Annotated in this window: 56 protein-coding genes (2 of these 56 running past the window's edge); 25 read left to right on the forward strand and 31 right to left on the reverse strand. The window is 69.5% G+C overall.

Annotated elements, in window-relative coordinates; genetic code table 11:
* The 9 genes from I4J89_RS35040 to kduI all read right to left on the reverse strand — a co-directional run.
* Positions 1-361 carry the 5' portion of a sugar kinase gene (locus I4J89_RS35040; RefSeq protein ID WP_196418448.1) on the reverse strand. Its footprint begins 737 nt before the window's first position, so 361 of the gene's 1,098 nt are visible here — the first part of the coding sequence; the start codon lies at positions 359-361; the stop codon falls past the left edge of the window.
* The gene (eda, locus tag I4J89_RS35045; protein WP_196418449.1) at positions 358-978 is read right to left on the reverse strand and encodes a bifunctional 4-hydroxy-2-oxoglutarate aldolase/2-dehydro-3-deoxy-phosphogluconate aldolase; all 621 of its coding nucleotides are present in this window, start codon (positions 976-978) and stop codon (positions 358-360) included. The genes I4J89_RS35040 and eda overlap by 4 nt, the downstream gene beginning before the upstream one ends.
* On the reverse strand, positions 975-2,471 hold the full coding sequence (locus I4J89_RS35050) for an aldehyde dehydrogenase family protein (RefSeq protein WP_196418450.1): 1,497 nt from the start codon (positions 2,469-2,471) through the stop codon (positions 975-977). The genes eda and I4J89_RS35050 overlap by 4 nt, the downstream gene beginning before the upstream one ends.
* Positions 2,472-2,499: 28 nt before the next feature.
* Entirely contained in the window at positions 2,500-3,495 is a 996-nt protein-coding gene (locus I4J89_RS35055) for an ABC transporter permease (protein WP_196418451.1), read from the reverse strand.
* Entirely contained in the window at positions 3,492-5,012 is a 1,521-nt protein-coding gene (locus tag I4J89_RS35060; RefSeq protein ID WP_196418452.1) for a sugar ABC transporter ATP-binding protein, read from the reverse strand. Before I4J89_RS35060 ends, I4J89_RS35055 begins: the two co-directional genes overlap by 4 nt.
* A complete protein-coding gene (locus I4J89_RS35065; protein WP_196418453.1) occupies positions 5,009-6,007 on the reverse strand; it encodes an ABC transporter permease in 999 nt (332 codons plus the stop codon). Before I4J89_RS35065 ends, I4J89_RS35060 begins: the two co-directional genes overlap by 4 nt.
* Positions 6,008-6,009: 2 nt before the next feature.
* The gene (locus I4J89_RS35070) at positions 6,010-7,098 is read right to left on the reverse strand and encodes a sugar ABC transporter substrate-binding protein (protein WP_196418454.1); all 1,089 of its coding nucleotides are present in this window, start codon (positions 7,096-7,098) and stop codon (positions 6,010-6,012) included.
* Positions 7,099-7,199: 101 nt separating this feature from the next.
* On the reverse strand, positions 7,200-7,979 hold the full coding sequence (gene kduD, locus I4J89_RS35075) for a 2-dehydro-3-deoxy-D-gluconate 5-dehydrogenase KduD (protein WP_196418455.1): 780 nt from the start codon (positions 7,977-7,979) through the stop codon (positions 7,200-7,202).
* Positions 7,976-8,791, reverse strand: coding sequence for a 5-dehydro-4-deoxy-D-glucuronate isomerase (kduI, locus tag I4J89_RS35080; protein WP_196418456.1), 816 nt, complete (start codon positions 8,789-8,791; stop codon positions 7,976-7,978). Before kduI ends, kduD begins: the two co-directional genes overlap by 4 nt.
* Positions 8,792-8,934: 143 nt before the next feature.
* On the opposite strand from kduI, the gene I4J89_RS35085 reads away from it, so the two are divergent.
* Positions 8,935-9,747 (forward strand): IclR family transcriptional regulator, encoded by an 813-nt coding sequence (locus I4J89_RS35085; protein WP_196418457.1) that lies wholly within the window; start codon positions 8,935-8,937, stop codon positions 9,745-9,747.
* A gap of 111 nt (positions 9,748-9,858) precedes the next feature.
* Here I4J89_RS35085 and I4J89_RS35090 read toward each other — a convergent pair whose 3' ends face one another.
* Positions 9,859-10,083 (reverse strand): tautomerase family protein, encoded by a 225-nt coding sequence (locus I4J89_RS35090; RefSeq protein WP_196418458.1) that lies wholly within the window; start codon positions 10,081-10,083, stop codon positions 9,859-9,861.
* 277 nt (positions 10,084-10,360) lie between these two features.
* Between I4J89_RS35090 and I4J89_RS35095 the strand changes: the two genes are divergently transcribed.
* Both I4J89_RS35095 and I4J89_RS35100 read left to right on the forward strand, forming a co-directional pair.
* Complete coding sequence (locus tag I4J89_RS35095; RefSeq protein ID WP_230860104.1) at positions 10,361-11,029, forward strand: YcnI family copper-binding membrane protein; 669 nt, start codon at positions 10,361-10,363, stop codon at positions 11,027-11,029.
* Between the two features lie 53 nt (positions 11,030-11,082).
* Complete coding sequence (locus I4J89_RS35100; RefSeq protein WP_230860105.1) at positions 11,083-12,693, forward strand: copper resistance CopC/CopD family protein; 1,611 nt, start codon at positions 11,083-11,085, stop codon at positions 12,691-12,693.
* Between the two features lie 167 nt (positions 12,694-12,860).
* Here the strand turns inward: I4J89_RS35100 and I4J89_RS35105 are convergent, their stop codons facing one another.
* Positions 12,861-13,043, reverse strand: a complete 183-nt coding sequence (locus tag I4J89_RS35105) for a hypothetical protein (RefSeq protein WP_196418460.1) — start codon at positions 13,041-13,043, stop codon at positions 12,861-12,863.
* A 134-nt stretch (positions 13,044-13,177) separates the two neighbouring features.
* Here I4J89_RS35105 and I4J89_RS35110 point away from each other — a divergent pair, with 134 nt between their 5' ends.
* Positions 13,178-13,669, forward strand: coding sequence for an SRPBCC family protein (locus I4J89_RS35110; protein WP_196418461.1), 492 nt, complete (start codon positions 13,178-13,180; stop codon positions 13,667-13,669).
* A gap of 90 nt (positions 13,670-13,759) precedes the next feature.
* On the opposite strand, the gene I4J89_RS35115 is transcribed toward I4J89_RS35110, so the two are convergent.
* The 3 genes from I4J89_RS35115 to I4J89_RS35125 all read right to left on the reverse strand — a co-directional run bounded on the left by I4J89_RS35115 (position 13,760) and on the right by I4J89_RS35125 (position 15,788).
* Positions 13,760-14,899, reverse strand: coding sequence for an aminotransferase class V-fold PLP-dependent enzyme (locus tag I4J89_RS35115; RefSeq protein ID WP_309238599.1), 1,140 nt, complete (start codon positions 14,897-14,899; stop codon positions 13,760-13,762).
* An 82-nt stretch (positions 14,900-14,981) separates the two neighbouring features.
* Positions 14,982-15,317: a Rossmann-fold NAD(P)-binding domain-containing protein gene (locus tag I4J89_RS35120; protein ID WP_230860106.1), complete on the reverse strand. Its 336-nt coding sequence runs from the start codon at positions 15,315-15,317 to the stop codon at positions 14,982-14,984.
* A gap of 102 nt (positions 15,318-15,419) precedes the next feature.
* Positions 15,420-15,788, reverse strand: a complete 369-nt coding sequence (locus I4J89_RS35125; RefSeq protein WP_196418463.1) for a MerR family transcriptional regulator — start codon at positions 15,786-15,788, stop codon at positions 15,420-15,422.
* Between the two features lie 60 nt (positions 15,789-15,848).
* On the opposite strand from I4J89_RS35125, the gene I4J89_RS35130 reads away from it, so the two are divergent.
* The gene (locus tag I4J89_RS35130; RefSeq protein WP_196418464.1) at positions 15,849-16,538 is read left to right on the forward strand and encodes an SDR family oxidoreductase; all 690 of its coding nucleotides are present in this window, start codon (positions 15,849-15,851) and stop codon (positions 16,536-16,538) included.
* Positions 16,539-16,565: 27 nt separating this feature from the next.
* On the opposite strand, the gene I4J89_RS35135 is transcribed toward I4J89_RS35130, so the two are convergent.
* Positions 16,566-17,546, reverse strand: coding sequence for a zinc-dependent alcohol dehydrogenase family protein (locus I4J89_RS35135; protein ID WP_196418465.1), 981 nt, complete (start codon positions 17,544-17,546; stop codon positions 16,566-16,568).
* 82 nt (positions 17,547-17,628) lie between these two features.
* Between I4J89_RS35135 and I4J89_RS35140 the strand changes: the two genes are divergently transcribed.
* Both I4J89_RS35140 and I4J89_RS35145 read left to right on the forward strand, forming a co-directional pair.
* Complete coding sequence (locus tag I4J89_RS35140; protein ID WP_196418466.1) at positions 17,629-17,988, forward strand: winged helix-turn-helix transcriptional regulator; 360 nt, start codon at positions 17,629-17,631, stop codon at positions 17,986-17,988.
* 29 nt (positions 17,989-18,017) lie between these two features.
* Positions 18,018-18,563: a hypothetical protein gene (locus I4J89_RS35145; RefSeq protein WP_196418467.1), complete on the forward strand. Its 546-nt coding sequence runs from the start codon at positions 18,018-18,020 to the stop codon at positions 18,561-18,563.
* A 29-nt stretch (positions 18,564-18,592) separates the two neighbouring features.
* Here I4J89_RS35145 and I4J89_RS35150 read toward each other — a convergent pair whose 3' ends face one another.
* The gene (locus I4J89_RS35150; RefSeq protein ID WP_196418468.1) at positions 18,593-19,429 is read right to left on the reverse strand and encodes an LLM class flavin-dependent oxidoreductase; all 837 of its coding nucleotides are present in this window, start codon (positions 19,427-19,429) and stop codon (positions 18,593-18,595) included.
* 11 nt (positions 19,430-19,440) lie between these two features.
* Positions 19,441-19,887 carry an NUDIX domain-containing protein gene (locus I4J89_RS35155; protein ID WP_309238600.1) on the reverse strand — a complete coding sequence of 149 codons (447 nt, stop codon included), beginning with the start codon at positions 19,885-19,887 and terminating at the stop codon, positions 19,441-19,443.
* A 50-nt stretch (positions 19,888-19,937) separates the two neighbouring features.
* Between I4J89_RS35155 and I4J89_RS35160 the strand changes: the two genes are divergently transcribed.
* Complete coding sequence (locus I4J89_RS35160) at positions 19,938-20,777, forward strand: SDR family oxidoreductase (RefSeq protein ID WP_196418470.1); 840 nt, start codon at positions 19,938-19,940, stop codon at positions 20,775-20,777.
* 74 nt (positions 20,778-20,851) lie between these two features.
* Here the strand turns inward: I4J89_RS35160 and I4J89_RS51310 are convergent, their stop codons facing one another.
* Entirely contained in the window at positions 20,852-21,712 is an 861-nt protein-coding gene (locus I4J89_RS51310) for a hypothetical protein (RefSeq protein ID WP_196418471.1), read from the reverse strand.
* 616 nt (positions 21,713-22,328) lie between these two features.
* On the opposite strand from I4J89_RS51310, the gene I4J89_RS35170 reads away from it, so the two are divergent.
* From I4J89_RS35170 to I4J89_RS35185, 4 genes are all read left to right on the forward strand, one after another.
* Entirely contained in the window at positions 22,329-23,630 is a 1,302-nt protein-coding gene (locus I4J89_RS35170) for a protein kinase family protein (RefSeq protein ID WP_196418472.1), read from the forward strand.
* Between the two features lie 127 nt (positions 23,631-23,757).
* Entirely contained in the window at positions 23,758-24,699 is a 942-nt protein-coding gene (locus tag I4J89_RS35175) for a hypothetical protein (RefSeq protein ID WP_196418473.1), read from the forward strand.
* Positions 24,700-24,713: 14 nt separating this feature from the next.
* A complete protein-coding gene (locus I4J89_RS35180) occupies positions 24,714-25,562 on the forward strand; it encodes a hypothetical protein (protein ID WP_196418474.1) in 849 nt (282 codons plus the stop codon).
* 233 nt (positions 25,563-25,795) lie between these two features.
* Positions 25,796-27,826, forward strand: coding sequence for a glycerophosphodiester phosphodiesterase family protein (locus I4J89_RS35185; RefSeq protein WP_230860130.1), 2,031 nt, complete (start codon positions 25,796-25,798; stop codon positions 27,824-27,826).
* Between the two features lie 24 nt (positions 27,827-27,850).
* On the opposite strand, the gene I4J89_RS35190 is transcribed toward I4J89_RS35185, so the two are convergent.
* A complete protein-coding gene (locus I4J89_RS35190) occupies positions 27,851-28,018 on the reverse strand; it encodes a hypothetical protein (protein ID WP_196418476.1) in 168 nt (55 codons plus the stop codon).
* A gap of 340 nt (positions 28,019-28,358) precedes the next feature.
* Here I4J89_RS35190 and I4J89_RS35195 point away from each other — a divergent pair, with 340 nt between their 5' ends.
* From I4J89_RS35195 to pdxY, 3 genes are all read left to right on the forward strand, one after another.
* Positions 28,359-29,399 carry a serine hydrolase domain-containing protein gene (locus I4J89_RS35195; protein WP_196418477.1) on the forward strand — a complete coding sequence of 347 codons (1,041 nt, stop codon included), beginning with the start codon at positions 28,359-28,361 and terminating at the stop codon, positions 29,397-29,399.
* Positions 29,400-29,685: 286 nt separating this feature from the next.
* Positions 29,686-30,663, forward strand: coding sequence for a polysaccharide deacetylase family protein (locus I4J89_RS35200; protein WP_309238601.1), 978 nt, complete (start codon positions 29,686-29,688; stop codon positions 30,661-30,663).
* A gap of 79 nt (positions 30,664-30,742) precedes the next feature.
* Positions 30,743-31,594, forward strand: coding sequence for a pyridoxal kinase PdxY (gene pdxY / locus I4J89_RS35205; protein WP_196418479.1), 852 nt, complete (start codon positions 30,743-30,745; stop codon positions 31,592-31,594).
* Between the two features lie 6 nt (positions 31,595-31,600).
* Here pdxY and I4J89_RS35210 read toward each other — a convergent pair whose 3' ends face one another.
* The 5 genes from I4J89_RS35210 to I4J89_RS35230 all read right to left on the reverse strand — a co-directional run bounded on the left by I4J89_RS35210 (position 31,601) and on the right by I4J89_RS35230 (position 36,050).
* Positions 31,601-32,365, reverse strand: a complete 765-nt coding sequence (locus tag I4J89_RS35210) for an ABC transporter permease (RefSeq protein WP_196418480.1) — start codon at positions 32,363-32,365, stop codon at positions 31,601-31,603.
* Positions 32,362-33,156: an ABC transporter ATP-binding protein gene (locus I4J89_RS35215; RefSeq protein WP_196418481.1), complete on the reverse strand. Its 795-nt coding sequence runs from the start codon at positions 33,154-33,156 to the stop codon at positions 32,362-32,364. Before I4J89_RS35215 ends, I4J89_RS35210 begins: the two co-directional genes overlap by 4 nt.
* The gene (locus tag I4J89_RS35220; protein ID WP_196418482.1) at positions 33,153-33,533 is read right to left on the reverse strand and encodes a DUF1048 domain-containing protein; all 381 of its coding nucleotides are present in this window, start codon (positions 33,531-33,533) and stop codon (positions 33,153-33,155) included. The genes I4J89_RS35215 and I4J89_RS35220 overlap by 4 nt, the downstream gene beginning before the upstream one ends.
* A gap of 2 nt (positions 33,534-33,535) precedes the next feature.
* Positions 33,536-33,883 (reverse strand): PadR family transcriptional regulator, encoded by a 348-nt coding sequence (locus tag I4J89_RS35225; protein WP_196418483.1) that lies wholly within the window; start codon positions 33,881-33,883, stop codon positions 33,536-33,538.
* Positions 33,884-33,971: 88 nt separating this feature from the next.
* Positions 33,972-36,050, reverse strand: coding sequence for a glycoside hydrolase family 99 protein (locus tag I4J89_RS35230; RefSeq protein WP_196418484.1), 2,079 nt, complete (start codon positions 36,048-36,050; stop codon positions 33,972-33,974).
* 470 nt (positions 36,051-36,520) lie between these two features.
* Between I4J89_RS35230 and I4J89_RS35235 the strand changes: the two genes are divergently transcribed.
* The 4 genes from I4J89_RS35235 to I4J89_RS35250 are packed head-to-tail and all read left to right on the forward strand — an operon-like array spanning position 36,521 to position 42,915.
* On the forward strand, positions 36,521-38,587 hold the full coding sequence (locus I4J89_RS35235) for a CHAT domain-containing protein (protein WP_196418485.1): 2,067 nt from the start codon (positions 36,521-36,523) through the stop codon (positions 38,585-38,587).
* A complete protein-coding gene (locus I4J89_RS35240) occupies positions 38,584-40,068 on the forward strand; it encodes an nSTAND1 domain-containing NTPase (RefSeq protein WP_196418486.1) in 1,485 nt (494 codons plus the stop codon). Before I4J89_RS35235 ends, I4J89_RS35240 begins: the two co-directional genes overlap by 4 nt.
* A gap of 14 nt (positions 40,069-40,082) precedes the next feature.
* Positions 40,083-41,501 carry a lipase/acyltransferase domain-containing protein gene (locus tag I4J89_RS35245; protein WP_196418487.1) on the forward strand — a complete coding sequence of 473 codons (1,419 nt, stop codon included), beginning with the start codon at positions 40,083-40,085 and terminating at the stop codon, positions 41,499-41,501.
* Positions 41,494-42,915: a hypothetical protein gene (locus I4J89_RS35250; RefSeq protein WP_196418488.1), complete on the forward strand. Its 1,422-nt coding sequence runs from the start codon at positions 41,494-41,496 to the stop codon at positions 42,913-42,915. Before I4J89_RS35245 ends, I4J89_RS35250 begins: the two co-directional genes overlap by 8 nt.
* On the opposite strand, the gene I4J89_RS35255 is transcribed toward I4J89_RS35250, so the two are convergent.
* Positions 42,912-43,745, reverse strand: coding sequence for an N-acetylneuraminate synthase family protein (locus I4J89_RS35255; protein WP_196418489.1), 834 nt, complete (start codon positions 43,743-43,745; stop codon positions 42,912-42,914). The genes I4J89_RS35250 and I4J89_RS35255 overlap by 4 nt on opposite strands.
* A 189-nt stretch (positions 43,746-43,934) precedes the next feature.
* Positions 43,935-44,621: a TetR/AcrR family transcriptional regulator gene (locus I4J89_RS35260; RefSeq protein ID WP_196418490.1), complete on the reverse strand. Its 687-nt coding sequence runs from the start codon at positions 44,619-44,621 to the stop codon at positions 43,935-43,937.
* Between the two features lie 58 nt (positions 44,622-44,679).
* On the opposite strand from I4J89_RS35260, the gene I4J89_RS35265 reads away from it, so the two are divergent.
* Together I4J89_RS35265 and I4J89_RS35270 are read left to right on the forward strand one after the other, a co-directional pair.
* Positions 44,680-45,063, forward strand: a complete 384-nt coding sequence (locus I4J89_RS35265; RefSeq protein ID WP_196418491.1) for a VOC family protein — start codon at positions 44,680-44,682, stop codon at positions 45,061-45,063.
* A gap of 23 nt (positions 45,064-45,086) precedes the next feature.
* Positions 45,087-45,977, forward strand: coding sequence for an alpha/beta fold hydrolase (locus I4J89_RS35270; RefSeq protein ID WP_196418492.1), 891 nt, complete (start codon positions 45,087-45,089; stop codon positions 45,975-45,977).
* Here I4J89_RS35270 and I4J89_RS35275 read toward each other — a convergent pair.
* Positions 45,931-46,392, reverse strand: coding sequence for a tetratricopeptide repeat protein (locus tag I4J89_RS35275; protein WP_196418493.1), 462 nt, complete (start codon positions 46,390-46,392; stop codon positions 45,931-45,933). The genes I4J89_RS35270 and I4J89_RS35275 overlap by 47 nt on opposite strands.
* A 114-nt stretch (positions 46,393-46,506) precedes the next feature.
* Here I4J89_RS35275 and I4J89_RS35280 point away from each other — a divergent pair, with 114 nt between their 5' ends.
* On the forward strand, positions 46,507-48,243 hold the full coding sequence (locus tag I4J89_RS35280) for a hypothetical protein (protein WP_196418494.1): 1,737 nt from the start codon (positions 46,507-46,509) through the stop codon (positions 48,241-48,243).
* Here the strand turns inward: I4J89_RS35280 and I4J89_RS35285 are convergent.
* The 4 genes from I4J89_RS35285 to I4J89_RS35300 are packed head-to-tail and all read right to left on the reverse strand — an operon-like array spanning position 48,199 to position 52,443.
* Positions 48,199-48,990: a serine aminopeptidase domain-containing protein gene (locus tag I4J89_RS35285; RefSeq protein WP_196418495.1), complete on the reverse strand. Its 792-nt coding sequence runs from the start codon at positions 48,988-48,990 to the stop codon at positions 48,199-48,201. The two genes, I4J89_RS35280 and I4J89_RS35285, sit on opposite strands and share 45 nt — an antisense overlap.
* Entirely contained in the window at positions 48,987-50,339 is a 1,353-nt protein-coding gene (locus tag I4J89_RS35290) for an MFS transporter (RefSeq protein WP_196418496.1), read from the reverse strand. Before I4J89_RS35290 ends, I4J89_RS35285 begins: the two co-directional genes overlap by 4 nt.
* Positions 50,336-51,166, reverse strand: coding sequence for an SDR family NAD(P)-dependent oxidoreductase (locus tag I4J89_RS35295; RefSeq protein ID WP_230860108.1), 831 nt, complete (start codon positions 51,164-51,166; stop codon positions 50,336-50,338). The genes I4J89_RS35290 and I4J89_RS35295 overlap by 4 nt, the downstream gene beginning before the upstream one ends.
* Positions 51,163-52,443 (reverse strand): flavin-containing monooxygenase, encoded by a 1,281-nt coding sequence (locus tag I4J89_RS35300; RefSeq protein WP_196418497.1) that lies wholly within the window; start codon positions 52,441-52,443, stop codon positions 51,163-51,165. Before I4J89_RS35300 ends, I4J89_RS35295 begins: the two co-directional genes overlap by 4 nt.
* A 132-nt stretch (positions 52,444-52,575) precedes the next feature.
* On the opposite strand from I4J89_RS35300, the gene I4J89_RS35305 reads away from it, so the two are divergent.
* The 3 genes in view from I4J89_RS35305 to I4J89_RS35315 are tightly spaced (at most 44 nt apart) and all read left to right on the forward strand, a layout consistent with a single transcriptional unit that may run on beyond the window.
* A complete protein-coding gene (locus tag I4J89_RS35305; RefSeq protein WP_196418498.1) occupies positions 52,576-53,691 on the forward strand; it encodes a helix-turn-helix domain-containing protein in 1,116 nt (371 codons plus the stop codon).
* Between the two features lie 44 nt (positions 53,692-53,735).
* Positions 53,736-54,122: a DUF6394 family protein gene (locus tag I4J89_RS35310; RefSeq protein ID WP_196418499.1), complete on the forward strand. Its 387-nt coding sequence runs from the start codon at positions 53,736-53,738 to the stop codon at positions 54,120-54,122.
* 7 nt (positions 54,123-54,129) lie between these two features.
* Positions 54,130-55,893: the 5' portion of a potassium channel family protein gene (locus I4J89_RS35315; protein WP_309238602.1), read on the forward strand. It continues 33 nt past the right edge of the window; 1,764 of the gene's 1,797 nt are visible here — the first part of the coding sequence; its start codon is at positions 54,130-54,132; its stop codon lies beyond the right edge, outside the window.

Consider the following 55,893-nt stretch of genomic DNA (forward strand, 5'->3'; position numbering starts at 1 on the left):
ACACCCCGACCGCACCGCGCACCCCGAAGCCGCGCTCGGTGAAATTGAGCCCGTTGCGCACCGTGCGGCCGATCCCGTCGTACTTCTCCCAGCGGATCAGAGAGGTGTCGACGCCGCCCTGCATCACGAGGTTCTCGACCAGACGGCCGATCTCGTTGTCCGCGAGCGCGGTCACCACCGCGGCCCGGTGCCCGAACACCTTGCGCATCCCGCGGGCGACGTTGTACTCGCCGCCGCCCTCCCACACGTCGAACCGGCGGGCGGTACGGACCCGGCTCTCACCGGGGTCGAGCCGCAGCATCACCTCGCCCAGTGCCACGATGTCGAACTCGCAGTCGGCGGCCGGACGTAACTCGATCATGACGCTGCTCCCTGCAGGCCTGCGCACCTCGCGGTGACCTCGTCCCACTTGCCGGCAGCCAACAGGTCGGGCGCCACCATCCAGCTCCCACCGACGGCGGCGACCGCCGGGTGGGCGAGGTACGCCGGCGCGTTCTGCGCCGTGATCCCCCCGGTCGGGACGAACCGGACCTGGGGAAACGCCGCCGACAGAGCCTTGACCGTGGGCAACCCGCCGCAGGCCTCGGCCGGGAAGAACTTGACCGTGTTCAGACCGAGATCCAGCGCCGCGATGATCTCGGTGGCGGTGCTGACCCCGGGGATCACCGGCAGATCGAGCGCCTGGCAGCGGCGCACGACCTCGGCACTGAGCCCCGGCGAGACGATGAACCGGGCACCCGCCTCATGGGCGAGGTCGACCTGCCGGGCCGAGATGACCGTGCCGGCCCCCACGACCAGGTCAGCGCGCTGGGCCAGCCGGCGCAGGACCTGCGCCGCCTCCGGTGTGCGGAAGGTGGCCTCCGCGATCGGCAGGCCGCCGGCGACCAGGGCCGCGCCGAGGTCGTCGGCGGACGCCGGATCGTTCAGGACGACGACCGGCACCACCCGGTGCCCCTGCAGGACGTCGGTGACGCTCATCGCAGCTCGGCGATGACGGTCTTGAGCTCGGTGTAGTCGTCCAAACCGAACGATCCGAGCTCGCGGCCCCAGCCCGACTGCTTGAAGCCACCGCGCGGCAGGGTGACGTCATCGGCGTGCCACGTGTTGAGCCACACCGTGCCGGCCCGCAGACGGGCACCGACGCGGTGCGCCGTACCGATGTTGTTCGACCAGACGCCGGCGGCGAGCCCGTACACCGTGTTGTTCGCGGCCGCGACCACCTCGTCCTCGGTGTCGAACGGGATCGCGGTCACTACCGGGCCGAAGATCTCGTCGGTCTGCACCGCCATCTGCTCGTTGACCGAGGTGATGAGCGTCGGCGCCACGAAGAAGCCGCGGTCACCGACCGCGTCGGCACTTCCCGCGTTCAGGACGGCGCCCTGCTCCACCGCCCCGCGGATGTACCCCAGCACCTTCTCGTGCTGCTCCTGCGAGACGAGCGGACCCATCTGCGAACTCGGGTCGAAGCCGTCGCCCACCTTGATCGCGCGCGCGGCCGCGGCCACACCCTCGACGACCCGGTCGAAGACGCCACGCTGGACGTAGAGGCGCGAGCCGTTGACGCAGCACTGCCCCTCGTTGAAGTAGCCACCCAGCACCGCACCGGCGATCGCGGCGTCGATGTCGGCGTCGTTGAAGATGATGTTGGGAGCCTTGCCGCCGAGCTCGAGGGAGACCTTCTTGAGGTTGACCGAGGCGGCAGTGGCGATCTTCTTGCCGACCTCGGTGCTGCCGGTGAAGGCGACCTTGTCGACGCCGTGGTGGTCGACCAGCGCGGCCCCGGTGTCACCGAAGCCGGGCAGGACGTTCACGACGCCGGCCGGCACGCCCGCCTCGAGCAGCAGCTCACCGAGGCGCAGCGCGGTCAGCGGAGTCTGCTCGGCCGGCTTCAGGATGACGGTGTTGCCCGCCGTGATCGCCGGGACGATCTTGAAGCAGGCCATCAGCAGGGGGAAGTTCCACGGCACGATGCCCGCGACGACGCCGACCGGCTCGCGGCGGGTGTAGGCGTGGAACTCGCGGCCCGGCACGGACATCGGGATGGACGTGCCTTCCATCTTGGTCGCCCAGCCCGCGAAGTAGCGGAACAGCTCGGCGGAGACCGCGATGTCACCGTCGCGGGCCGCTTCCACGCGCTTGCCGTTGTCGAGGGCCTCCAGCTGGGCGAACTCGTCGGCGTGCGCCTCGATCAGGTCGCCGATGCGCCACAGCAGGTGGGAACGGTCACGCGGGGTCATCTTCGACCACGCAGAGCCGGACTCGAACGCCGCGCGAGCCGCCACGACCGCGCGATCTACGTCGACACTCGACGCGTACGCGACCTGAACCAGCTCCTCCTCGGTCGACGGGTTGACGGTGGCGAAGGTTCGGCCGTCCTTCGCGTCGACCCAGTCGCCGTCGATCAGCAGCTTCTTGGGTGCGGACAGGAACGAGCGGACGGCGGGCAGCAGAGCGGAGTTCTCGTAGGGCATGGTTGCCTTCCGTAGGTTGTGGGTGGAGCTACTTGATGATCGAAACTCGTGACCGGTCGAGGGTGAGCGCGACGGCGACGACGATGATCGCGCCGTACAGGATCTGCTCGTAGGCCGATGGCACACCGACGATCGGCAGCCCGACGCGCAGCAGCGTCACGACGAGCGCGCCGGCGAGGCTGCGCCACACGCTGCCGTGACCACCGGTGATCGCGGTGCCGCCGACGACGATCGCCGCGACCGCCGGCAGAAGGAGGTTGTCGGCCATGGTCGGGCCGCCGCTGAACTGACGGGAGACCAGCATGACAGCGGCCAGCCCGGCACAGGCACCGGAAACGCAGAACGCGCCGATCTTGACCAGGTCGACAGGCGTGCCGGCCAGCCGTGCGGCCGACTCGGAGTAGCCGGTCGCGGAGATCCAGCTCTGCAGCGGGGTCACCTTGAGGACCACAGCGATCAGAGCGACGACGATGACCGCCACCGCGAACGACATCGGCACGTAGCCGGCGACATAGAGGTCGAGCCACTTGACCGGCGAGTCGTCCACGACCCGTACGGTGCCGGCGCCGGAGACGACGAGGGCGACCGCGGACAGGATGCTCAACCCGCCCAGGGTGACGATGAACGACGGGATCCGCAGCAGCACATGCGCCGTACCCTGCACCGCGCCGATCGCCGCCGCCACCACGATGACAACCGGCGTGGCCAGCCCACCCAGGTCCGGCAGCCACAGGGCCAGCAGGACTGTCGACAGCGACGCGAGCGCCGCGATGGAAAGGTCGATGCCACCGCAGAGGACGACGAGCGTCGCCCCTGCGGCGAGCACGATCAGCGGTGCGGCGGTCCGCGCCGCCGCGGTCAGGCTGCGCTGCGTCAGGAAATCCGGGTCGGCGATGGTCAGCGCGGCCACCAGCGCGACCAGGGCGATGAGCGGCATGAACCCGGTGAGCCGCTCAACGGGACGGGGCCCGCTCTTGACGGTGGCGGGTTCGGTGGCCGGTCTCACGGCGACGGGAGTGCTCACACCATCTCCTTGACGAGATCCAGCGGGCTGGGCTTGCCGCCGCTCGGGCAGGCCACCTCGGTGGCGACGCGTCCGTCGTTCATGACCAGGATGCGGTCGGCCATGCCGATGGCCTCCTCGAGGCTGTCGGCCAGCAGTACGGTGGCGACCCCGCTCGCGGCGAGTTCGCGCATCAGCCGGTACACCTCCGAGCGGGCGCCGATGTCCAGGCCGCGCGTCGGGTGGTCCAGCAGGAGCAGCCGGATGTCGCCGCCGACCAGCCATCGGGCGAGGACCACCTTCTGCTGGTTGCCGCCGGACAGCCGGCCGATGGCGGTGTCGCGGTTCGGCGTACGGATGGACAGCCGGCGAATCCAGCTGTCCACCAGGGTGGCCTGCTTCTTGGGTGCCACGAAGGGGCCCGTGCAGCGGGCCTTCTGCTTGGTCAGGGTCATGTTCTCGGCCACCGACATCGAGCCGACCATGCCCTCGATCTTGCGTTCGGCCGGCACGTAGCCGATGCCGGCGGCACACGCGGCACGGGTGTTGGGGAGGTCGATCTTCTTGCCGTCCATCCGGATCTCGCCGGCGGTGGTCGGCTCGGCGCCGAACAGGGCGCGGCAGACGTCCTCGCGACCGGATCCGTGGACGCCGACGATCGCCACGATCTCGCCGGCGGCGACATCGAGGTCGATGTCGTGGAACGACTTGCCCGACAATCCGCGTACGGACAGCCGAGGCTGCTCTGCCGTGACGGGCGCGGCGGCGTTCTCGTGGTAGTGATCGTCGGACCCGGTGGACCCGATCATCATCCGGTGCAGCTCGCGGGGAACGGCACCGGCCGTGGCGACCTCGCCGACCGACTGGCCGCTGCGCAGCACGGTCACCCGGTCGCACACGTCCAGTACCTCGTCGAGACGGTGCGAGACGAACACGACCGAGGCGAACTCGCGCAGCCGGCGGATCTGAGCGAACAGGGTCTCGATCTCCTTCGACTCCAGCACCGAGGTCGGCTCGTCCAGGATGATGACCGGCGGGTGCTGGCTGCGTTCCTCGATGCGCAGCACCTTCGCGATCTCGACCATCTGCCGCTCGGCGAAGGTGAGCGTGTCGGTACGCGCCAGCGGGTCGATATGCGAGCCGATTTTGTCGAGTTGTTCCTGCGCCAGGCGGCGCATGGCGTCCCAGCGGTAGATGCCGCGACGGACGGCGGCCCCTTCGCTGCCGAGGACGATGTTCTCCGCAGCGGTCAGATTGGGCACCAGCGACTGCTCCTGGAAGACCATCCCGATGCCGTGGTCGGCGGCATCGACGACACTGCGCAGCTTCACCGGCTCGCCGCGGACATAGATCTCACCGGCATCCGGGGCGACCAGGCCGACCAGCGCTTTGAGCAGCGTGGACTTGCCGGCGCCGTTCTCGCCGGCCAGACCGAGGACCTCGTTCTGCCGGACGATCAGGTCGACGCCGTCGAGAGCCTTCACGCCCGGGTAGTGCTTGACGAGGCCGCGTACCTCCAGTGCCGGCACCGCGCTCATTTGACCACCTGGTTCCGTCGACGCTGGGGAATGACCGCGGCAGCGACCGCGGCCACCACGATGAGGCCCTCCACACCGCCCTGCCAATAGGGGCTGACCCCGACCTGCACGAGACCGTTGGTGAGCACCATGACGAGCAGGACACCGACGGCGGAGTGCAGGATGCCGCCGCGGCCGCCGGTGAGCAGGGTGCCGCCCACGACGGCGGCGGTGATGGCGGAGAAGTCGTATCCGTCGCCGGCCTGTACCAGGCCGGCACCGAGCTGGCTGGTCACCATGACCCCGCCCAGGCCGTAGAAGGCGCCGGCGAGAGTGAAGACCGCGATCTTGTACGGCTTCACCCGGACGCCCGAGAGCGTGAGCACCTCCTCGGCGCCTCCGATCGCGTAGGCGTACCGGCCGAGCCGGGTGTAGCGCTGGATGAGCCAGCCCACCAGGATGCACGCGGCGGCGATCCAGGTGAGATAGGCGAACCCGAGGAAGCGCTCGATCGCCCAGCTCTCGAGCATGGCGTCGGAGATGTTGGGCTGCACGCCGGCGAACATCAGGGTCGCGACGCCGAGCCCGATGGCCGACACCCCCAACGTGGCCATGAACGACGGCACCTTCAGCAGGACCAGGGCGAGCCCGCTCAGGCAGCCGAACGCACAGCCCAGCAGGACGGCGACCAGGATCCCGAGCAGCCCGAAGTCGTTGTCGTTGCGGTTGTTGGCCACCAGCAGCGACACCGTCAGGGCTGAGGCGCCCATCACGCCGGCGGCCGACAGGTCGATGGACCCCATCATCAGTACGAACGTGATGCCGCACGTGACGACGGCGAGCACCGCGGCCGCGTCCACGATGTTCTGGACGTTGTCGATGCTGCGGAACTGCGGGCTCAACGCCGCGAAGATTCCGAAGATGACGATCAGCGCGACCGGTGGGCCGGCGTCCCGGAACGACGCGCCTCGCCGGGACTGGCGGCGAGGCGCGGTAACAACCTCCTCGGCCGTCATTGTCACGTCAGCGGCCCGGCCACACGGTTGAAGACGTTGCCGCATTCGTAGTCCGCCGGGTTCGACTTCGGCTGCGCGAAGTCGGCGGCGTTGTCCTTGGTGACGAGGAACTGCTTGGCGAAGAACGCCCGGTTGTCGGCGGCGATGTCGGCGACCTTCAGCTTGCCGGTGGCCACGCAGTAGCCGATCGCCAGGCCGATGCCGCCCTGCCAGGTGCCGTCGCTGGAGACGGTGGCGGTCATTTTGCCGCCCTGGATGGCGGTGATGGCGTCCGGGACGGCGTCGATGCCGACCACCGCGACCTTGCCGGCCTTGCCCGCCTGCTGCAGTGCCTCGAGTGCGCCGAGGGCCATATCGTCGTTGGCGGCCCAGATGCCCTTGACGTTGTCGCCGTGTTTGGTGAGCAGCGTCTTGGTGACGGTGAGCGCCTCGGCGCGCGAGAAGTTGGCGGCCTGCTGGTCGAGCAGCTTGACGCCGGAGTTCTTCTTGAGTGACGCCTCGAGGCCGGCGAACCGGTCCTTGGCGGCCGCGGTGTCGAGGATGCCCTGCAGCGCGATGATGCCGCCGGTGCCGCCGATCGCCGTGGCGAGCGCGTCGCCGATCTGCTGGCCCGACTCGACGCCGTTGTAGGTGATGTGGCTGATCCACGTCTTGTAGTCGGCCGGCTTGAGGTCGGCCGGCTTGTTCCACTGGGTGACGAGGTAGGCGCCGGCCTGGTCGGCGCCCTTGACGATCGGCGGGGTGTCCGAGTCGCCGTTGGGTAGCACGTTCATGACCAGGCACTTGGTGTCGCCGGCGAGAAGCTGGCTGATCTGCTCCTGCTGCTTGGTGGAGTCGCCGTCGTAGGTGAGGCGCTCCTGCTTGAGGCCGACCGACTGGGCGAAGGCGTCGCCGCCGGCCAGCCACGAGGCTTCGTACGGGTTGGACTCGTTGCGGACCTGACCCACCAGCCGGACGTCAGCCGACTTGCAGCCGGCCTCGCTGGCACTGGTGTCTTCTCCACCGGCCTGCTCGCTGCTGCAACCGGTGAGGACGGCGGCCGCCAGTGACAGGCTCATTATGGCTGCGGCGGGACGAGGGGTGATCTTCATGGTCAATCCTCAATTTCTTCGATGCCGGAGCTCCGGCGCGGTGGCACATTCGAAAGAGGCGTCGTTTTCGTACGGGATCGGTGCGGTGATGGAGGCCGGGGTCAGCGGGCCATCCAGCCTCCGTCGACGACCAGGACGTGGCCGTTGACGTAATCGGCGGCGGCCGAGCTCAGGAAGACGGCGGGTCCGGCGATGTCGGAGGCGTCTCCCCAGCGGCCGGCGGGGATGCGTTCGAGGATCGACCGGGAACGGTCGGGGTCCGCACGCAGCGCGGTGGTGTTGTCGGTGGCGATGTAGCCGGGCGCGATGGCGTTGACCTGCACACCGAGCGGGCCCCACTCGTTGGCCAGGGCCTTGGTGATGCCGGCGACGCCGTGCTTGCTGGCGGCGTACGACGCGACGCGGATGCCGCCCTGGAAGGAGAGCAGGCTGGCGACGCTGACGATCTTGCCGTGGCCGCGTTCGGTCATGGGACGCCCGAACTCCTGGCAGAGGAAGAACAGGCCGTTCAGGTTGGTGTCGAGGACGCGGTTCCAGGACTGCCGGCTCACGTTGACCGTGTCCTCGCGGTCGATGATGCCGGCGTTGTTGATCAGGATGTCGACCTGGTGGTTGCCGTTCACCTCGGCGGCGACCCGCGCGATGGCCTCGTGGTCGCTGACGTCGAGGTCGACGACCTGGACGTCCCGGCCGAGGTCGGCCACCTGGTCGCGGGTGGCGGACTGGCTTCCGGGCCGGCCCAGCAGCACCAGGTCGGCTCCGGCCCGGGCGAGCCCTCGAGCGATGGCCTGTCCCAGCCCGCGGCCGGCGCCGGTCACGACGGCGCGGCGGCCGTGCAGGTCGAACGGCGAGCGGAGCTCGGCCGCCGTCTGGCTGGTCACAGATCCTCCAGCGCGACCGGGGTCAGATCCGTGTAGTCGTTGTTCTCGCCGCCCATCGCCCAGATGAAGGCGTACGAGCCGGTGCCGACGCCCGAGTGGATGGACCACGGCGGCGAGATGACGGCTTCGCGGTTGCGCAGGACGAGGTGACGGGAAGCGCCGGGCTGGCCCATCAGGTGGACGACCCGTTCCTTCTCGTCGAGGTCGACGTACATGTAGACCTCGGTGCGGCGGTCGTGCAGGTGCGGCGGGCAGGTGTTCCACACGGAGCCCTCGGCGATGACGGTCACGCCGAACTGCAGGACTGCGGTCTGCAGCTCCTGGCCCCAGGCGTACCGGTAAAGGCTGCGCTCGTTGGCGCTCTCCGGCGCGCCCAGCTTGAGCGGCTCGACCGTCGCGTGGCTCAGCAGGGTGGTCGGGTAGGCCGCGTGTGCCGGGGCGGAGACGAAGTAGAACGCGGCGTCGGGGCCGGTGAAGACGACCTCACTGCCACGGCCGACGAACAGTCCGTCGAGGTGGCGCAGCTCGAACTTCTCGTTGTTGACGAGCACGTGGCCGGCCTGCCCGACGTTGACGATGCCGAGCTCGCGGCGGGCCAGGTGCGAGGCGGCGCCGAGCACGTCCCAGGCCGGCAGCTCGAGCTGACCGTCTCCGGGAACCGCTCCGCCGACCACGAGCCGGTCGTCGTGGGTGTACACCCCGCGCACTTCGCCGGTGCGGAACAGGTCCTCCACGAGGAAGTTTTTTCGCAGGTCCGCATTGGTCGCCGTCTCAACGTCGGAGGGCGATGCGGAGTACCTAACCTCGATCAACAGACTCTCCTCGTTTGTGAACCGCGTTCAGCTACGTGAACTGACCGCGACGATACCTATGGCTCCGATCACAGGTCAAGGGGCCGAAATCTGTTCCTCTATGTGAACTGGTGTAGGGTCAGGAGACTGCGAACGAACGCGCCATGCTTGACGAGGAGGTCTCGGTGGACACGGAGAAGACGGTCAACGGCAGCTCCGCCACCTCGCAGGTCAAATCTGCGGCACGAGTCCTCGACGTCCTCGACGACATCGCCGCCAATGGCCCCGGCACCCAGCTGCAGCTGGCCAAGCGCCTCGGCATCCCGAAGAGCAGCTTGCACGCGCTCCTGCGCACCATGTGCGCCCGCGGGTGGCTGGACACCGACCAGACCGGCAGCGTCTACCGGCTCGGTGTTCACACGCTGACGGTCAGCTCCGCCTATCTCGACGGCGACCCGGTGCTGTCGCGTGCCGGCTCGGTGATGGACGAGATCGCGGCGGCCACCGAGGAGACGGTGCACCTGGGCCGGCTGGAGGGCGCGGAGGTCATCTACACCGCCAAGCGCGAGTCCAAGCATCCGCTGCGCATGTACTCGGCCGTCGGCCGCCGTCTTCCCGCCTACTCCACGGCTCTCGGCCGGGCGATGCTCGCAGAGCTGCCCGAAGACGCCCGCGGCACGCTCGTCCCCCACCAGATCAAGGCCGTCACCTCCCAGACGACCACGGACCGGGACGCCGTGCTGGCGATCATCGACAAGGCCGTCCAGCTCGGCTACGCGGAGGAGAGCGAGGAGTCCTGCCTGGGCGTACGCTGCTTCGGCGTCGCGCTGCCCTTCTCGCGCCGATCGGTTGACGCGATAAGCGTCGCAGTGCCGATCAGCCGCCTCGACCAGGGCCGGGAGGACTTCATCATCGAGACCCTGCTGAGCGTGAAGGCTCGCCTGTCGGCGATGCGTGACAACAGGTTGCTGCGCTGACCCACTGCCGCGCAGGCTGTTTGGCTCGGCGTTCTCCCGGCTGAGCCGGGAGAACGCCGGAAATATCTGACGTGGAGCTGGACGACTCGGTGACCGCGGGGCCGAACAGCCCTAGCGCTTGTCGAGCGCGGCCAGCACACCAGCGCGGGTGGGGTCCTCGCTGGCCAACACGCCTCCGTTGGCCACGACATCCGGGGTGATCTCGTTGAACACCATGCGGACGTCCTGCGGACGGGCGCCGAGGATTTCGACGGCATGGTCGGTCACGGCTCGGGCGAAGGCCTTGCGCTGCTCCACGGACCGGCCCGCGAGCAACTCGACGGTGATGTTAGGCATGCGCCTTCTCCCTTATCAGTCGTCCATGGGATGGATCCCAGTTCACTAACGTGAACCGACGCTACCGTTTCCCCTGTGGCGCCGCAATGCAGGGCCCGGCTAGTTCACATCCTTGACATCGGTTCAGCCTGTTGGTCCAATCGGTGCGATCACCACCGGCGAGCCGACTCGTCCTGAGGCGCGAGGATGCGACATGCGGCGCGACTACATCGGATTCACCCGGACCCGGGCCGACGAGCACGACCGGCGCTCGGCTCGGAGGCGGTCACGGCGCGTCATGCGAGCCGGCGCCGCTACGCTGATCGTCAGCCTGGTCGGCCTCGCTGCGCCGGCAAGCGCCCACGTCGCCGTCACTCCCTCCACGACCACGGCTGGCGCCCACGCCGTCCTCGAGTTCACTGTCGGGCACGGCTGCGGGACATCGCCCACCACCAAGATCACCATTCAGATCCCGGAGCAGATCACCTCGGTGAGCCCCACCCGCACAGCGCTGTGGAAGGTCGAGAAGAGGACAGAGAAGATCGACCCGCCGGCAACGGACTCTCACGGCAACAAGATCGTGGAACGGGTCGCCTCGGTCACTTTCCGGACGGACACCCCGCTCCCAGACGGGTACCGCGAGACTTTCGAACTTGCGGTCCAGCTGCCCGAAGCCGGCGGCACCACACTGGCTTTCCCGACCATCCAGACCTGCGAGCAGGGCGAATCGGCCTGGATAGAAGTTCCGCACGACGGGCAGAACGTCGAGGATCTCGAGTTGCCCGCGCCCGGCTTCATCATCTCCGAACCGGCCGAGGGCATGCACCACCACGCGGCCAGCGGCGGCTCGCGCTTCGAGCAAGCGCCAGGAGGGGACGACTCCCTGACGCTTGCCGCGCTGGCGGCCGGCGTCCTCGGCTCGGTTCTCGGTGGCGCAGCGCTCGTTCGACAGCGACGCCGGACATGACCAACCGACGACCGCGACGACTACGAACAACGGCCCTGCTGGTCCTGGTCCCCATGATGCTGCTCGGCATCTCCCAGCCGGCGAACGCGCACGCCGACCTCGTCAGCACCGACCCGGCCGAAGGGGCGGTTCTGCAGACTGCACCCGACCAGATCCTGTTCACGTTCGATGAAGCCATGCGCGGCGTCCCGAACGGTGTCCAGGTGTTCGACGCTCAGGGTGAACTGGTCGACGCGACGACGACCGTCAAGGGCACCGAGCTCGAGGTCGGCCTGTCGGAACAGCTGGGCAACGGTACGACTGTGATCACCTGGCGGGTCGTTTCCGAGGACGGGCATCCCATCGGCGGCGCCCTCACCTTCTCCGTCGGCGCGCCCACCCCGGTCGCCACTCCACCTTCGAGTGACTCGCGCATCGCCGAGGTCTCCTGGACACTGACCCTTGCCCGCTGGGTGGGCTATGTCGGCCTCCTCCTCGCCACGGGGCTTGTCACATTCGCCGCCGTCTTCCTGCCCGCCAGCCCGTGGGCCGACCGCCTACGACGCCGTTTGGCCGCTGTCACGCGTACCGTAACGGCCGTCGCAGCCGCAGCCTGGCTTGCAGCCTTGCCGATCACCGCGATCTATCTGCTCGGTGGCGGGCCGAGCCTGCTCGCCCAGGGCCCAACGTGGTCCTCTTTGCCCCTGACCGAGTACGCCGTTGCGGCAGCCGTCATCGGCGGAATGGTGCTGGCCGTAGCCCTGCTCAGTCTGGGGCGGGCATCGCGACAGCGGCGCGTCGCAGCGGTAGCGGTCGCCGCGATCGCGGCCATGGCCCCCGCACTGGTGGGACACACCCGCGCAGCGAGCCCGGAAGTCCTCGCTATCGGCGCGGACGCGTTGCATCTGCTCGCGGGCAGCGTCTGGCTCGGTGGACTCGTCGGCCTGACGCTGACATTGCCAGACCTCTCCAGTCGTGGTGCCCACGCGGCCGAGGTGCTCGCCCGGTTCTCGACCGCCGCCGCCGGCGTACTCGCGGCCTTGATCGCCACCGGCTCGCTGCTCGCATGGCGGATTCTCGGGTCCTGGGGAGCTCTCGTCGACACCGGCTATGGGCAGCTCCTGCTGGTCAAGGTCGCCATTGTGCTGGTCGCGGTCGCCATCGCGGCGTGGAACAGGTGGTCGCTCCTCCCCCGGCTCAAGCAGGCAACGAAGCGGACCAACCGACAACCACCCTCCCGTTCGGTGGTGCGCGCCACCGCGATCGAGGGCGCGGTTCTTACTGTCGCCCTGCTCATCACCGGCCTCCTCGTCGGCACGAGTCCCGAGGACGGTTCCCTGCCCGCGAGCGCGGCGGCTCAGGCCAATCCCGACACTCGTACAACAACACTGGGCGACGTCGAGGTGCGGGCTACCCTCACACCACTCGCCCGCGGTTCCAACACCGTCACCCTTCGGCTGAGCTCCGTGGCCGGTGAACCCACCGAGGGTGTCGCACCACCGGTGGTGCGCCTGTCCTCCGACCGAGCGGCGCTCGGCGCTGTCCCGCTGACACAGGTATCACCGGGCTTCTACACGGCGCAGGTCATGCTCCCGGCACCCGGGACGTGGCGGATGCAAGTGTCACTGCGCGTCAGCGAATTCGCCAATCCCGTGGGTGAGCTGGAGTTCGTGGTCCGAGGATGATCTCGTTGACTAATTTCGCGACCCGGCCGGCGCGCACTTCTGCCGAAAGTGGTGCGTAGGTCAGGGCAGGAGACTCAATGCCGTCCTTGCCAATGCCCTGACCCGATCCCATTCCGTTCTCCTGGCCAAGGCCTCGACTTGCCACAGGCCAGCGTTGTGCTCTCCACTCATCGAAGCTCGATCTCGGCCAGCACCGTGGCGTTCAACCAGCCACGCTCGATGAAGGTCGGTACCAGCCGGAAACCGTCGTCAAACTCCAACGCCAGCTCGTCCACCAGCGGGAGGCCCTTCTCTCCGAGCCAAGCGATCTGCGCGTCGGCCTCCAGGGCAAGCACGGCGACACTGCGCACGAAAGCCGCGACGAATCTGGGCCGGGCTGTTCCACGAGGTCAGCCTATTGGCCAACGCGACCCAAAGCTCGGCTGGACTAATATGAGCGGCGCCGCAACGTGCTCGTTCACTCGAGAATCTGGAGCGCGCCACCATGAAGTACACCGTCTCGATCGAGATCGCCCTGCCGAGGGAGAGGGTGGTCCAGCTGCTGGCAGACCCGGCACATTATCCGAAATGGCTGCGGGGCTTGGTGCTGCACGAGCCGGTCAGTGGCGAACACGGGCAGGTCGGCACCACATCTCGAGTCGTGATGCAGATGGGCAACCAGAAGTTCGAGGGCACCGAGACCATCACCCGCCGGGAACCGGTGGATCTGCACGAGATCCCGAAGGAAGCCGTCGTTCATTTCGACCGCGAGATCGTCGGCGACGGCATGTGGAGCGCCGCGCGGGAACGGCTGACCGAAGCCGGCCCGCACAGGACGCTCTGGCAGAGCGAGAATGAGTACCGGTTCAACGACTTTCTGATGCGGCTGGTGGGACTCTTGATGCCCGGTGCCTTCCGCAAGCAGTCGCGACAGCACATGCAGGATTTCAAGGCATTCGCCGAGCAGGGACAAGACGTCCGCGACGCAACGGGCTGATCAGCGGTCTTTCAACAGGGCCGCGAGTTGAGCAACACGGGACGTCACGAGTATCTGCTCGCCGGGCGCGCTCGTGCCGAGATTACGCGATCAGAGGCTCGCGACCAGGGTCGTAACGAGGCGGTCGACGTCTGACGGAGTGACGTGCAGGTGTGGCGAGACCCGGATCGCGTCACCGCGGCGTGCCACGAAACAGTTCGCGGCCCGGAGTGCGGTGGCGACCCGGTCGGTCGCGCCGGCGGGGACGCGCAGCCCGAGCAGGTGCGGGCCACGCGGCTCGGTGACGGTGACGCCGAGCCCCGCGGCCGTGACTCGCGTGGCGATCTCGTCGGTCACCGCGGTGAGGGTGGCAGCGATGCGTGACGGGCCCCAGGCGAGGACCTGCTCGAGCGCCGCGACAGCCATGGGAGTCAGCTCGAACAGCGTTCGCGCGCCTTGGTCGTAGCGCCGCGCGCCGGGCAGATACTCGTCGCGGTAGTCGACGAGCCCGGCGAAGTCGTCCGAGCCGGCCCGCAGGATCCAGTTCTCCTCCAGGGGCTGGCCCTGGCGGTGCTGCTCAGCGACCCAGAGGTACCCGCGTCCGAACGGGCCCAGCAGCCATTTGTATCCGACCGAGACGACGAAGTCGGGGCGCAGCGCGGTGACGTCGAGCGGCATCACGCCGAGCGACTGACTCGCGTCGACGACGAACCGGGCACCGGCCGCGTGGGTGCGCGCGGCGACCTGCTCCAGATCGACCAGCCCACCGTCGGTCCAGTGGACGTTGGGCACCGAGACGATCCCGACCCGCTCGTCGATCGCGGCCAGCACCGCTTCGGTCCAGGTCTGCCCGGGCGCCCGGATCACCGTGCGGATGCCCGCGCCTGTGCGCTCGGCTAAGCGGCGCCACGTGTAGATGCCGGACGGGTATTCCTCGGCCAGGACGAGGATCTGTTGCCGGGCCTCGATCCGGAGGTTGGCTGCGGCGACCGCGAATCCGTAACTTGTGGCCGGCACCAGGGCGATGCCCTCGGCGTCGCCGCCGACGAGCCGCCCCGCGAGTGTCCGCAGCCGCTCCACGTCGGCGAACCAGTCGGTTTCGCCGATTTCCCACGGCTGGGCCCGTCGACGCAGCGCCGACTCGCCGGCCGCGCGGACCGAGTGCAGTGACGGCGACAGGCTGGCCGTATTGAAGTACGCGACCTCGTCCGGCACGTCGAACAGATCCCGCTGTGAACCCCACTCAACCACCACACCAGACCCTAACGCTTGCAGCAGGCAACCGGGGGGACAGCCGAAACGGCAGCTACGGTACGCGGCGCGGCAGCTCGCGCTACCAGCCCGATGTCCCGTGTTCGTCGGTGAAGGTTCCGGTCGGCCCGTCCGCGCCGAGGGTTGCCAGGCGTACGACCGTCTTAGCGCTTTCCGACACTGATCTTCCGATTCCGAAGGCGGCGGTCATGTCAGTGGCCGTAGCGCCGGCTTCGAGCGCGTTGAACTTGATACCCGGCTGGGACTTGGCGTACTGAACAGTGAGCATGGTGGCTGCCGACTTGGACGCCGCGTGAAGCGCTAACGGCAGGTTGAACTCCGGCCGGTCGGGATTGTTCACCGCCCAGAAAGATCCCATGCTGCTCGAAACGGTGACCACCGACGCGTCGTCGGTCACATCGAGCTGAGGCTTCTGTCGACATCGCCCTACGGGCCGTCGCGCTCCAGTCCTGAGTGCCGTTACAGCTGACGAGGCGCGCCCGTGGGCACGGATCAGGACTTAGACCGGTCGGTACTCGCAGTTGTGGGCCGGGTCGAGCGACATCGCGATGACCTCGTCGAGGCGCTCGCGGACCGCGGTCAGCTCGGCGATCTGGGCATCGATCCGTTCCCGTTCGGCACCCAGCCGGGCCGCTGACTCGGGCGTGGCCACCTGGGACTCCACGCAGGGCAACAGTTCCAGGATGGTACGGCTGGACAGACCGGCCGAGTAGAGCAGCTGGATCAGCCGGACTCGATCGGCCGCCGGCTCCGGGTAGACCCGCTGGCCGGCCGGGCTCCGCAGGGAGGTCAGCAGGCCCTGCTCCTCGTAGTACCGCAGGGCGCGCACGCTCACGCCGGAGCGGGACGCCAACTCACCGATGCGCACGAATGATCACCGTCACAACCCTTGCCTCTGACGTCAACGTCAGGTTTTAGCGTAGCCCGTATGCAGATCAACGGAGCAATCGCCCTGGTCACCGGCGCCAACCGCGGTCTCGGCCGGCACTTCGCCGCCCAGCTGTTGGAGCGCGGCGCCACCAAGGTCTACGCCACCGCCCGCCGCCCCGAACTCGTCGACCTTCCCGGCGTCGAGACATTGCGACTCGACATCACCGATCCGCAGTCGGTGGCCGCCGCCGCAGCGATCGCCGGCGACGTCACCCTGCTCGTCAACAACGCCGGCATCTCCACCGGCGCCGGGTTGGTCACCGGTGACCTCGACCTGGTCCGCCGCGAGATGGACACTCACTTCTGGGGCACCCTGCACATGATCCGGGCGTTCGCGCCCCGGCTCGGCGGCGGCGCGATCCTCAACGTCCTCTCCGCGCTCTCCTGGTTCGCCTATCCCGGAACCGGTGCCTACGCCGCCGCGAAGGCCGCCGCGTGGAACCTCACCAACGCCGTACGCCTGGAACTCGCCGACCAGCAGACCCAGGTCACCGGCCTGCTCCTCGGCGCTGCCGCCACCGACATGACAGCCGGATACGACGGTCCGACCAGCGATCCCGCTGTGATCGTCAAAGCCGCGCTGGACGGCTTGGAGGCCGGACTATGGGAGATCGTCGCCGATGACTGGACAGCCCACGTGAAGGCCTCCCTGGCCGGCGACCCCCGGACCTTTTACGCCCCGCAATAGCGGCGAGATCATGCAGTCGTCGCCGGCTTAAACCGTTACGACGATCTTGCCCGCTGACGTTCCCTTCTCCAGGTAGCGGTGCGCCTCGATGATGTCGTTCAGGCCGAACACCCGGTCGACCGCGGGCCGCAGCACGCCGGTCCGGACGCCGGCGGCCAGGAAGGCCGCGACACGCCTGACGATCTCCGGGTCGGTCATGTCCGCGAAAGCCATGTAACGGTGGACGGTCAGCGACGGGTTCGCCGGGAACGACGCGGGCCTCGGGTCCAGCCAGCCCACGGTGGCCAGGGTGCCGCCGAGCTTGGCGGCCAGGGACAGTTCGGCCAGGCCCGGGCCCATGACGGCGTCCAGAACGATGTCGGCGCCCTTCCCACCGGTGTGCAGCCGGGTGAATTCGGCCACGTCCTCGCGGTCGGTGGCGATGACCGCGGCGGCACCGGCGGCCAGCAGACTCTCCTGCTTCGCGGTGTGCCGGGTGACCGCGATGGGAACAGCACCGATCTGATTGGCGATCTGGATCGCGGCGCGGCCGACACCGCCCGACGCCGCGGTGATCAGGACGCGGTCGCCGGGTCGCATCCCGGCCTTCTCAACGAGCGCGCCGTACGCGGTGAAGTACGCCACCCAGAGCGCCGCCGCGCCGAGGACGTCCACGCTGGCGGGCCGGGGCACCACCCGGCTCGCCAGCACCGTGGTGTATTCGGCGTAGGCGCCCTTGGTCTCGAAGTCGGGAACGGCGCCGAGGATGACCGGATCGCCGACCGCCAGCCCGGTGACACCGGCACCCAGCGCGTCGACGACGCCGGTCCCCTCGACGCCCAGCCGGGCGTGCGGCAACCGCACGGGCCGCGGGGACTGGCCGGCGCGGACCATCCGGTCGAGCGGGTTGACCGCGAAGGCCTCGATCCGGACGCGCACCTCGCCCGCCGCAGGTTCGACAACCGGCTCCTCGACGATGCGCAGGACTTCTGGACCACCGGTCTCGTCGAACACAACTACTCGTGGCATGGATGACTCCTTCAGCTCCCGATTGGGGTTCGCCGAGCAACGCTACGGAGCCGATAGGAACCCACTGGTAACTTTTGACCTCGTGCACAACGCTCCCGGACAGGCCTTCCTCGCCGACTGCCCCACCCGCCTGGCGGTCGAGATCATCGCCGAGAAGTGGGCGGTGATCGTGCTGTTCGCGCTCAGCCTCGAGCCGCAGCGGCCCAGCGACCTGGCCGAGCTCATCGGTGGCATCTCGCGGAAGGTCCTCACCCAGACGCTGCGCCGTCTTCAGGCGTACGGCTTGGTCGAACGGCACGCGTACGCCGAAGCGCCACCGCGCGTCGAGTACAGCCTGACCGAACTGGGAGGCACCCTGGTCGAGCCGATCAAGGTGCTCACCGACTGGGCCCGGGACAACGGAAAGGCGATCGTCGACTTCCAAGAGAAGAATCAGCCCTGAATCAGGTCGCAGAACGGGAGTGTTTCCTGATGGGTGCCGGCCCGATTCACGTCCCGGTGGGGTCGCAGACGCATCGGTGGCTGCAATGCGTCGGCGATGCGGACTTCGATGCACTGAACTCCATCGACCTGCAGTCGAAGGTGTCCTCGTCCTGGCGATTGCGGGTGCGGCTGATCCGGGAGGACGAGCGCGGCGCCTCGCTGCGGGATTCGGGTCTGCTCTCGCTGTCGTCGCAGGTCCTGGCGATGACGGCCACGGTGCGGGAGGCGGTGCGCCCGGTGCTGGAGGGCCAGGGAGTCTTCGCCCAGCTCCGGTCCGACGACGGAGACTTCTGGATGTTCGTGCCGGACCTCTGCGACGCGTTGAACGAGGCGGGTTCCTGCCTGACGCGGTTCTCGAGCGGCCGGGTGATGTACGTCAGCCGGTATGACTTCCACCCGGACCGGCTCGTGGACCGGACCGTATTCCGCATCCCGCAGCTACCGAAAGGCCCCCTGTTCTGCACTGAGCCCGTCGTCGATGCGCTGAGCGGGGAGAACGGTGTCGAATTCCAACGGGTCTGGCCGGCTCAATGAATGAGTACATCCGAAGGCATCGGCGAACGTCACGCCACCAAGGTGCGAACCTCTTGCGCGACGAACCGCGTGAAGCCCTCGAGGTCGGGTTCGTCGGCGGTGGGTTGCAGAATCACGGCATCGGCTCCGGCATCCTTGTAGCGGTTCACGACGGCAGCGATGTCAGCAGCACCACCGAGCGCCGTTGTATCGGCCTTGTCTGACTCGCCCCAGAAGTCGAGCTCGCGGGCCATGCGTGCCCCGGCGTCGGGGCCGGTAGCCGCATGCACGTACACCGTGATGGCTTTTGCCATCGGCCTGGCGGCAGCCACCTCCTCCGGTGGCGTACCGGCCGTCAGCAGGATGCCGTCGGCGACCTCGCACGCGAGTGCGCGCGTCTTGGGTCCGGTCGCACCGGCGTAGATGCGGGTCGCATCCGCCGGCGGGTAGTCCAGCTTGACTTTGTCGAGCTTCACGTAACGACCCGAGGTCGTGACGGTCTCGCCGGCCAGGAGCGCCCGCAACGCCTCGATGTGCTCGCGCAACAGGGTCAGCGGTGAGCTGACCCGCGCGCCGACCTGGCCCATCCAGTCCTGGACGCCGTGGCCGAGAGTGATAACCGCCCGGCCGGGGAATAGCCGGTGCAGCGTGGCGGCCTCCATGCCGAGCACCGCGACGTTACGGAACGGCACCGGCAGCAGGCCGATGCCAACCGTCAAGCGGTCGGACCAGGCGAGGGCGGCGGCCGCGGTGGCGACGCCGCTCTCGAGGAAGCAGTCCTCCCAGAGCCACAACTCCTCGAGGCCGGCCTCGTCGGCGGCGCGCACGACGGATCGGAGGCGTTCGGGCGGGTTCTGCGGGCGGAAGACCACACCGAGAGTCGTCATGACGGCCGAGCTTAGACCGCACCTCGATGCCGCCGCGGCCGGTGCTCGGCAAGGACCCTGCTGAACATCGCAAGGTAGCTTTCATGAGCCAAGGACAAATCTCCGAGTGCGTCTGCCGTGAACCACGCGATGGCATCGTGTTCGTCCGGTGCAACGTTCATCGGAGACCCCGTCCACGCTTCGATCAGCCAGATCTGCATGTCGAACGTGTCGCCACGAACTTCTTGCACGGGCGGACCCGACGGCGCCGCGATGTCGATTCCCAATTCCTCTCGGAGCTCGCGAGCAAGTGCCGAGCCAGGAAGTTCCCCGGGCTCCACGTGGCCACCGGGCAGGTCCCAGACGTCGGGATACCAGCGGCGTTGGGGAGATCGGTGACAAAGCAGTACTCGGTTGCCGTCCCGCAGCAACGCCGTGACGATGCGAGCTTTGGGAGAGTCTTCCGCGGAGATCGACACAGGCGCATTCTGCCGGAAGAGATGAAGCATCGGCGGCTAACGTGACCATGATGGATCTTCTCGTAATAGGTGGCAGCGGCCTGCTGGGGCAAGAAGTCACACGGCAAGCTCGCCGCCAAGGCACCCGAGTACTGGCGACGTTCCACCACCACGACGCAGTCAATTCCGATGTCGAATGGCGGCAGCTCGACATCCGCAACCGTGACGACGTGACGGCCCTGGTCCAGCGGTGCCGACCCACGGTGATCATCAACGCCGCGTTCCAGCAGACTGAGTGGAAGACCACCGCTGACGGCGCGATGCACGTCGCAGCCGCAGCGGCCGCGGTCGCAGCGCGCTTGGTGCATGTGTCCAGCGATGCGGTGTTCTCGGGTTCGGCCGCCCGCTACGACGAGACATGCCCGCCTGACCCCATCACACCCTACGGCGCGGCCAAGGCCGCGGCGGAAACCGCGGTCAAAGGCCTCGATCCAGGCGCCATCATCGCCCGCACGTCACTGATCATCGGACGCGGCGATTCGCCACACGAGAGGTACGTGCACGCGCTCGCGTCCGGCACCACGACAGGTGTCCTGTTCACAGACGACGTCCGGTGCGCCATACACGTAACGGATCTCGCATCCGCGCTGCTGGAACTGGCGCACTCGCCGCATGCGGGGATCCACCACATCGCTGGAACCGACGCCCTCAGCCGTCATGAACTCGGAGTTCTCATCGCCCGCCGCGACGGTCTCGGCGACGCCGAACTGCCGAGCGGCCATCGCGCGCAGAACGGCCCACCAGGTCCTCTGCAAGTGCGCCTGGACTGCGTCATGACGCAGTCGCGGCTCAAGACCAGGCTGCGAGGCGCACGCGAGTTCCTCACCGCCGAACTCGACCACCACCGTTGATCAAAGTTCGGTGATGCCGAGGCGCGTGAGGCCCTCCCGGAGCGTCACCTGACCGCTGTCGGCCGCGACCTAGTCTAGTGAGTCCATCTGAGAATTTCGTCGATGCCGAGCCCCACGTCGGCGAGGTCGCCAGCGGTGCGCTGAGCGCCCAGCCACTCGGCCGGCATATCGGCGCCCGCCATCAACGCGTCAATAATCGTCGGCGCGCCGGGATACACATCGATGATCGTGCCGTCGGGAAGAATCACGAATCCGGCGTGCGGGTCGCTGAAGGTCGATGGCCGGTCGCGGTCGTGCCGGGTGCTGGCCGGCCGGACCTTGTGAGGCTTGTTGGCGGAGGGCTCGTGGCGGGTCGGCGCCGGCCGGCCGCCGTGTGAGCCGTCCGCGACAGGCTTGGCGGCAACCGGCTTGGCGACGACAGGCTTGGTGACGACAGGCTTGGCGGCAACCGGCTTGGCGACAACCGGCTTGGCGGCGACGGGCTGAACGTCTGTCGGCTTACTCGCGGGCGGCGCGATAGCGGGCGCCGGGCCGCTGTCGCTCGGCTTTGCGGAGGCGACATGCGGCCGGCTGACGCTCGGCTGGATACCGGCGGATGCAGGCGGCTTGGCCGGACTGCCGGCGGCGGCCACCGGCTCGCTTGCGGCGGGCTTGACGCCGGTGGGCGGCGACTGACTGATGGGTGGCGGCTGACTGGCGGGTAGCGGCTGACTGGCGGGCGGCGGCTGAGTGACGGGCGGCGGCTGGCTGCCGCTGGGCCCGGGACTGACGGGAGTCCCTTGAGGAGGAAGGATTCGAAGCACGTAGGCGTCGGGACCGGCGGCGTCACCGGGTGCCTTGCTGGCGGCGGGATCGGGGACGTCGCTGCGGACAACAGACGACGGCAACAGCGACGTGATGACGGCGACCCCGGCGACGGCGACGAACCTGCGCATCCGGCGACCTCCTCGAACTGATAGGACGGAACACCCCGACGCTAACGCCGCATCAGACACAACGGGGCAATTCCGGCAATCCGCTAAGGGTTGTCACCCGCCACCACCGCCCACTGCGGATAGCCGGGTGCGGGCCTGGGTCGAGGTTTGCATACCGGTCGCGCTTCTTCGGGGTACGCGTGACCGGCGGTCACGCCGAAGCCGACCCCGTCCCCGCTCTCCCGGCGCGAGCCCGGCTTCGCCTCACCGCCCCAGCGCGACCGCCGGGAAACAGCCGCCGCAGCGCGACGGATTGGTGTTTCCCGGGCGGTCGCGCTGGGGCCGGGACGGACAGCCGGGCTCGCGCTGGGAGGGCGCGCACGCGTCGGCTTCGGCAAGACGCCGGTCACGCGTACCGAAGAAGGAGAGTGACCGGCAAGCAGAGCTCGCCATACGCGGTGATGTGGATCTCTCGCGGCCGAGCATGTTGGCAGGAGCCGATCGGGCAGGGTATCTGAAGTTGATGATGACAAGAGGCGGCGATGCCGTGCCCGGCGGACGGGCCGAACCGATCGGCGCGGGTGATCCGGCTCGAGTGGGCGCCTACCGCATCATCGGCCGTCTGGGAGCCGGCGGCATGGGGACCGTCTATCTTGGCGAGAGCGATCATGGGCGGCTGGTGGCGGTGAAGGTCGTGCGCCCCGCTCTGGCGTCGGACGAGGCGTTCCGCCGTCGTTTCCGCACCGAGGTGCAGCGAGCGCGGCAGGTGCCGCCCTTCTGCACGGCCGAGGTGCTCGATGCGGATCCGGCAACCCAGCACACGCTCGCTGATCAGATGGTCGGCACCGTGGCCTACATGGCGCCGGAACGATTCGACAACGCACCCGGCAAGTCGCTCACGGTGGCCGCGGACATCTTCGCGTGGGGTGCGGTGGTGGCGTACGCCGGTACCGGACGTAGCCCGTTCGACGGGGGAACGCCACTGGCGACGGCGACTCGCATCATGACCGAGCCGCCCGATCTGACCGGCCTGGCCGGACCCTTGCGTAAGCTGGTGGAGGCGGCGCTGCAGAAGCGGGCCGCCGACCGACCCGCCGCTCGGGAACTACTGGATCTGCTGTTGAGCACCGGCATGGCCGCCGAGTCACCGGCGCTGCGCAACGCGGCCCAGGAGGTTCAGACCACGTTCGCGGGCGTACCTCGTCCCATCGCCGAACCCGGCCCGACGCGAGGGGTCCGCCGACGCCGGCTGATCGCCGCCGTGCTGACGGCCGGGGTCGGCATGGCCGCGCTCGGGCTGGCGTTGCGCGCGCGGCTCGACGAACCGGCATCCCGTCCGGGCGACAGCCGGCCCCAGGGATCGGCACCGTCCACCGCACGCCCGTTCCGATTCGCGGCGGGCGCCGACGTGGCTGATCCGCTGACCCGGCCCGAGGTGATCCGCGCGAACAGCGACAACAGCAGCTCCTGCCGCTACGCCGGTGCGCTGGTGGTTACCGTGGCCCGAGACGGCACCTACGAGTGCGGATCCACTTCGCAGAGATTCGCCGGTGCTCACCGGATCTCGGTGGAGGTGGACTTGCGCACGGCGGGAAGCTGCGCCGCGGTGCAGTTCCTGGGCACCGAGATGGGCAGCTACGGGGTGAACGTGTGCGCCCACGGATACGTCTTCAACTGGTACGAGGGCGACAGCGTCGAAGAATTGGGAACCTATCTGCTGCCCGATCGCACACGGCTGCGCGAGCCGCACCGCGTCGCTATCGAGATCCGCGGCGACACGGCCGCTCTCCATCGAGACGCTCGCGAGATCGCCGTCGTCGAATTGGAGAAAGGCGTACCGCCGGGCGGTGGAAAAGTGCTGATCGGTGGTTATGGCGACCCGGCCGGCGGCAAGGCGCCCTACCAGGTCGCCTTCCGCAACCTGGAGATCATCGGGTGACCGTCCGCTAAACCGGAAAGCTGCCTAGATCATCCGAACTCCCCAATCTCGAAGACGGCCCGGCCGGATTCACGGTGAAGAATCACGGACGGCACATTCACCGTCGCAGATCGTGAGAGGGGATGTCATGACCGCCACCCAACCGCCCGCCGTGCAGGACGCGGCCGCTCCGGCGCAGGCCCGCTCCGGCCGGCACACCCGGTTGATCGTGGGCAGTGTTCTCGCCGGAATCGCGCTGTCCGTGCTCTGGTCGTACCACTTCGTGGACAAGACCATCGGTGACAACGTCGCCAACACCCTGCTCGGCCACGACGCCAAGGCCACCGCGATCGGCGGCACGGCGGCGGGACTGCTGTTCGCGTTCGTCTCGGGGCTGGCCGGCACGTTCACGGCCTGCAACATCGCCATGGTGGCGTCGATCGGGCCGATGACACACGCCGGCGCCGGTGCCACCTCGGCGGCGGGCCTGCGCTTCATGCTCCGGCCGCTGGGTCTGCTCACGCTGGGCATGGTCGTCGTCTCCGCCACGTACGGGTTCGTCGGAGTCCTGCTCGCCGACTCGCTGCCGCAGCTGTCGACCGCCACCACGGCCGGCGGCATGCCCGTACGACTGCTGCAGTCCGTGGTGGTCTTCGGGGTGATCGGTCTCGCGTTCGCGTACCTCGGCCTGGCCGTCCTCGGCCGGGTCCCGGACCCGTTCGCCCACCGCCCGCACGCCCGGGTATTCGTGCTCGGCATGCTGGTCGGCGCGTTCCTGATCGGCCGGCCGTACCCGCTGTTCCACAAGCTCTTCCAGTGGGCCGCCGACAACGGCAACCCCCTCTACGGCGCCGGCGCCTTCGTGCTGCAGTCGCTCGGCAACATCGCGATCGTGGCGGTCCTGTTCGTTCTCATCGTCCTCGTCACCCGCGGCGGCGTGATCCGCTGGCTCGCCGCGCAACCGGCACGCACCATCGCCGTCACCGGCTCGCTGTTGCTCGCGCTGGGCGTGTTCACCCTGGTCTATTGGACCGTCCGGGTGCCGGCGATCTTCGGCTACGGCTGGTTCCCGACGATGCCCTACAACTGAGTGGGAGCGTCGGCATGGAGATCCGCACCGAGCAGTGGGAGTCGATCCGCCGCGACGTCACCGCCGCCGGCGACCGGTTCGCCGACCTGGTGGAGCGGGCCGAGGCGGACCGGCGCGCGACCCGGCACTGGACCGTCACCGACACCGCGGTCCACGTGGCCACGTTGACCGACCTCGACGCGGTCGTCACCAAGGCCTATCCGGAACCGGCGTTTCCGTACCCCGACGTGCACGAGCAGTGGCGGCGCACCACGGTCGATCAGGTTGATGTGCTGAACGCCGCGGTGATGCGGTTGTTCAAGGAACGGGACCCGCGGACGCTGGCGGCCCGGATCCGCGCGGACTGCGCGGCGATGCTCGACGCCACGCGCGAGATCGACCCGTCGGTCCCGGTCCCCTGGCTGGGTAGTTCGACGCTGACGATGGCGGGCTTGTTCGCTCACATCGTCAACGAGTTCCACATCCACGGCCGCGACATCGCCCGAGCCGCCGGCCTGCCACACGTGGTCCCGCCCGCCGAGGCGGCGCCGTTCTTCGAGGTCTTCCTCGTCGGACTGGCTCGCGACGGCTACGGCCACCTGCTCGACACCCCGAAGCCGCTACCGGACCGACGAGTGGCGGTCGCCTTCGCATCGCGGCACACGCGCCCGGTGACCCTGCTGCTCGACGGCAACGTCGCGCGCGTCGCCGATCCGGGTACACGACCGGACGCGCGGGTCACGTACGACCCGGTCGTCCTCAACCTCATGCTCTTCGGCCGGGTCTCTCCGGTGCGAGCGGTGCTCTCCGGCGGCATCCGCGTCGGCGGCCCCAGGCCCTGGCTGCTGCCCGCCTTCATGCGCAAGGTCCGCTGCCCGAAGTGACGATGCACGCCGGCGAAGGGATGGCCCGCCCCGGCCCATCCCTTCGCCCGCTGCGGTGATCAGCTGGTCGCGATCCAGCTCAGCGCGTTGTACAGCTGTGGACTTCGCCCGGCCGTCGACGGCGATTCATCATGATGTATCGCCCAGCTTCACCGGCCGCCGTACCAGCCTCACAAGCTGTGCGGCAGAGGCGGGACCGATCCCGCCGGCGAAAGGAGACGCTCGTGTGGAGAATGCGCCGAAGTGCGGTAGCACTTCTGGTGGCCGGCACCGTCGCCGGAACCATGACGGCACCGGCGGCAGCCGGCGCCCGGACGGCCGGCTTCGATGTGCAGGCGCATCGCGGGGGCCTGGGCCTGCGGGTGGAGAGCACCCTGGCGTCGTTCGGCAACGCACTCCAGCTGGGTGTGTCGACGCTGGAGCTCGACGTGCAGATCACCGAGGACCGGCAGGCGGTGGTCACTCACGACCGGCGGGTCAGCGGAACCAAGTGCGTCGACACCGCGCCGGCGACCCCGGGTGACCCGGAGTTCCCGTACGTCGGCAAGTACGTCAACACGTTGACCCTGGCCCAGGTGCGCACCCTGGACTGCGGGTCGAAGACCCTGGCCGACAGGCCCGGGCAGCTCGCCGTGCCGGGCGCCCGCATGCCATTGCTCAGCGAGGTTTTCGCCCTCGTCAAGCGGTACCGGGCGGACGGCGTGAAGCTGAACGTGGAGACCAAGGTGGAGGCCGGCGCACCGACCGAGACGGCGCCTCGCGAGCAGTTCGTGCAGATCACCGCCGCTGAAATCCGCAAGGCCGGGCTGCTGCGGCAGGCCACCATCCAGAGCTTCGACTGGGGCGCGCTGATGCGGATGCGGCAGGTCGAGCCGCGACTGCCGCTGGTGGCGCTCACCAACGTCGACTTCCTCCAGGTCGGTCAGCCGGGCGCGTCACCGTGGCTGGGCGGGATCGACATCGACGACTTCGGCGGTGACCCGATCCGGGCCATCCGCAGCTTCGGCGCCACCACGTTCTCGCCGGTGCACGGGTTCCCGCAGAACGGCACGGTGACCGATCCGTCCTACCGGCCGTACGTGACCCGGGAACTCGTGCGGCACGCGCACGCCAACGGCATCCGGGTGGTGCCCTGGACCATCAACGACGCGCCGACGATGAGCAAGCTCATCGACGACGGCGTCGACGGCATCATCACCGACTATCCCGACCGATTGCGTACGCTGCTCGCACAGCGCGGCCTGCGGCTGCCGCGGGCGTACGCGTCCCCGTTCGACGTCCAGGCGCATCGCGGCGGCCGGGCGGACCGGCCGGAGAACACCCTGCCGGCCTTCGCCCACGCCCTGACGAACCCGGCCGTCTCCACGCTGGAACTGGACACCGGCGTCACCGCTGACGGGCAACTCGTCGTCCTGCACGACCGGACCGTCAACGGCTCGCACTGCGCCGACACCGCACCGGTGCGCCCGGCTGACCCGGAGTTCCCGTACGTCGGCAAGCTGGTTCGCGACCTGACCCTCGCCCAGCTCAAGACTCTGGATTGCGGATCCAGGACGCCGCCGGACGCCCCGCGGCAGATACCCGTGCCCGGCGCCCGCATTCCCACCCTGGCCGAGGTGTTCGCCCTGGTCGAGCGCAGCGGCCGCGACGACGTGGCACTGAACATCGAGACGAAGATCAGCCCGATGGTCGAGGACACCGCGCCGTATCAGGTCTTCACCCGTACGCTGGTCCGCGAGATCCAGCGCGCCGGGTTCGTCGACCGGGTGACCGTGCAGTCGTTGGACTGGCGCACCATCCGCTATGCCCGCGGCTTGGACCGGCGGATCGAGACGGTCGCGCTGATCCGGCAGTACGGTCCGGACGAGTGCACGAGCCTGGCCGACGAGTGCTCGCTGCGGGCCGTCTACGGCGATCCGACGGTGAAGAGCCCGTGGACCGCCGGCCTCGACTGGTGGCGTCACCGCGACGTCGGTGCCCTGGTGCGCGCTGCCGGAGCCGGCACTGTTTCGGCGAACTGGCAGGTGCACGACCCGCAGCAACCGGTCGTCGCGTCCGACGACTGGTACCTGCGACAGAACCCGGCCTACTTCCACGGGCCGCGGGTGCGGGAGTTGCAGACCAGGTACCGGCTCAAGGTGGTGCCGTACACGGTGAACGACGCGACGATCATGCAGCGCGTGATCGACCTCGGGGTGGACGGCATCATCAGCGATGACCCCGGCCTGCTGATCAGCGTGCTGATCCGTAACGGACTGCGATAAGGGCGGCTCAAGGCCACCTGGAGGTCATCCGGGGTGCAGGCGGCCGGTGCGGCCACAGGCGAGGACCTCGGCGCGCCGGCGCCAGGTGGGCGCCTGGGCGTGCACCGCCGCGATCGCCGCCTCGACCGCATATCTGCTCAGCGAACGCTGCCGCAGAGTGTCCGAGACCAGCGATCCACCCTCGCTGATCACGAAGCGTGGTAGCCGCCCACGCCGGCTCCAGCTCCGCGCCGGAGAGGATCTTCGAGCCGGCCGCCTCCGCGAACGCGGCATGCCCGGCATCAAGCGCCGTGATCTCCGCCGGCGTCATGGCCTCTCACTGCGCGGTGTCGCCGTAGATCAGAATCAGGTACTTCGCCATCTGACACATCCCCATCATGTCTCTCGACCCTGGTCTGGGCCTCCTGCCAGTACGACGAGCACGCGAAGCGCCAGATCGACACCACGCCCGAGGATTTTAAGTACCGAGGGCTTCCGCAACGGGCCGGGAATTTCGGTGGGCGGCGTGCGCCGGTTCGCATAGCTTCGCGGAATGGACGAGACCGGTGGTGGGAACATCGGCGGGGCCGACTGGATACCCGGCTTCCGGGCGATAGCGGCGGCCGAGTCGGGCGAGGAGCGATTCGCTGGGGCGGTGCTGGTCTGCCGGCGCGACGAGACAATCCTGGCCGACGCGTACGGCCTGGCCGATCGCGAACAAGACATCCCGAATCTGGTGTCGACTCGCTTCCGCAACGGGTCGCTCACCAAGATGTTCACCGCGGTGGCGGTGGGCCAGCTGATCCAGGCCGGCCTGGTGGATACCGCGGCGCCGGTGGGCACCTACCTGACCGGCTACCCCAACCGGGACGTGGCTACCAAGGTCACCATCCATCATCTTCTGACGCACACCGGCGGCACCGGAGACATCTCCGAGCCGGAGTACCTGGAACATCGCCAGCAGGTCCGCACGGTCGCGGACTACCTGCGGCTGTTCGGCCAGCGGGGCCCGCTGTTCGAGCCGGGCGCCTGGTTCGACTACAGCAACTACGGGTTCATCCTGCTGGGCGCCGTGATCGAGCAAGTCAGTGGACTGAGCTACTACGACTATGTCGACGACCACGTGTTCGCGCCGGCGGGGATGGCCCGCAGCGGGGCACTTCCGTACGACGGGTCGGTGGCCGATCTGGCTGTCGGATACACGGCCGAGAGCGGGCAGGTCGCTCGTGACACCGACACCTTGCCGTACCGGGGATCGCCCGCGGGTGGCGGCTACACCACGGTCGAGGACCTATGGCGGTTCGCCACCGCGCTGACCGGTCACCGGTTGCTCGACGCGCAGCACACCAACTTGGTGACCACCGCGAAGCTGAACGCCGGCTGGAGCGGCAGGTGTGTCGCCTACGGCTTCCTCGATCGCACGATCTACGGAATCCGGACGCTCGGATGTATCGGCGGATCACCGGGCGCGAGCGCCGAACTGACGATCTACCCCGACTCCGGCTACGTCGTAGCCGTGCTGGCCAACCTCGATCCACCCATCGCGTCGCAGGTCTCCGAATTCATCTGCCACCGGCTGCCCGTCACACCTTGACCCGGGTCCGAAAGTTTCGGAATCAAGACACCCGTATCCCCTCCCCGATCAGCTTCTTATTGCTGATAGCAGGCGCTTGAGCAGCGCGTAGCCCTACATATAGTTCCGAAAATGGATCGGAAGTTGTTGACACAGCGACCGTGCTGCTCGACAGTAATCAATCGACGGTGGCAAACGTCTCCATCCCCAGCGCTGCCAGCCAGCCGCGTGCCGGCTCGTATCGCGCTGCCTGGTTTCCCCGCCAGGCTTCACCAGGAGGTAACGCATGCACGACGCTCCCCGCCGCGTGAGAAGCAGAAGGATGTTCGTCGGCGCCGCGGTCATCGCGGCCATGGCCATCGGAGGTACGGCGATCGCCGAATTGAACCGGCCGAACGTGGCGGCCGCGGCCGCCAGTTGCTCGGCCGGCTACGTCGCCCTGACCTTCGACGACGGGCCGAACGCCGGCACGACCAACCAGCTCATCAGCACGCTGCGCTCCGCCGGCGCGACCGCCACCGTCTTCCCGACCGGGCAGAACGCGACGAACAACGCCTCGCTCATGCAGGCGTACAAGAACGCGGGTCTGCAAATCGGCAACCACAGCTGGGACCACCCGCATCTGCTCACCATGAGCCAGAGCCAGATGCAGTCCCAGCTGTCGCGGACCCAGCAGGCGATCCAGCAAACCGCCGGCGTGACACCGACCGTCTTCCGCCCGCCCTACGGCGAGACCAACGCGACGCTCAGGTCGGTCGCCTCCTCGCTCGGCCTGCGCGAGGTCATCTGGGACGTCGACTCCCAGGACTGGAACAACGCCAGCGCCAGCCAGATCCGTCAGGCGGCCGGCCGCCTGACGAACGGGCAGCTCATGCTCATGCACGACTGGCCCGCCGCGACGATCCAGGCCCTGCCGGGCATCCTGCAGGATCTCCAGGCGCGCAATCTGTGCACCGGGCACATCTCGTCCAGTACGGGCCGGGCCGTCGCCCCGCCCGGGACCAACCCGGGCGGGGGTACCGGCAGCTGCACCGTCTCGGTCAGCCGCGGTAGTGACTGGACCGACCGGTTCAACGTGAACCTCTCGGTCAGCGGCAGCAGCACCTGGGCCGTCCGGATCGCGCTGGGTAGCGGGCAGAGCCTGCAGAGCAGCTGGAACGCCTCGGTCACCGGCACCACCGGCACCCTGACGGCGCGGCCCAACGGGTCGGGCAACAACTTCGGGATAACGGTCTACAAGAACGGCAACAACAACACACCCACCGCCACCTGCGCGTTGAGCTGAGCGGAACCGCGGGACCGGCGGCATCACACCGCCGGTCCCGCGCCCGCGGACCCGGCAGACGGGTCTCTAGGCTGAGGCCATGAAGGTTCTGTCCATCCAGTCGGTGGTCGCACACGGCCATGTCGGTAACTCCGCGGCCGTGTTCCCGCTGCAGCGCATCGGTGTCGAGGTCGTTCCGATTCCCACGGTGAACTTCTCCAACCACACCGGCTACGGCGCCTGGCGGGGGCCGCTCATCCCGCCGGAGGATGTGGCCGAGATCCTCCTCGGCGTGGAGGAACGCGGGGTGTTTCCGGAGATCGACGCCGTGCTGTCCGGCTATCAGGGTGGGGTGGGCATCGGCGATGTCATCGTCGACGCCGTGCGCCGGGTGAAGGCCGCGAACCCCGCGGCCCTCTACGCGTGCGACCCGGTCATGGGCAACGCCAAGTCCGGATGCTTCGTGGCACCCGAGATCCCCGCCCTGCTGCGGGACCGGGTCGTGCCGGTGGCCGACATCATCACCCCGAACCAGTTCGAGCTGGGATTCCTGACCGGCACCGAGCCGGCGAGCATCGACTCGACCCTCGCCTCGGCCGACCTCGCCCGCACCATGGGCCCCTCGACCGTGCTGGTCACGAGCGTGGAGCGGCCCGACCGGGAGGACGGGGTGATCGAGATGCTTGTGGTGGACGAGGCCGGTTCCTGGCTGGTCAGCACCCCGCACCTGCCGTTCAAGGCGAACGGGTCCGGCGACGTCACGGCCGCCCTGTTCACCGCCCATTACGTCAGGACGAAGGATGCGGCGGTGTCGCTGGAACGCACCGCCTCCAGCATCTTCGATCTGATCGAGACCACCTACCGGTCCGGCAAGCGCGAGCTCCAGTTGGTGCAGGCCCAGGACTTCTACGCGGCGCCGCGAATGCAGTTCAGCGCCAAGCAGGTGCGCTGATCGCGGCTAACTGATCTTCTTGCGGTAGATCGCCACCGCGGAGGCGTACGCCACCACGAGGATGCCGGCGCACCACGCGAGGGCGATCCAGATGTCGGCGCCGACGGGTTCCTGCGCGAACAGTGCCCGGAGGGTGTTCACGATGGATGTCACCGGCTGGTTCTCGGCGAACCACGCGACCGGGGCAGGCATCGAGTCGGTCGGCACGAACGCCGAGCTGATGAACGGCAGGAAGATCAGCGGGTAGCTGAACGCGCTCGCGCCGTCGATGGTCTTGGCGGACAGTCCCGCGATCACGGCGATCCAGGTCAGCGCGAGGGTGAACAGGATCAGGATGCCGGCCACCGCCAGCCAGGCGCCCACCGACGCGCCGGTGCGGAACCCCATGAGCAGCGCGACGCCGGTGACGATCGCGATCGAGGCCAGGTTGGCGACGAGCGAGGTCAGCACATGCGCCCACAGCACGGAGGGTCGTGGGATCGGCATCGACTGGAAGCGCTCGAAGATGCCGCTCTGCATGTCGAGGAAGAGGCGGTACGCCGTGTAGGCGATGCCGGACGCGATGGTGATGAGCAGGATGCCGGGGAGCATGTAGTTGATGTACGACTCGTCGGATCCGGTATTGATGGCGCCGCCCAGCACGTACACGAACAGCAGCATCAGCGCGACCGGGGTGACCGCCGTGGTGATGATGGTGTCCGGGCTGCGCAGGATGTGACGCAGTGACCGGCCGGTGAGGGCGCCGGTGTCGCTGAGGACGTGGGTGGTCATCGGGATTCCTCTCCTGCGGACGCGGCGTCGTCGCCGACGAGGGCGAGGAAGACCTCCTCGAGGGTCGGCTGCTTCTCGACGTACTCGATCTTGGCGGACGGGAGGAGCTGCTTCAGTTCGGCGAGGGTGCCGTTCTGGATGATCCTGCCGTTGTGCAGGATCGCGATCCGGTCGGCGAGCTGCTCGGCCTCGTCGAGGTACTGCGTGGTCAGCAGCACGGTGGTGCCGCCCTTGGCGAGCTCCTTCACCGTCTGCCACACCTCGATGCGGGCCTGCGGGTCGAGCCCGGTGGTCGGCTCGTCGAGGAAGATGATCGGCGGATCGCCGATCAGGCTCATCGCGATGTCGAGCCGCCGGCGCATGCCGCCCGAATACGTCGCCGCGCGCCGGTTCCCGGCGTCGGTGAGCGAGAAGCGGGCGAGCATGTCGTCGGCGATCGTTCCCGGGTTCTTCATGTGACGGAGCTTCGCGACCAGCACGAGGTTCTCCCGGCCGGTGAGCATGTCATCGATCGCGGCGAACTGGCCGGTCAGGCTGATCGACCGGCGTACCTCGCCCGGCGCCGAGGAGACGTCGAAGCCGTGCACGGTCGCGGTGCCCGTGTTCGCCTTCAGCAGCGTCGACAGGATCCGCACCAGCGTGGTCTTGCCGGCGCCGTTCGAGCCGAGCAGAGCGAAGATGCTCCCGGCCGCCACGTCGAAGTCGACGCCGCGCAGCACGTGCAGGTCCTTGAAGGACTTCGTGATGGCCTGCACCCTGATCGCGGGTTCGCGCGTCTCGGTGCTGATCATGCGCTCTTCTCCCCGCCGTCGACGCCGGCGGCGGCGTCGATCGCCGTCCGGAGGCGCTCGCGTTCCTTGTCGATCCACTGCTTGGCGGAGTACGCCTGCAGGAACGTCTCGGCGAACTCGACCGGGTCGTCGCCGACGATCGCGCGGACCGGCGTGCCATCGGTCGCCGCACGCTCCCAGAGGTCGACGAAGTCGCCGAGCATCGTGACCAGCGTGTCGCCGTCGAGGATCCCGCCCTGATACATGAAGTACCGGTGGAGCGCCTTCGCGGCGCTGCGGTAGGACTCCGGCAAGGCCTCGATCCGGGCCATGTACTGCTTGTACTGCTTCTTCTGCTCGAGCGACCCGGTGAGCGTCTCGATCCACTTCGCTACCATGCTCATGCTCCTTCGTCGTGTCGGTTGTCGGCGTGGTGAAGCTGTTCGATGCGCTCCGCGAGGACGTTCCAGGTCTCCCAGAACTCGGCGAGCTGGTCTCGCCCCTTCGCGTTGAGCGAATACACCTTCCGCGGAGGCCCCTTCTCGGAGGGGACCTTCTCCACGTCCACGAAGCCTCTCTGCTCGACGCGGATGAGCAGCGCGTAGATGGTGCCTTCCGCGATGTCGGAGAATCCCCGGTCCCGTAGCCACGCGGTGATCTCGTAGCCGTATGCGGACCTGCGGGCCAGGATCGCCAGGACGATGCCCTCGAGAGTGCCCTTCAGCATCTCCGTCATCTGGTTGCCCATGCGATCAGCTCCTCGCTATTCAGCGTCGTTGACTACCACTAGACGGTAACACTAGGTACCGGTAGCTAGCAACGCTGAATACCAGGGGTCAGCTCGCGTACGCCTCCAGCGCCGACAGCTGCCCGGCCGGCCATCCCGTGTTCGCGGTCGCGGTGACCCGCAGGTATCGAGTCGGGGTCGCCGCGAAGCCGATCGTCACCGTGTTGCCGGAGCCCGGGCTGAACGCGCGCCCGGCGGGCCCGGCGAGCGTGGTGAACGTGGACCCGTTCGTGCTTCCCGAGATCGCGAGCGTCTGCGTCCGCGCACCCCACGAGGGCGGCAGTTTCAGGACCACCCGCCCGACCGCGACAGCCGCGCCCAGGTCCACCTGGATCCACTGCGGGAAGGCGTTGTTCGCGCTCTCCCAGTAGCTGCCGGTGTCCCCGTCGACCACGTTGCCCGGCCCGTACGTCTGAACTTGGCTGCTCGCGGTGGCCGCCCTGCCACGCGCCAGGTCGGTGACGGGCGGCGGTGTGGTCGGCGCGTCCTCCCCGTACACCTGAAGTTGGGCGAGCTGAGCCGCCGGCCAGCCGGTGTTGCCCGCGAAGCTGAGCCGCACGTAGCGGGCGGTGGCGCCGGAGAGCGTGACCGTCACCGCGTTGCCGGAGCCGGGATCGAAGACGTAGCCGGCGGAGCCGGCGAGGGTGCTGAAGCCGGCGCCGTCGCTGCTGCCCTGCACGGTGATCGTCTGGGTGCGCCTCTCCCAGCCGGCGGGCAGTCGCAGGACCAGGCTCTTCGCCGCATACGCGGCACCCAGGTCGACCTGGAACCACTGCGGGAGCGCGCCGCTGGACTCCCAGTAGGTGCCGGTGCTCGCGTCGACCGCGTTCGCCGCGGCGTAGGGACCGTTCACGCTGCTCGCGCTCACCGCTTTGCCGGCGGCGAGATCCCCGGTTCCGGTCGTCGGCTGCGTCGGGCGTACGGCAGTGAGCGCGATCTGCCCCTTCAACATCTTCCCGGCGTCCGTGGTGATCCGCAGGTAGTAGTCGGCGGAGCAGAAGGTGCCGTCCTCGTCGAGCGCGCGGATCCCGGTGCCGGCCGGCACGGTCGCGGCCGTCTCGGCGGTCTTGGCGATCTGGTTGCCCTCGTTGAACTCGTCGAACATGGACACGTAGAGACCCTGCGCGCCGAGCCGGACCATGTTGTAGATGCTGCGCCAGTAGAAGTCGCCGTGCCGGCGGTGACCGGAGGACAGGTCGCCGGGAAGCACGCACGGCTGGTAGTCGATGCCGTGCGCGTTGCAGTCGGCCTGGTCGCCCGCGTTGACGTTGGTGTAGAACCAGTCGAGCCCGGCCAGGTCGCCAGTGCGGCCGACCATCCACGGCGAGATCATGTGGAAGGCGTGGTAGACGTCGAGGAAGCCGGTGCGGCTGTCGTTCCTACCCTCGCGCCAGTAGGTGGGCACGCCGCCGATCACGTAACACCCCTGCGCCTTGAACCAGTTGACCACGTCGAGGCATTGGGCCGGGGTGAACGGGCGCCCGTCGTCGTTGAAGCCGAAGCCCCAGATGCAGACGACCGGCTTGCCGTTCTGCTTCGCGTACGCGCTGGACGCGGTGTGTGCGGACATCTTGCTGGTCCAGTCGGTCTTGATCTGCGACTGCATGCCGGTCCAGCCGGTCACGTCGTACATGATGTAGAACTTGCGGCCGGTGCGCTCGGCCGCCGCTCGCACCTTGAGCGTCATGGCGTCGCGGGTCGGGCCCTCGTCGCCGGTCGGGTTGAACCGCTGCAGTGCGGCGGTGTCGATGCCGTAGGTCTGCATCCAGTTGAAGTGCGTGTCCACGGTCTGCTGGTCGTAGGACGAGAAGAGCGCGGCGGGCTGGCCGTTGCCGAGATTCGGGTACGCCGTCGGGTACGTGCGCGTGAAGTCGCGCAGGTCCGGCCAGGACACGATCGTGGTGTTGCTGGGCGACGGCGGCTGGAAGCGGTCGCGGCTCCAGTGCCACCAGCCGCCGATCGGTGCGCCGTCGCCGGGACAGGCGAACCAGCCCTGGTAACCGACGCTGACCTTGCCGACCACGTCACCGTCGGGCGATGCGGCGTGGGCCGGTGCGGCTCCGGCGAGCAGGGCGGCTGCCGGGCCGAGCGCGGCCGAGGACAGCAGGGTACGGCGAGTGACTGCCATGGGGACTCCAGTCGATCCTGGGGGACGGGAAGGGATCGACGGTCATCGTGACAGTAGTGGTCACAACTACGCAATAGTTGGACGATACTTTGAAACATCCTGCGTGCGAGCCGGAAATTCACGAGCCGGCGAGGATCGCCGGCACCTCGCCCGAGATCGGAAAATGGTCAGCTCAAATGGCGACCTGATGCGCACGAAACGGGAATTCTGGATTGGCCGGCAAAGGTCATCGTGCCGTTCGAAGATTCGCCGAACATCACCTGGCCGCTGAATTACGGCCGCGTAATTCCGACACTTCTGTTGCCTCGTCCGCGACGGTTGCCCACAATACGGCCTATCGACACGGGGCCAGGATGTCGCGCGGTGAAACCGCATTCCGGGCCCGCTGTTCGAAGGCGCGACGGGGCGTGGCCGATCATCCGACGTGGTCACGGCGCCGATATCCGTTCTCGAGCTGTGCGGGGGCCGAGGTGTCTCGCGACGGTGACCTGGAAATCGTCCTCCGATGGGACCGCAAGAACGCCGCTTTCGAGATCGGCGTTCGATTCGACGTGCCGGCGGACAACGTCGAAGAGTGGATGCCACCAGTCGATCCGATCCCCATTGATCTCGACGAACTCGCCCGGCTGCGCGCCGATGAGTCCGCCTACGGGCAGGCGCTGACCCGGATGGTGCTGGGTGTGGAGAGCGTCCAGCCCTTCGTGCTGCGCGCGCTGCACCACACGGAGGGCCGGAACCGCCTGCACGTGCGGCTGCACATCGCGGCGCCACCCCGCTTCCACGCGATCCGCTGGGAGTTGCTGCAGGATCCGCGTACCGGGCAAACGCTGGCGGCCCAGGCCGACATCCTGCTGTCCCGGTACCTGAGCAGCTCGGACTGGCGATCCATCCCGGCGCTGGCCGAGCACGATCTTCGAGCGCTGATCGTGGTCGCCGGTCCGGAGTTCGCCGCCGAGGAGACGTTCGGAGGGCGCACTCTGGCGCCGGTGGCCGTCGCCGACGAACTGGCCCGGGCCCGCGAGGCGCTCAAACGAATCCCGCACGTGCGCGCCCTCAGCGACGGGCAGGCCACCCTGGACGACCTGCTCGCCGAGCTCGAACAGGGTGTGGACATCCTCTACCTGGTCTGCCACGGCGTACTTGTCGACGAGGTCCCGGTGCTGCTGCTGGAGAAGTCCGATCGCTCCCCGGATCTGGTGGACGGCCGCAAGCTCGAAGAACGCCTCGCCGAGCTGGATCGGCGCCCGACGATCGCCATGCTCAGTTCCTGCCAGTCGGCAGCCGGGGACGCGCAGATGTGGAGCCAGGACGACGGCGCGCTGTCCGCGCTGGGTCCCCGGCTCGCGAAGGTGGGGGTCGCGGCGGTCGTCGCGATGCAGGGCAACGTCTCCATCGATACCGCCACGGTGTTCGCCCCGGCGTTCTTCACCGCCCTGGCCGACCACAACGGCCGGGTCGACGAGGCCATGGCGGCCGGACGGCGGGCGATCCGCAGCCGCCCGGACTGGTGGGTTCCGGTGCTGTTCTCCCGGCTGCGTTCCGGCCGCACCTACTACCGGCCCGCCTTCACCGAGCGCGAGGAGGCCACGTGGCAGTCGCTCAAGCTCAGCCTGTCGCAGAACGCCATCACGCCGGTGCTCGGACCCGGGCTGGCGGGCGGCATCATCGGGAGCCGCCAGCAGATCGCCCGCAACTGGGTGGAGCGCTGGCAGATGCCGATCTCCCCGCGCGACCAGGGTGATCTCGCCAAGGTCGCACAGTACCTGCGGGTGCACAGCGGTGCACCCAGCGACGTGTGGCTCAGAGTCCAGCAGCATCTGCTGGACGAGATGGTCGAGCGACGCACCGCCCACCGCGGCGACCCGATCTGGGACCTCCCGGACGACAAGCTCAAGGGGCCCAGCCCGGTGCCGGCCATCCTCGAGGTCGGCAGGCGCCTGCGCCGCGCCGACGAGGGCGACCCCTACCGGGTCATGGCCGGGCTCCAGGTACCCATCTACATCACGACGAACTGGACGGACCTGCTGCAGAAGGCGCTGGAGGACGAGGGCCGCAAGCCGGTCACCATGATGTTCCCGTGGAACAAGCACATCCCGACGTTGCGGCCGCGACTCGAACCCACCGCGGCCACGCCCCTCGTCTACCACCTGTACGGCCGGCTGGACAATCCGGCGTCGCTGGTCCTCAGCGAGGACGACTACTTCCGGTGGATCACCGAGTGGATCTCCGCCCGGAAGTACGTGCCCACCTCGGTGAAGTCGGCGCTCACCACGGTGTCGCTGCTCTTCCTCGGTTACAGCCTGGACGACTGGGACTTCCGCGTCCTCTTCCACGGCATCAAGAGCTTCGCCGGCAGCCGCCGGCTGGAGGACCGCAACCACGTGGGTGTGCAACTGAGCCCGCAGAGCCAGACGATCGACACCGAAGCGGCTCAGGAGTACCTGGAGTCGTACTTCGGCGACGACAAGATCACTATCTACTGGGGAGAGACCCGCACGTTCCTGGATGAGCTGCGCACCCGAAAGCTCCTGCCATGACTGCCACCAGCAATCCCGGCAAAGCCGGACGCAAGAACCCGTACGTGGGACCGCGGGCCTTCCGCAGCGGAGAGGACCTGCCGGCACGCGACTTCGAGATCCGCGAGCTGACGGATCTGCTGATCGCCGAACGCATCGCCCTGCTGCACTCCCCCTCCGGGGCCGGCAAGACGTCACTGATCCAGGCCGGTGTCGTGCCCCGGCTGGAACGCGGACATCCGTCGTGGGGCGAAGTGCCGTTCCTGGCCTCCCGCCCCCTGCGGGTCAAGACACCGGCCCGGACCGGCCTGGCCGTGCGCAACCGCTACATCCACAGCGTGGCGCTCGACCTCCTGCCGCTGCGGGACGAGGCCGAGGTGGCCGAGATGCGGTTCCCGGAGATCATCGCCGCGGCCATGCCCGACTTCGAGAAGTACACGCCGGTGCTGATCTTCGACCAGTTCGAGGAGATCCTGTTCCTGGATCCGACCGACTGGGACAGCCAGGGTGTGTTCTTCGCCGAGCTGGGCGAGGCGCTGCAGGACAACGACATCTGGGTGCTGTTCGCGATGCGTGAGGACTACATGGGCGGGCTGGACCGCTACCTCCACCACATCCCGGGCTACCTGCACGCCACGTTCCGGCTGGACTTCCTCGACACCGCCGCCGCCAAGAAGGCCATCATCGAGCCCGCGGACAAGATGGGTGTCAAGGTCACTGAGGAGGCCGCCGACGAGCTGGTCCAGCGGCTGCGCACCATCCGGGTGCAGAGCCCGGCCAACGGCGTCGACCTGGTCAAGGGTCCCTACGTCCAGCCGTTCCAGCTGCAGGTCGTCTGCCGGCACCTCTGGCGCACCCTCGACAAGGAGAAGCAGGGGCGGTTCTCGACCATCGACCTCGACCGGGTACGCCGGCACGCCGACATCGCGGCTTCCCTGCGCCGGTACTACCGCGACACAGTCACCGAGGTCGCAGCCGTCACCGGCGCGGACGAACTGACGATGCGTGACTGGTTCGAATCCAACCTCGTCACGGCACAGGGCTTCCGTACCCAGACGCTCACCGGGCCGGCGTCCACGGACGCCGGCGCGGGCGCCGTGCTCTCCGCGTTGCAGGACGCGTACCTGCTGCGGAGCGACACCCGGTCCGGGTCGGTCTGGTACGAACTCGCCCACGACCAGCTCATCACGCCGGTGCTCGAGGACAATCGCAACTGGCGGGAGTCCCGGCTGGAGTCCTGGCAGAAACGCGCCCGCGACTGGCGTACCACCCGGCACCGCGAGTTGCTGCTCGCCGGGGACGAGCTGCGACAGGTGCAGCGCCACGCGAGCGTGCGCGAGCTGACCCCGGACGAGCAGCAGTTCCTCCGGGAGAGCATCGTGGCCGAGCGGGACCGCAGCGTCATCGCACGAGCCCGTTCGGCGGTGAGCCGGCTGACCGGCCTGGTCGCCCTGCTCACACTCACCATCGTGATTCTGGCGATCCTCCTGATGCTCGATTGAATCGAGGACCCGGCATGGCCAAGACTCCGGTCGCCGACGTGATCGTGCTGATTCCCGGCATCACCGGCAGCGTGCTCGCCAAGGACGGCAAGGACGTGTGGGCGCTGTCCGCGGGCGCGGTCGGCCGGGGACTGCGGACCATCGGCCGCAGCCTGCGCGACCTGGAGATGCACGGCGACGACCCGGACGCCGACGACCTCGGCGACGGCATCACCGCTCCGCGGGTACAGCCGGACACGCACCTCATTCCCGGCCTCTGGAAGATCGACGGGTACGGGAAGCTGGCCACCACCCTGGTCAAGGAGCTCGACGTCGAACCCGGCGTCAACCTGTTCGAGCTCCCGTACGACTGGCGCCGCGACAACCGGGTCGCCGCCCGCCAGCTGGCCCGGCGCAGCCACGAGTGGCTCTCCGCCTGGCGCGACCGCTCCGGCAACGCCGACGCCAAGCTGATCCTGGTCGGACACTCGATGGGCGGCCTGGTGGCGCGGCACTTCCTGGAGCTGCTCGACGGCTGGCGGGACACCCGGCTGCTGATCACCTTCGGTACGCCGTACCGCGGCTCACTCAACGCCCTCGACTTCGTCGCGAACGGCATGCGCAAGAAGCTCGGCCCGCTGACCCTGCCGAACCTCACCGCCCTGGTGCGCTCCTTCACCTCCATCTACCAGCTGCTGCCGATCTATCCGTGTGTGGAGCGGGACGACGGCACGCTGGGCCGGGTGATCGAGGTGCCCGGCATCCCGGGGCTCGACACCGGCCGGGCGGCCGCCGCCCTGGGCTTCCACGACGAGATCCGGCAGGCGGTGCTGGAGCACCGCGAGTCCGCGCGGTACACGGCGGAGGGCTACCAGATCAAGCCCGTGGCCGGGATCTTCCAGCCGACCTCGCAGAGCGCCCGGCTGACCGGCGGCGGCCTCCAGATGCTGCGCGACTATCGGGGTACGGACCAGGGCGGCGACGGCACTGTCCCGAGCGTCTCGGCGACCCCGATCGAGCTCAGCAACATGGACCTCGAGGTGTACGTCCGGGAGCGGCACGCCTCCCTGCAGAACGCGAACTTCTCCCTGGACCAGGTGCTGGGAATCATCCGCCGGCAGCGGATCGACCAGTCGCAGATCTACGCGCCCGGCACCGGCATCAGCCTCGACATCGACGACGTCGTGCTGGCCGGCGAACCGGTCATCGTCCGCGCGCTGGCCGAGCAGCCGTTCGCCGAGCTGGTCAGCGAGGTGCGGGAAGCCGGAAGCGGCGGGCAGGTCACCAGCACGGCGATGCGGGAGGGCTCCGACGGATGGCACGAAGCCGAGCTCGGTGCCCTGCCCGAGGGGACGTACCGCGTCCGGGTGCGTGCCGCCGACCCGGACCAGGCGATCAGCCCGGTCACGGACGTCTTCATGGTCGTCGGGGAGGGGGCCGACATCGATGACTGAGCCGCCTGAGGACCGGATCTACCCCAATGGCATCGACGGGCTGACCGGGCGCTACCTCATCGAGCCGATCTCCACCGCCGAGCTGGCCACGTGGGAACGCCGGCCGGAGGACGTGGACACCTCGCAGTGGGTACGGCTGGCCTGGACGAACGCCAAGCAGGACCACCTCGGCCTGCCCTTCGACGTCGACCCGCAGAACCTCGGCCGGGCCGGGTGGGGCGTCGTGGTGAGCACGGCCGACACGACCGGAGTGCTCGATGAACTGGCGCCGCTGCTCCGCCACCGCGAGGAGCAGGCAGGCGAGCGGTTCAAGATACTCGACCACCTCCCCGGCGAGACCTGGCTGGGCTGGCTGGAGCGTCGCCGGGTCGGCCCGGGCTCCATCAACCCGGAGAACGTGCCGTACTACCTGCTGCTGGCCGGACCGCCCGGGCTCATCCCGTTCAGCTTCCAGTACCTGCTCGCCGTCGAGTACGCGGTGGGCCGCCTCCACTTCGACGACGCCGCCGGCTACCGGCGATACGCCGAGTCGGTCGTGGACTACGAGCAGGCCGGCGCGCCGCGGCACGACGACACCGCCGTGTTCTTCGGCACCCGGCACGACTTCGACCGGGCCACCCAGTTGTCGGCCGATCGGCTGGTCCGGCCGCTGGTGGACAGCTTCGGGCCGGGTGGCCGGTACGAGCGGGTCGGCGGTGGCCGTACGCGTACCGTCCTGGGGGAATCCGCCACCAAGCAGTCGTTGGCCGAGGTCTTCGGCGGCGACGGCCCGCAGGGCCGGCCCGCGTTGCTCTTCGCCGCCGCACACGGGCTGGGCGGCTGGCCGCCCGGCCATCCCGACCAGCACGCCCGGCATGGCGCCCTGGTGTGCCAGGACTGGCCGGGTTTCGGCCGGATCGACGCCACCCACTCGTACGGCGCGGCCGACCTGCCGGCGGACGCGCGGGTGCACGGCCTGATCGCGTTCCTCTTCGCCTGCTACGGGGCGGGTACGCCGCACCTGGACCCGTTCACGAGCAAGCGCGGCTGCGAGCCGCCGGCCGTCGCGGACGAGCCGTTCGTGGCGGCACTCCCCCAGCAGCTTCTCGCTCATCCCGGCGGCGGCGCACTGGCCGTGATCGGGCACGTCGATCGCGCGTGGGGCTACTCGTACCTCTTCGGCGGCGAGGCCCAGCTGGTCCCGTTCCAGAACGCGATCGGGCGGATCCTCATCGGCAACCGGGTCGGCGTCGCGATGAAGGACTTCAGCGAGCGGCACGGCGCGCTCTCCGCGAACTTCAGCGACGTCCTCCAGGAGGTACACCGCGGGCGCGGCGTCCCGGACGGCCGGATCGCCGCGCTGTGGACGGAGCGCAGCGACGCGCAGAACTACGTCGTTCTCGGTGACCCGGCGGTCGCGTCGCGGCGCACCTAGTCCCGGCAGGCGTACTTGTGATGCTCGCTGCCGGTGCACGTCTTGACCGGGGCGCCGAGGATGCTCTCGGCCTCGCGCAGCCGGGCCACGTACGCCGCGAAGTCGCCGTTGCACACGTCGACGGCCACGTCGTTGAAGTGCGCCCACGGCGTACTGCCCACCTTGACGTGCTTCTCGATCATCCGGGCTCCGGCGCCGACCGCGAGGGCGGACGCGAACCAGCCGTGGTCGTGACTCGAGTAGCCCGGGACCACCCGTGGATCCGCCCGGGCCAGGTCCCGGTAGTGCCGTACGACCGCAACGTTGCAGTGCTCGGCCGGCGTGGGGTACGCGCTGTTGCACTGGAGCAGGTAGATCCGCTCCGCCCGGGAGAAGGCGCGCAGCACGTAGTCCTCGTACGACCGGTCGGTCATGCCGGTGGAGATGACGACCGAACCGGAGAAGGTGCGGGCCACGTGGTCGAGGAAGCCGGTGTGCCCGGAGATCGTGGACGGCAACTTGATCAGCCGGGGCGAGAACCGCTGCACGAAGTCGAACGACGGGCGGTCGAGGACCGAGACGAACCATCCGATGCCGAGGCTCGCGCAGAGCGCGTCGACGTACTCGAAATCGGCCGCGGTCAGCTCGAGCTGCCTGCGGTAGTCGCCGAACGTGGTCCCGAACGGGGACGCATAGGGCGCTTCCAGCTCCACCGGCGGATAGAAGGTGTCCACGTCCCGCTTCTGCAGCTTGACGTAGTCGGCGCCCGCCGCGTGGCTGGCCCGGATCAGGTTCTCCAGCCGGTCACGCTCCCCGAAGTGGTTTGTCGTCAGCTCGGCGACAATCTCCACTCGCGATTCCGAGCTCGTCGCGTCTGCGTTCACCGGCAAAGATCCATTCAGTCGTCCATTCGCACCGCCTGTTCAACGACGGGAGGCCCGCCTCGTCGTGGATCGCGGTGCCGCGCCGGACAGGCTACTCAGATTCGTCCGCGACGGAACATCGGCCCAGTGAAAAGCGCGGCAAGGTCAGACTTGTCGCTATGGACGCCGGCCGTCCTCGGTCAGCAGGCAGGCGGTCAGGATGGCAGCGGTTCGTTCCTGCCATTGATCGGCTGTCCATCCGCAGACGTCGGTGAACTGGAGATAGGTCTCGACGTTGCCGACGGTGAAGGCGATGTCACGGGCCTGGTCGACGTCCAGCCCCGGCCGGAGGGCGTCGCGGGCGGCGAGTAGCTGGGCGAGCACGCCAAAGGCGGTACGGGTCTGCTGCTGGTTGGTCGCCCACTGGGCGGCCAGCTCGGGGTCGGTGCCGATGGCACCGCGCATCACCCGCATCAGCGGAGCCACCCGATGGACGATCTGGCGGCTGCCGTCCAGCCACCGGTGGATGATCCGCCGCGGCTCGGTCTCCTCCTGGATCTGCTTGAACCACGGGCGTTCGAGCAGGGGCACGGGTTCGTCGTCACCGACCGCCGCCACGTCCATGACGTGCTTGAGCAGCGTGCGCTTGTTGCCGAAATGGAAGTACACGGTCTGCACGGCGACTCCGGCCTGCTCGGCCACCTGCTCGAGCAGCGTCGCCCCGTAGCCCCGCGCGACGAACTGCTCGGCGGCCGCGGCGATGATGCGCCGGCGGGTGGCGCGAGCCTGCTCGGCCCGGCTGAGCCGGGGTCCCGGCTGCGCGGGTCTGTCGGGTTTCGTCGCTCGGTTGACAGGATCCGTCATTCGCTAGAGCCTACTCTAGTCACTTACTAGAGTCGCCTATAGCGAAAGGGTGGATATAATGCCCGATCTCTCCGGCTTCCACCACGTCAAGTTGCCGGTCGCCGACCTGGACCGCAGCCGCCACTGGTACACGTCCGTGCTCGGGCTGAGCGTGGACATCGAGTTCACCGAGGACGGCGTCGTCCGGGGCCTGGGTCTCAGCGACTCCGGCGGCTCGCTGCGCCTCGCCCTGCGCCACGATCCGGCGCGGGCCGGGGCCGTGGCGGGCTTCGACCTCGTCGCCCTCGCGGTGCCGACGAGGGATGCCGTGCAGGCCTGGCTCCGGCGACTGGACGAGCTCGGCCAGCCGCACGGTGGCGTCGTGACCGGGCACCTGGGCGGTTCGGTGCTGGTTGGCCTGCACGATCCCGACGGCATCGAGATCCGCCTCTACGCCGACTGACCACTACTCCCAAGGAGAGCACCATGACTCAGGTCCACCCGGAACTGACCCGATGGCGGACCGGCTCCGCCGAACTGGCCTACACCGACTCCGGCGGTGACGGCGACGCCCTGTTGCTGATTCACGGCGGCGGGCTCGCCGACTGGTTCACCCCGCTGGCGGACGGCCCGACGCTGCGGCGCCACCGCGTGATCCGCCTGGTGCGCGCCGGGTACACCGGCGCACCGCCACCGGACGGGCTCACCGTCGGCGACCACAGCGAGCACACCGCCGCGCTGCTTCGACGGCTCGGGGCCACGCCCGCCCACGTGGTCGCGCACTCATCGGGCAGCACCGTCGCGCTCCAGCTCGCCATCGACCATCCCGGCCTGGTCCGCACGCTCACCCTGTGCGAGCCACCGCTGGTGGACGCCCTCACCGCTCCGGGCGACCACGAACTGCTCCACGCCGAGTTCGGCCCCGTCATCGGCTCGGTGATGGCCGCCATCGCCCGCGGTGACCTACCCGCCGCGTTCGACACGTTCATGACCTTGGTGTGTGGACCGGGCTATCGCCGCGTCATGACGGACACCCTTGGAGCCGAGCTCGTCGAGGACGCGGTGAGCCGCTGCCGCTACTTCTTCACCGACGAATCGCGCGCGGTCAGCGCGTGGGATGTCGATCCGGCCGCCCTCGCCCACCTGCGGCCGCCCGTTCTGCTGGTCCAGGGCGGCGCCAGCCCGCCACCGGTCCACCGCCTGATCGCCCATCTCGCCGGACTGATCCCCGGCTCCACGATCGCCACCATCGCCGACGCCAACCACCTGCTGCCGCTGACCGATCCCACGGAACTCGGCCGGGTGATCGACGACTTCTGCCGGTCGTCGCCTACTCGGGGGCCAGCAGTCGTGCCAGCCGCTCCAGGCCGCCCTTGATCAGCTGCGCGTACTCGTCATCGCCGAGCGCGCCGATCCCCGCCTCCGCACGCCGGAGGTGCTCGCGGGCAAGATCGAGATCGCCGAGCTTGCGGTAGCACTCACCCAGATTGAGATGCAACGACGGATACAGACCCGCCACCGGCAGCGTCACCCCGGCCCTCGCCACCCGGTCCTCGGTGAGCAGGTCGGCCGCCGCCAGCGCCCGCTGATCCCAGACCAGCTCCTGGCGGACGTCGTCCTGCACGTCGGCCATCGCGTGGGCGAGCACGCAGACGTGCAGAGGATCGCCCTGTTCCCCGCCGATCTCGTCCCAGATCCGCGCGAACAGGTCGCGAGCGTCCGCACGGCGGCCACGATGGTGATGCAGCTCCACCCCCTGGCCGATACGGGCGAGCGTCGCATCGGTGATCATGGCGGCTCCCTACACGGCTGGAGGCCAGGTCCGGGCGCCGCCAAGTGTAGGTTCCAACGGCACGCGTCACCGATCGTGCCCGCGGCACGCCGGTGGGAAAGGAACGAAAGGGCATTGGGGTACGAGGACGACCTGCGTCTGCTGCGCGAGTACGAGCCGGTGAGCAGGTTCACCGAGGGCGAGTACTTCTTCCCGGTCCCGGTCGAGCGGTACGTCAGCCGGGCCGGCCTGTGGCGCGCCGAACCCGGGGAGCGCCCGGTCCAGGTCGCCGCGCCGGGTGAGCTGACCCTGGACGCCCTCGCCGCGGCCGGCGGCGCCGAACTGGGCCTCGGGTACTCGATGTCCGGCATCGACGCCGACGAAAAGCCGCTCGCCGCGCACATTCCGCTGCGGGACCGTCCCCCGCACCTGGCCCGCTCCAGCCGCCTGGCGTCGGTCGGGCTCACCGCCCGGCTGGTCGACACCCTGAACCGGTTTTCCCTGCTGTTCCGCGGCAGCGTCCCGGGCGGCAGCGCGGCACGCTCGTTCCTGCTACAGCGCGACCACCTCGAACCGGGGCGGCCCACCTACTACGGGCGGGTGGTACGCGACGAGCCGTGGATCGTGTGCCAGTACTGGTTCTTCTACAGCTTCAACAACTGGCGGTCCGCGTTCGGCGGGGTCAACGAGCACGAGGCCGACTGGGAGCAGGTGACGGTCTACCTCGACGCGGCCAGCGGAGCCGCCGCGTGGGTGGTCTTCTCGGCGCACGAGGAGACCGGCGACGATCTGCGGCGGCGCTGGGACGACCCGGATCTGACCCTGGTCGACGGCCGGCACCCGGTGGTCTTCGTCGGCGCGGGCTCGCACTCCGGCGCGTACCTTCCGGGCGACTACCTGATCACGGTACGGCCTCCGCGGCTGCGTGGCCTGGTCAACGCCCTGCGCTGGTCGGCACGGCTGCTGGCGCCCTGGTCGGCCGAGGATCAGCGCAGCGTCGGCATCCCGTACGTCGACTACGCCCGCGGCGACGGCCGGGCGGTGGGCCCCGGCCAGCCCGAAGCCTGGAATCCGGTGGTGATCGACGACGAGACCGCCTGGGTCCGCGACTTCCGCGGGCTGTGGGGGCGCGACACCCGGGACCGGCTCGGCGGCGAACGCGGCCCGGCCGGCCCCCGTTACCGGCGCGACGGCACCGTACGGCAGGCGTGGGCGGACCCGGTCGGCTGGGCCGGCCTGGCCAAGGTGGTGCCCGACGCGGCCACCGAACGGCAGCTCGTGGAGATCCGTACCCAGCGGGATCGTGACCGGATCGAGGAGCTGGACCGCGAGATCAGTGCCCTGCGCCACGAACTGACGGTGGCGGCGGCGGGCTTGCCCGCCGCCGACCCGGAGGTACGGGCACTGCTCGGCCAGGAGCAGCAGTTGCTCGGCCTGCGGATGGAACGCACCCGCCTGGCCGACGAGCTGCACCGCACCACCACGGCCGGGCCGGTGTCGCAGCATCCGCACGCCCACCTGATGCACCGGCGGGTGCCGATGGAGGCGTCGACCGGGTTCCTCGGTCGGGCCCGGTCCTGGTGGGCGGTGATCAGCACACCGCTGATCCTGTGGGCGCTCGGTGCCGTGCTGTCACCGCTGCCCATCGCCGGGCAGGAGACCGCCGGGATCCTGCTTCTGGTGCTGCTGTCGGTCGAGGGCCTGGTCCGCGGCAAGTTCCTGGCGGTTCTGCTGCGCCTGCTGCTCGCCTGCGCCGCGCTCCTGGTGCTGGCCGTGCTCTGGTACGACGGCCGCTACGTCGTCACCTTCACGTTCTTCGCCGCGGCGCTACTGGTGTTGCTGGTCAACGTTCGGGAGGCCACACGTCGCTGACGACGAGGCGGCCCACCAGCTGACGGTCCGGTCGACCACCGGCGCGGGCGCGCGTACCCAGTAGGTGTGGTCGTTGCTCGCGCCGTCCGGCACGTCCTCGTGCCGGTAGAGCCAGGTGGTGAGGCTCTCGGCGGCGAACAGGCGACCGGCGAACCTCTCGACCGCGGACGGCGGTGCCAGTCGGTCCCCCTGCAACGCGACCACCAGCGAGGGCGTGCCGACAGCCGCGGCGGCCGGGAACGGGGTGCGACCGGTGACGGCCATCCGCCCCCACTCCCGCATCAGGGTCCGCGCCCCGGGCCCACCGAAAGCCGGCTTCGGCAGGTGGCCGAAGAGCGCGCTGAGCACGGGCACGATCACGGCGCCCATCACGACGAGGTGCGGGCCACCGTACGGGTAGTCCCGGTGGTACGGCAGACAGGTGCCCACCGTGACGATCCCGTCCGCCGGCGCCCGGTTGAGCTGGTGCCCGACGGCGAGCTGACCGCCCAGGCTGTGGCCGAACAGGATCACCGGTCGCCCGGGCGCCTCAGCCCGCGCGGCGGCGACCGCCCGGGCGGTGTCCTCGATCTCGTCGCCGTACGACCAGTCGTGCTCGCGCGAGGCCCGGGGCTCGCCGGGTTCGAACCCTCGGCGCGGCAACGCCCGGGCAGCCCAGCCACGCGCTTCGAACGCCTCGACGAGCGGCCGGTAGTACCGGGAACCGATGCCCATGGCGGGCGAGATCAGGACGAGCGGATGGATCACGGCGTGACAGTACCGGAGCCGTCGGCCGTCAGCGCCCGGTCCAGCGTCCAGCGCAGCTGGAACGCCATGGCCGCGGCCATCAGCGCGGCCGGTACCACGGTGAAGCCGAGGAGCAGGGCGGTGTGGGCGGAGTCCGGCTGGACCACGGTGTGACCTTCGGTCGTCGAGACGAAGCCGCCGACGGCGAGTGCGGCGGAGTAGACGTACGGGCCGATGGCGGTGCCGGTCGCCTCGGTGGCGGTCCAGACGCCGGTGTAGGCGCCGGCCCGGGCGGTGCCGCGCGCCTCGGCGGCCGCGACAGCGTCCGGAACCATCGAGAACGCGAAGAGCTGGAGCCCGGCGAACGCGATGCCCAGGGCGACGACCACGGCGACGGCCGGCACGGTGCCGTATCCGAGCAGCGGAGCGAGCGACCCGATCACGAAGACGCCCTGCGAGATGAGCAGGCCGCGCTGCTTGCCGATGCGCCGGGACACCTTCGCCCAGACCGGTCCGGCGATGACGGCCGGACCGAGGAAGGCGCCCATGAACACGGCCGTGAGGCCGGAGTCGGCGAAGACGTACTCGGTGTAGAACGGCAGCGCGGCGAGGAACAGGTGCGTGGTGGTACCGGTGAACAGGTAGGACAGCACCAGGGTCCGGAAGTCGCGGTCCCGCCAGGCGGTCGCGACGTCGCCGCGGGTGGAGTGGGCGTGCTGGCCGGGCGAGCGGAAACCGGCGTGCGCGGTGAGGCGGCGCACCCCGGTCAGGGCGACCAGGCCGGAGACCACCATGACGCCGGAGAGCATCAGGGCCATCCGGGCGTAGTCGCCGCGTCCACCGGCGGCCACCAGGGCCGGTGCCGCGACACCGGCGCCGAGCAGGCCCAGGGTCAGGAAGAGCATCCGGAACATGAAGACCCGGGTGCGCTCGTGGTAGCCGACGCGCAGGTCGGACGGTGTGGTCAGGTACGGCACCTGAAAACACGCGAAGAGCAGGTTGCCGGCGATGAACCAGCCGCCGACCCAGAGCGCGGCCGGTGCGCCGGACACGCCGGCGGGCACCGAGAACATCGCGACCATCGCCACGGCGAGCAGCAGGCCCACGCGCAGCATGCCCCGCCGGTGCCCGGTCCGGCGCGCCTCCCGGTCGGATCGGCTGCCGAGCAGGGGATGCACCACCACGTCGATGATCTTCGGCAGCAGCAGGGTCAGGCCGGCCAGGAACGGCGAGACGCCGAGCGTGTGGGTGAGGAAGTAGAGCAGCAGCAGTCCGGGAACGGTGACCCACACGCCCATCCCGATGGAGCCGGTGGCGTAGGCGAGCAGGTCACCCGTCCTGGTCCGGACCCCCTCCCGCAGCGTGGTCATCCGGTCTCCCCGTGACGCGCGACGACGCCGGCGGCCAGTCCGGCGCCCTCGAACGCGCCGGAACGGACCCGGCCGGCCAGCGTACGGGCGACGATCCGGTCGGTCAGCGCGGGCAGGTGGCGGGCCAGGAAGAACTCGACGGCTCCCCGGCGGGTGGTCGCCAGGTCACGGTGCGGACGGCCGCTCAGGGCCGCACGCAGCACGGTACGGACCACGCCTTCCAGCGGCTCGTACTGGCTCATGCCCTCCAGGGAGAGCCCGGCGGCGGCCGTCGAGTCGTGGATCGGGCTGCGTACGGCGGACGGGTACACGCAGGTGACGCCGACATGGGTGCCGATCTCCAGGCGGAGCGCATCGGCGTACGCCACCAGGGCACGTTTGGAGGCACCGTACGCGGCGGCCAGCGGCAGCTGCATGACGGCCATCCGCGAGGAGAGCATGACGACCCGGCCGCGCGAGGCGACCAGGGCGTCCACGCACGCGGCGGTCACCCGCCAGGTTCCGAGCAGGTTGATGTCCAGCTGACGGCGTACCTCCGCGCCCGGCGGCAGTTCGGCGGGGGCCGGCCCACCGATCCCGGCGTTGTTGATCAGCAGATCGAGCCCGCCCAGCCGGGCGATCGCCGCGCCCACCGCCGCGGGCACCGCCTCGTCGTCGGTGATGTCACAGGCCAGGACCTCGACCGGGTCGTCCGCGCGGGGCGCCAGGTCCAGACCGGCGACCCGGGCGCCGAGCCCGTCCAGCCGGGCGCAGATCGCCCGGCCGAATGTTCCGGACGCGCCGGTGACCAGGACGCGCATGCCGCGCGGATCAAGGCGGTTGCTCATGCGGGGACTCCTCGGGCCAGGCGGATCCGGCCGGCCTCGATCTCGCGGGGCAGCTCGGCGACGTACCGATCGAAATCGACGCGCATGTGCGGCCGCGCGTTCTCGCCCCAGCGTTCGACGGCGGCGCGCAGGGCGCGCTCGACGGCGCGCTCCTGTTGCTGAGCGGCGGGCAGGGCATAGGAGCCGGAGAGGTACGCGGCAGCCAGCTTGGCCTGCGCCTCCACCACCGGGAATGCCGCGCCGGTGGACTGCATCAGACCGACGAACGCCAGGGTCGGGTCGTCCAGATGGAAGACCCGCTGGTAGAGCGGCAACCGTTCCGGGTCGGCACCCAGCCAGCGCGGGGACAGGAACGGGATGCTCACCCGGTAGCCGGTGGCCCAGACGATCAGGTCGACGAGATCGGCGGTCCCGTCGGTGAAGACGACCCGGGCCCCGTCGAAGTGGTCGACACCGGGACGCGCGGCCACCTCGCCGTGGGTGAGCCGGTGCAGGATCGTGTCGCTGATCGTGGGGTGGCTCTGGAAGAGGCCACCGGCCGGGGCCGGCAGGCCGTAGCTCTGCGGTGTGCCGACGGCCAGCCGCAACATGGTCTCGGCGATGCGCTGGCGAATCCGCCAGGGCAGGGCGGCGAGGGCGCCGCCGGTCGCGTCCGACGGGCGGCCGAACAGGTACTTCGGGACGATGTGAACCCCGTGCCGGGCGGAGAGCAGGACCGGGCCCCGGGCCGTGTACGAGGCGTCCACGGCGATGTCCATGGCCGAGTTGCCCATCCCGACGACCAGCACCCGCCTGCCCTGGAAGACGTCGGCGGTGCGGTAGTCGTGAGCGTGCATCTGAACGCCGTCGAACGTTCCGGGATACCCGGGGTCCGGCAGGCGCGGATCCCAGTTGTGACCGTTGGCGACGATCACCGCGTCGTACCGCTCGGTGTCACCGGGGGTCGTCACCAGCCAGGAGCCGTCGCGTTCGACTCGGGTGACGGTGCTACCGAAACGGATGGAGGCGGTGAGCCCGAACTTGTCGGCGTAATCGGCGAGGTAGCCGGCGATGAGGTCGGCCGACGGGTACACGGGCCACTCGGCCGGCATCGGGAAGTCGGCGAACTCGGTCCGGCCTTTGCTGGTGTTCAGGTGCAGGGAGGCGTACGCGCCAGTGGCCCACAGGCCGCCGGGCCGGTCACCCCGCTCGTAGGCGACGGGCTCACAGCCGGCGTCGAGCAGGGCCTTGACCGTGGCCAGGCCGGCGGCTCCCGCACCGATCACGGCGACACGCATGGAACTTCTCCTCGAGGGCCGTTGTAGCGCTCGCCAAACCGTATGTCCTGGCAACCGGCCTGGACATGGCGCGGGCCACGCCGTTCGGGGTCGCGGTTGTGGGCCACCACAAGGTCGGGGCAGCATGGCGGCATGAACCCGCCGGACGACTGGACAGCCGTGGTCGAACTCATCGAACGGGTGATGAACGACGAGGACCTGCTGCCATCCGTGATCGCCGGAGTTCGCACGACGGTTCGGGAGGTCGCCGCGCTGCCGCCGTCCGACATCGCCGGGCACACCCGCGCGCTGCTCACCGCGGCCACCCGGGCACTGGCCGCGCGGCGCGGACCCACCGAGGCCGAGTTGTCGTTCGTGGAGGAGCTCGGCGTCACCCGGGCCCGGCAGGGCGTACCGATCGAGGCGGTCCTGGGCGCCATCCATGTCGCCGAACGCGCGATCTGGGCCCGGGCCCGGGAGGTCGCCCGATCCGAGGGAGTCGGCGCCGACCGGCTGCTGGACGCGCGGGAGCTCTACGACGACTGGGCCGAGACGGTACGGGCCCGGCTGATCACCTCCCACCGGGCCGCGAGAGCGGGCGCGGATCCGCAGCCCGGCGGCCGGGACGCGGCGATCCTGCGGCGGCTGCTGCACGGCGGTTCCGCGGCCGTGCTGGCGATCGCCGAGGCGGGACTGCCGGTCACCGGCGGGCTCTGGGTGCTCGTCGCCCGGCCGCAGCTCGCCGCCTCGATGGAACGGGCCCTGCGCGAGCAGCCACCGGTGCTGTGCGCGATCGTGAACGACCTGCTCGTCGGAGTCCTGCCGCGGGCTCCGTCCGGACGCGCCGGAACCGCCGGGCTGGCCGGTCCCGCCGAACCCGACAAGCTGGCGCCGGTACATCGCCTCGCCGTCGCCGCCCTGGCCGCCGCCGAGTCGACCGGCCGCACCGGGGTGGTGCACATCGCCGAGGTGGCGTGGGTGGCGGCGCTGACCGACCGGGCTGATCTGGCCACGGCGCTGCTCGACCGGCATCTGCGCGCCTGGGCCGCTCTGGGACCGAACGCCGAGCCGGTGGCACACGCCGTCCTCGCCTGGCTGGAGAGCGACCGGGACGTCACGGTCGCCGGCGAGAAGCTGTTCGTGCACCCCAACACGGTGCGCAACCGGGTCCGGCGCTTCGCCGACGTCACCGGCATCGACCCGGCCGGCACCTTCGGCGCCACGAACGCCTGGTGGCTCTGCCGAACCTGGCTTCGGGAAGCGACCTGACCGCTACCGCAGTAGCGTGAGTCGTCCGACGCTCGGGAGTGCCCATGAGTCTGGAAAAGGTGATCTTCGGGTTCTTCGTGCTGCTGGCGGCGACGCTGAACTTCGGCTTCTTCATCGGCGACATCGACGACCCGACACTGCACAACAAGTACGAGCTGTTCGCCGCCGTCGTGGTGAACCTGATCGCCACCGTGCTGAAGTTCGGCGACCGCACGCAGATCGGCGCGGTGCATCTGGCCACCAGCCTGGTCGCCGACCTGCAACTGATCGCGGCGACCCTGGTCTGGACGTGGGCGACGCAGATCTCCGCGACCGGCCTGGACGGCGAGTCGATGGCCAGCGTGGTGTCGCTGTCCGGCGGCGCCCTGATGGCCAACATCGTCTCAGTGATCCTGCTGGTCATCGAGACCGTGTCCTTCCAGCGACGCTGAGGTGGCCGTGTCCCGATCCGACAAGCGGTGGCGGCGGATGCTCGGCCGTGGCGAGGAGCGACCCCGCAAGGCACGCCGCTGGACGCGGATCGCCGCGGCGGTGCAGGGCCCGCCCACCGTCTTCCTCATCCTGCGCCGCATGCGGGCGCCGCTGATCGTGCTGATCACGATCTTCGCGATCAGCGTGCTGGGTCTGACGCTGGTCCCCGGTCGTGACGAGACCGGGCAGCCGGCGCGGATGGGCTTCTTCGACGCGTTCTACTTCATGAGCTACACGGCGACGACCATCGGGTACGGCGAGATCCCGCACGAGTTCACCGGCGCGCAGCGGCTGTGGGTGATGGCGAGCATCTACCTCACCGTCATCGGGTGGGCGTACGCGATCGGCTCCCTGCTGACGCTGTTGCAGGACCGCGCGTTCCGGCAGGCGCTGGCACTGCAACGGTTCACGCGTACGGTGGCCCGGATCCGCGAGCCGTTCCTGCTGATCGCCGGGTACGGGCAGACCGGTCAGCTGCTGGGGCGCTCGCTCGACGCGCTGGGCCGGCGGCTCGTGGTGGTCGACAGCAACGCGGAACGCGTCGACGCGCTCGACATCGACGCCTACCGCGCCGACGTGCCGGGGCTGGCCGGTGACGCCCGCAACCCGCAGACGCTCGAACATGCCGGGCTCGGCCACCCGTACTGCGAGGGGGTGCTGGCGCTGACCGACGACGACGAGGTGAACCTGGCGGTCGCGATGACGGCCGCCCTGGTACGCCCGGAGCTGCCGGTGATCGCCCGCACGGTGTCACCGGCCGTCGGATACCGGATGGCCGCGTTCGGCTCACCCACCGTGGTGAACGCGTTCGACCGGTACGGGGACCATCTACGGCTGGCCCTGCGCGCGCCGGCGTCGTACCAGTTGATGGTGTGGCTGGAGAGCGGGCTCGGCGCGACGCTGCCGGACCGGGCACAGCCGCCGCGAGCCGGGCGCTGGGTGCTGTGCGGCTACGGCCGGTTCGGGCGCGAGCTCACCGAGGACCTGCACGCCGAGGGCCTCACCGTCACCGTGATCGACATCGCGGCGTCGGCCGATCCCGACCCGTGGGTGGTCGTCGGCGACGGGTCCGAGCCGAGCGTCATGGCCCGTGCCGATCTGGCACACGCCGTCGGCTTCGTGGCCGGCACGGACAACGACACGACCAACCTGTCGCTGGTGGCCGCCGCCCGCCGGATCAACCCGCACCTGTTCGTCGCGTCCCGGCAGAACCGCCCTGAGACGGCACCGCTGTTCGCCGCCATGCGGGTCGACTCGCTCCTGGTGCCGGCCGAGGTGGTCGCGCACGAGATATACGCGCAGCTGAGCACCCCGCTGCTGTGGCACTTCCTGCGGGAGATGCCGGCACTCGGCGACCGATGGGCCGCGAACATGATCACGCGTCTGCACAAGCATTGCGGCCGCCGCCTGCACGGGTTGTGGCGTACGACGCTGGACGCAGACGAGGCTCCGGCGCTCATCCGCTGGCTGCGAGACGGCCGGGCGACGCTGCGTGATCTGCTGCGCCATCCCGACGACCGCGACGAGCGCCTCGACATCGTCCCGCTCCTGATCCTGCGCGACGAGCAGGCGACGCTCGGGCCCGCCGACGACGCCGCACTCCAGGCCGGCGACCAGATCCTGTTCGCCGGGCAACCATGGGACCGGCGCGCGCTGCTGGACACGCTGACCGTCGACTCGGTGAGCCAGTACGTCCTGTACGGCCGTCGCGTTCCGTCGAGCTGGGTCTGG

This window comes from Actinoplanes aureus (assembly GCF_015704865.1).
Classification (GTDB): Bacteria; Actinomycetota; Actinomycetes; order Mycobacteriales; family Micromonosporaceae; genus Actinoplanes; species Actinoplanes aureus.

Excerpts from the sequence above, each read along its gene's own strand:
- eda (WP_196418449.1), bottom strand. The coding sequence starts at position 978 with ATGAGCGTCACCGACGTCCTGCAGGGGCACCGGGTGGTGCCGGTCGTC.
- I4J89_RS35050 (WP_196418450.1), bottom strand. The coding sequence starts at position 2,471 with ATGCCCTACGAGAACTCCGCTCTGCTGCCCGCCGTCCGCTCGTTCCTG.
- I4J89_RS35060 (WP_196418452.1), bottom strand. The coding sequence starts at position 5,012 with ATGAGCGCGGTGCCGGCACTGGAGGTACGCGGCCTCGTCAAGCACTAC.
- I4J89_RS35065 (WP_196418453.1), bottom strand. The coding sequence starts at position 6,007 with ATGACGGCCGAGGAGGTTGTTACCGCGCCTCGCCGCCAGTCCCGGCGA.
- I4J89_RS35070 (WP_196418454.1), bottom strand. The coding sequence starts at position 7,098 with ATGAAGATCACCCCTCGTCCCGCCGCAGCCATAATGAGCCTGTCACTG.
- I4J89_RS35085 (WP_196418457.1), top strand. The coding sequence starts at position 8,935 with ATGCTTGACGAGGAGGTCTCGGTGGACACGGAGAAGACGGTCAACGGC.
- I4J89_RS35090 (WP_196418458.1), bottom strand. The coding sequence starts at position 10,083 with ATGCCTAACATCACCGTCGAGTTGCTCGCGGGCCGGTCCGTGGAGCAG.
- I4J89_RS35095 (WP_230860104.1), top strand. The coding sequence starts at position 10,361 with ATGCGAGCCGGCGCCGCTACGCTGATCGTCAGCCTGGTCGGCCTCGCT.
- I4J89_RS35100 (WP_230860105.1), top strand. The coding sequence starts at position 11,083 with ATGATGCTGCTCGGCATCTCCCAGCCGGCGAACGCGCACGCCGACCTC.
- I4J89_RS35110 (WP_196418461.1), top strand. The coding sequence starts at position 13,178 with ATGAAGTACACCGTCTCGATCGAGATCGCCCTGCCGAGGGAGAGGGTG.
- I4J89_RS35130 (WP_196418464.1), top strand. The coding sequence starts at position 15,849 with ATGCAGATCAACGGAGCAATCGCCCTGGTCACCGGCGCCAACCGCGGT.
- I4J89_RS35135 (WP_196418465.1), bottom strand. The coding sequence starts at position 17,546 with ATGCCACGAGTAGTTGTGTTCGACGAGACCGGTGGTCCAGAAGTCCTG.
- I4J89_RS35145 (WP_196418467.1), top strand. The coding sequence starts at position 18,018 with ATGGGTGCCGGCCCGATTCACGTCCCGGTGGGGTCGCAGACGCATCGG.
- I4J89_RS35150 (WP_196418468.1), bottom strand. The coding sequence starts at position 19,429 with ATGACGACTCTCGGTGTGGTCTTCCGCCCGCAGAACCCGCCCGAACGC.
- I4J89_RS35160 (WP_196418470.1), top strand. The coding sequence starts at position 19,938 with ATGGATCTTCTCGTAATAGGTGGCAGCGGCCTGCTGGGGCAAGAAGTC.
- I4J89_RS51310 (WP_196418471.1), bottom strand. The coding sequence starts at position 21,712 with ATGCGCAGGTTCGTCGCCGTCGCCGGGGTCGCCGTCATCACGTCGCTG.
- I4J89_RS35170 (WP_196418472.1), top strand. The coding sequence starts at position 22,329 with ATGGGGACCGTCTATCTTGGCGAGAGCGATCATGGGCGGCTGGTGGCG.
- I4J89_RS35175 (WP_196418473.1), top strand. The coding sequence starts at position 23,758 with ATGACCGCCACCCAACCGCCCGCCGTGCAGGACGCGGCCGCTCCGGCG.
- I4J89_RS35180 (WP_196418474.1), top strand. The coding sequence starts at position 24,714 with ATGGAGATCCGCACCGAGCAGTGGGAGTCGATCCGCCGCGACGTCACC.
- I4J89_RS35185 (WP_230860130.1), top strand. The coding sequence starts at position 25,796 with ATGCGCCGAAGTGCGGTAGCACTTCTGGTGGCCGGCACCGTCGCCGGA.
- I4J89_RS35195 (WP_196418477.1), top strand. The coding sequence starts at position 28,359 with ATGGACGAGACCGGTGGTGGGAACATCGGCGGGGCCGACTGGATACCC.
- pdxY (WP_196418479.1), top strand. The coding sequence starts at position 30,743 with ATGAAGGTTCTGTCCATCCAGTCGGTGGTCGCACACGGCCATGTCGGT.
- I4J89_RS35210 (WP_196418480.1), bottom strand. The coding sequence starts at position 32,365 with ATGACCACCCACGTCCTCAGCGACACCGGCGCCCTCACCGGCCGGTCA.
- I4J89_RS35215 (WP_196418481.1), bottom strand. The coding sequence starts at position 33,156 with ATGATCAGCACCGAGACGCGCGAACCCGCGATCAGGGTGCAGGCCATC.
- I4J89_RS35220 (WP_196418482.1), bottom strand. The coding sequence starts at position 33,533 with ATGGTAGCGAAGTGGATCGAGACGCTCACCGGGTCGCTCGAGCAGAAG.
- I4J89_RS35225 (WP_196418483.1), bottom strand. The coding sequence starts at position 33,883 with ATGGGCAACCAGATGACGGAGATGCTGAAGGGCACTCTCGAGGGCATC.
- I4J89_RS35230 (WP_196418484.1), bottom strand. The coding sequence starts at position 36,050 with ATGGCAGTCACTCGCCGTACCCTGCTGTCCTCGGCCGCGCTCGGCCCG.
- I4J89_RS35240 (WP_196418486.1), top strand. The coding sequence starts at position 38,584 with ATGACTGCCACCAGCAATCCCGGCAAAGCCGGACGCAAGAACCCGTAC.
- I4J89_RS35245 (WP_196418487.1), top strand. The coding sequence starts at position 40,083 with ATGGCCAAGACTCCGGTCGCCGACGTGATCGTGCTGATTCCCGGCATC.
- I4J89_RS35250 (WP_196418488.1), top strand. The coding sequence starts at position 41,494 with ATGACTGAGCCGCCTGAGGACCGGATCTACCCCAATGGCATCGACGGG.
- I4J89_RS35260 (WP_196418490.1), bottom strand. The coding sequence starts at position 44,621 with ATGACGGATCCTGTCAACCGAGCGACGAAACCCGACAGACCCGCGCAG.
- I4J89_RS35265 (WP_196418491.1), top strand. The coding sequence starts at position 44,680 with ATGCCCGATCTCTCCGGCTTCCACCACGTCAAGTTGCCGGTCGCCGAC.
- I4J89_RS35270 (WP_196418492.1), top strand. The coding sequence starts at position 45,087 with ATGACTCAGGTCCACCCGGAACTGACCCGATGGCGGACCGGCTCCGCC.
- I4J89_RS35275 (WP_196418493.1), bottom strand. The coding sequence starts at position 46,392 with ATGATCACCGATGCGACGCTCGCCCGTATCGGCCAGGGGGTGGAGCTG.
- I4J89_RS35290 (WP_196418496.1), bottom strand. The coding sequence starts at position 50,339 with ATGACCACGCTGCGGGAGGGGGTCCGGACCAGGACGGGTGACCTGCTC.
- I4J89_RS35295 (WP_230860108.1), bottom strand. The coding sequence starts at position 51,166 with ATGAGCAACCGCCTTGATCCGCGCGGCATGCGCGTCCTGGTCACCGGC.
- I4J89_RS35300 (WP_196418497.1), bottom strand. The coding sequence starts at position 52,443 with ATGCGTGTCGCCGTGATCGGTGCGGGAGCCGCCGGCCTGGCCACGGTC.
- I4J89_RS35305 (WP_196418498.1), top strand. The coding sequence starts at position 52,576 with ATGAACCCGCCGGACGACTGGACAGCCGTGGTCGAACTCATCGAACGG.
- I4J89_RS35310 (WP_196418499.1), top strand. The coding sequence starts at position 53,736 with ATGAGTCTGGAAAAGGTGATCTTCGGGTTCTTCGTGCTGCTGGCGGCG.